The sequence below is a fragment of the Glutamicibacter halophytocola genome (assembly GCF_001302565.1).
Taxonomy (GTDB): Bacteria; Actinomycetota; Actinomycetes; order Actinomycetales; family Micrococcaceae; genus Glutamicibacter; species Glutamicibacter halophytocola.
In genome coordinates this window covers 3,255,502-3,312,501 of the sequence record NZ_CP012750.1, presented here as the reverse complement: position 1 = coordinate 3,312,501, position 57,000 = coordinate 3,255,502, and the positions used below count along the sequence as shown (strand labels likewise).

Annotated in this window: 52 protein-coding genes (1 of these 52 only partly in view); 37 read left to right on the top strand and 15 right to left on the bottom strand. The window is 62.8% G+C overall.

All coding sequences use genetic code 11. The annotated features are described in order from the left end of the window. The first annotated feature begins 145 nt into the window (after nt 1–145). From glsA to AOZ07_RS15280, 7 genes are all read left to right on the top strand, one after another. Nucleotides 146–1,174 (top strand): glutaminase A, encoded by a 1,029-nt coding sequence (glsA, locus tag AOZ07_RS15310; protein WP_060702773.1) that lies wholly within the window; start codon nt 146–148, stop codon nt 1,172–1,174. 337 nt (nt 1,175–1,511) lie between these two features. Further along, complete coding sequence (locus AOZ07_RS15305) at nt 1,512–2,066, top strand: alternate-type signal peptide domain-containing protein (RefSeq protein ID WP_186467954.1); 555 nt, start codon at nt 1,512–1,514, stop codon at nt 2,064–2,066. A gap of 25 nt (nt 2,067–2,091) precedes the next feature. Further along, nucleotides 2,092–2,667 carry a hypothetical protein gene (locus AOZ07_RS15300; protein ID WP_146276537.1) on the top strand — a complete coding sequence of 192 codons (576 nt, stop codon included), beginning with the start codon at nt 2,092–2,094 and terminating at the stop codon, nt 2,665–2,667. After that, nucleotides 2,664–3,230, top strand: a complete 567-nt coding sequence (locus tag AOZ07_RS15295) for a signal peptidase I (protein WP_060702770.1) — start codon at nt 2,664–2,666, stop codon at nt 3,228–3,230. Before AOZ07_RS15300 ends, AOZ07_RS15295 begins: the two co-directional genes overlap by 4 nt. Further along, nucleotides 3,227–3,850, top strand: coding sequence for a hypothetical protein (locus AOZ07_RS15290; RefSeq protein WP_194943692.1), 624 nt, complete (start codon nt 3,227–3,229; stop codon nt 3,848–3,850). Before AOZ07_RS15295 ends, AOZ07_RS15290 begins: the two co-directional genes overlap by 4 nt. Further along, nucleotides 3,847–4,422: a hypothetical protein gene (locus tag AOZ07_RS15285; RefSeq protein ID WP_060702768.1), complete on the top strand. Its 576-nt coding sequence runs from the start codon at nt 3,847–3,849 to the stop codon at nt 4,420–4,422. Before AOZ07_RS15290 ends, AOZ07_RS15285 begins: the two co-directional genes overlap by 4 nt. A 1-nt stretch (nt 4,423) precedes the next feature. Further along, nucleotides 4,424–5,545, top strand: a complete 1,122-nt coding sequence (locus AOZ07_RS15280; protein ID WP_060702767.1) for a signal peptidase I — start codon at nt 4,424–4,426, stop codon at nt 5,543–5,545. Here AOZ07_RS15280 and AOZ07_RS15275 read toward each other — a convergent pair. Further along, nucleotides 5,542–6,165, bottom strand: a complete 624-nt coding sequence (locus AOZ07_RS15275; protein WP_060702766.1) for a TetR/AcrR family transcriptional regulator — start codon at nt 6,163–6,165, stop codon at nt 5,542–5,544. The genes AOZ07_RS15280 and AOZ07_RS15275 overlap by 4 nt on opposite strands. A 144-nt stretch (nt 6,166–6,309) precedes the next feature. Between AOZ07_RS15275 and AOZ07_RS15270 the strand changes: the two genes are divergently transcribed. Continuing rightward, nucleotides 6,310–7,290, top strand: coding sequence for a nitrilase-related carbon-nitrogen hydrolase (locus tag AOZ07_RS15270; RefSeq protein ID WP_060702765.1), 981 nt, complete (start codon nt 6,310–6,312; stop codon nt 7,288–7,290). Beyond that, nucleotides 7,283–8,305, top strand: coding sequence for an agmatine deiminase family protein (locus tag AOZ07_RS15265; RefSeq protein WP_236995203.1), 1,023 nt, complete (start codon nt 7,283–7,285; stop codon nt 8,303–8,305). The genes AOZ07_RS15270 and AOZ07_RS15265 overlap by 8 nt, the downstream gene beginning before the upstream one ends. Before the next feature lie 9 nt (nt 8,306–8,314). On the opposite strand, the gene AOZ07_RS15260 is transcribed toward AOZ07_RS15265, so the two are convergent. After that, nucleotides 8,315–9,487 (bottom strand): FAD-dependent oxidoreductase, encoded by a 1,173-nt coding sequence (locus AOZ07_RS15260; protein WP_060702764.1) that lies wholly within the window; start codon nt 9,485–9,487, stop codon nt 8,315–8,317. Nucleotides 9,488–9,588: 101 nt separating this feature from the next. Here AOZ07_RS15260 and AOZ07_RS15255 point away from each other — a divergent pair, with 101 nt between their 5' ends. The 6 genes from AOZ07_RS15255 (at nt 9,589) to AOZ07_RS15230 (ending at nt 15,514) form a co-directional block, all read left to right on the top strand. Then, complete coding sequence (locus AOZ07_RS15255; RefSeq protein WP_060702763.1) at nt 9,589–10,338, top strand: sulfite exporter TauE/SafE family protein; 750 nt, start codon at nt 9,589–9,591, stop codon at nt 10,336–10,338. A gap of 52 nt (nt 10,339–10,390) precedes the next feature. Further along, a complete protein-coding gene (locus AOZ07_RS15250) occupies nt 10,391–11,548 on the top strand; it encodes a hypothetical protein (RefSeq protein ID WP_060702762.1) in 1,158 nt (385 codons plus the stop codon). Between the two features lie 53 nt (nt 11,549–11,601). Beyond that, nucleotides 11,602–12,270 carry a GOLPH3/VPS74 family protein gene (locus AOZ07_RS15245; RefSeq protein ID WP_060702761.1) on the top strand — a complete coding sequence of 223 codons (669 nt, stop codon included), beginning with the start codon at nt 11,602–11,604 and terminating at the stop codon, nt 12,268–12,270. 671 nt (nt 12,271–12,941) lie between these two features. Further along, nucleotides 12,942–13,538 (top strand): hypothetical protein, encoded by a 597-nt coding sequence (locus AOZ07_RS15240; protein ID WP_194943691.1) that lies wholly within the window; start codon nt 12,942–12,944, stop codon nt 13,536–13,538. Between the two features lie 111 nt (nt 13,539–13,649). After that, nucleotides 13,650–14,948, top strand: a complete 1,299-nt coding sequence (gene rlmN / locus AOZ07_RS15235) for a dual-specificity RNA methyltransferase RlmN (RefSeq protein WP_236995202.1) — start codon at nt 13,650–13,652, stop codon at nt 14,946–14,948. Nucleotides 14,949–15,040: 92 nt separating this feature from the next. Further along, nucleotides 15,041–15,514 carry a carboxymuconolactone decarboxylase family protein gene (locus AOZ07_RS15230; RefSeq protein ID WP_060702759.1) on the top strand — a complete coding sequence of 158 codons (474 nt, stop codon included), beginning with the start codon at nt 15,041–15,043 and terminating at the stop codon, nt 15,512–15,514. A gap of 104 nt (nt 15,515–15,618) precedes the next feature. Here the strand turns inward: AOZ07_RS15230 and AOZ07_RS15225 are convergent, their stop codons facing one another. Next, nucleotides 15,619–15,876: a hypothetical protein gene (locus AOZ07_RS15225; RefSeq protein ID WP_060702758.1), complete on the bottom strand. Its 258-nt coding sequence runs from the start codon at nt 15,874–15,876 to the stop codon at nt 15,619–15,621. Between the two features lie 248 nt (nt 15,877–16,124). Between AOZ07_RS15225 and AOZ07_RS15220 the strand changes: the two genes are divergently transcribed. The 3 genes from AOZ07_RS15220 to AOZ07_RS15210 all read left to right on the top strand — a co-directional run bounded on the left by AOZ07_RS15220 (nt 16,125) and on the right by AOZ07_RS15210 (nt 19,041). Beyond that, a complete protein-coding gene (locus AOZ07_RS15220) occupies nt 16,125–17,249 on the top strand; it encodes a YkvI family membrane protein (RefSeq protein ID WP_060702757.1) in 1,125 nt (374 codons plus the stop codon). Between the two features lie 129 nt (nt 17,250–17,378). Next, nucleotides 17,379–18,575, top strand: a complete 1,197-nt coding sequence (locus tag AOZ07_RS15215) for a pyridoxal phosphate-dependent aminotransferase (RefSeq protein ID WP_060702756.1) — start codon at nt 17,379–17,381, stop codon at nt 18,573–18,575. 109 nt (nt 18,576–18,684) lie between these two features. Beyond that, on the top strand, nt 18,685–19,041 hold the full coding sequence (locus AOZ07_RS15210) for a DUF2695 domain-containing protein (RefSeq protein ID WP_084793294.1): 357 nt from the start codon (nt 18,685–18,687) through the stop codon (nt 19,039–19,041). Nucleotides 19,042–19,044: 3 nt separating this feature from the next. Here the strand turns inward: AOZ07_RS15210 and AOZ07_RS15205 are convergent, their stop codons facing one another. Beyond that, complete coding sequence (locus AOZ07_RS15205) at nt 19,045–19,746, bottom strand: DedA family protein (protein ID WP_060702754.1); 702 nt, start codon at nt 19,744–19,746, stop codon at nt 19,045–19,047. Between the two features lie 316 nt (nt 19,747–20,062). Here AOZ07_RS15205 and AOZ07_RS15200 point away from each other — a divergent pair, with 316 nt between their 5' ends. The 4 genes from AOZ07_RS15200 to AOZ07_RS15185 are packed head-to-tail and all read left to right on the top strand — an operon-like array spanning nt 20,063 to nt 23,485. Next, nucleotides 20,063–20,980: an ABC transporter ATP-binding protein gene (locus tag AOZ07_RS15200; protein ID WP_060702753.1), complete on the top strand. Its 918-nt coding sequence runs from the start codon at nt 20,063–20,065 to the stop codon at nt 20,978–20,980. Continuing rightward, nucleotides 20,977–21,732 carry an ABC transporter permease gene (locus AOZ07_RS15195; RefSeq protein ID WP_060702752.1) on the top strand — a complete coding sequence of 252 codons (756 nt, stop codon included), beginning with the start codon at nt 20,977–20,979 and terminating at the stop codon, nt 21,730–21,732. The genes AOZ07_RS15200 and AOZ07_RS15195 overlap by 4 nt, the downstream gene beginning before the upstream one ends. Continuing rightward, nucleotides 21,729–22,883 (top strand): sensor histidine kinase, encoded by a 1,155-nt coding sequence (locus AOZ07_RS15190; protein WP_060702751.1) that lies wholly within the window; start codon nt 21,729–21,731, stop codon nt 22,881–22,883. Before AOZ07_RS15195 ends, AOZ07_RS15190 begins: the two co-directional genes overlap by 4 nt. After that, nucleotides 22,880–23,485, top strand: a complete 606-nt coding sequence (locus AOZ07_RS15185) for a response regulator transcription factor (protein WP_060702750.1) — start codon at nt 22,880–22,882, stop codon at nt 23,483–23,485. The genes AOZ07_RS15190 and AOZ07_RS15185 overlap by 4 nt, the downstream gene beginning before the upstream one ends. Here AOZ07_RS15185 and AOZ07_RS15180 read toward each other — a convergent pair. Next, nucleotides 23,482–23,982: a DUF456 domain-containing protein gene (locus AOZ07_RS15180; RefSeq protein ID WP_098945519.1), complete on the bottom strand. Its 501-nt coding sequence runs from the start codon at nt 23,980–23,982 to the stop codon at nt 23,482–23,484. The genes AOZ07_RS15185 and AOZ07_RS15180 overlap by 4 nt on opposite strands. Nucleotides 23,983–24,563: 581 nt before the next feature. On the opposite strand from AOZ07_RS15180, the gene AOZ07_RS15175 reads away from it, so the two are divergent. The 6 genes from AOZ07_RS15175 (at nt 24,564) to AOZ07_RS15150 (ending at nt 34,928) form a co-directional block, all read left to right on the top strand. Next, nucleotides 24,564–25,556 carry an ABC transporter substrate-binding protein gene (locus tag AOZ07_RS15175; protein WP_060702748.1) on the top strand — a complete coding sequence of 331 codons (993 nt, stop codon included), beginning with the start codon at nt 24,564–24,566 and terminating at the stop codon, nt 25,554–25,556. A gap of 89 nt (nt 25,557–25,645) precedes the next feature. Then, complete coding sequence (locus AOZ07_RS15170; protein WP_060702747.1) at nt 25,646–27,226, top strand: sugar ABC transporter ATP-binding protein; 1,581 nt, start codon at nt 25,646–25,648, stop codon at nt 27,224–27,226. After that, complete coding sequence (locus AOZ07_RS15165; RefSeq protein ID WP_060702746.1) at nt 27,223–28,245, top strand: ABC transporter permease; 1,023 nt, start codon at nt 27,223–27,225, stop codon at nt 28,243–28,245. The genes AOZ07_RS15170 and AOZ07_RS15165 overlap by 4 nt, the downstream gene beginning before the upstream one ends. Next, nucleotides 28,242–29,237, top strand: a complete 996-nt coding sequence (yjfF, locus tag AOZ07_RS15160; protein WP_060702745.1) for a galactofuranose ABC transporter, permease protein YjfF — start codon at nt 28,242–28,244, stop codon at nt 29,235–29,237. Before AOZ07_RS15165 ends, yjfF begins: the two co-directional genes overlap by 4 nt. 172 nt (nt 29,238–29,409) lie before the next feature. Beyond that, the gene (locus AOZ07_RS18475; RefSeq protein WP_084793292.1) at nt 29,410–34,023 is read left to right on the top strand and encodes an alpha-L-arabinofuranosidase C-terminal domain-containing protein; all 4,614 of its coding nucleotides are present in this window, start codon (nt 29,410–29,412) and stop codon (nt 34,021–34,023) included. 113 nt (nt 34,024–34,136) lie between these two features. Beyond that, nucleotides 34,137–34,928 carry an enoyl-CoA hydratase/isomerase family protein gene (locus tag AOZ07_RS15150; protein ID WP_060702743.1) on the top strand — a complete coding sequence of 264 codons (792 nt, stop codon included), beginning with the start codon at nt 34,137–34,139 and terminating at the stop codon, nt 34,926–34,928. Here the strand turns inward: AOZ07_RS15150 and AOZ07_RS15145 are convergent. Next, entirely contained in the window at nt 34,915–36,462 is a 1,548-nt protein-coding gene (locus tag AOZ07_RS15145; protein ID WP_060702742.1) for a long-chain-fatty-acid--CoA ligase, read from the bottom strand. The two genes, AOZ07_RS15150 and AOZ07_RS15145, sit on opposite strands and share 14 nt — an antisense overlap. 191 nt (nt 36,463–36,653) lie before the next feature. On the opposite strand from AOZ07_RS15145, the gene AOZ07_RS15140 reads away from it, so the two are divergent. Both AOZ07_RS15140 and AOZ07_RS15135 read left to right on the top strand, forming a co-directional pair. Then, a complete protein-coding gene (locus AOZ07_RS15140; protein WP_060702741.1) occupies nt 36,654–37,433 on the top strand; it encodes a VOC family protein in 780 nt (259 codons plus the stop codon). Nucleotides 37,434–37,588: 155 nt separating this feature from the next. After that, the gene (locus tag AOZ07_RS15135) at nt 37,589–39,022 is read left to right on the top strand and encodes a pectate lyase family protein (RefSeq protein WP_236995201.1); all 1,434 of its coding nucleotides are present in this window, start codon (nt 37,589–37,591) and stop codon (nt 39,020–39,022) included. Nucleotides 39,023–39,075: 53 nt separating this feature from the next. Here AOZ07_RS15135 and AOZ07_RS15130 read toward each other — a convergent pair whose 3' ends face one another. Genes AOZ07_RS15130 through AOZ07_RS15100 form a run of 7 tightly spaced genes read right to left on the bottom strand, consistent with a single transcriptional unit; the run spans nt 39,076 to nt 44,565 of the window. Beyond that, nucleotides 39,076–40,125, bottom strand: coding sequence for an LLM class flavin-dependent oxidoreductase (locus tag AOZ07_RS15130; RefSeq protein ID WP_060702739.1), 1,050 nt, complete (start codon nt 40,123–40,125; stop codon nt 39,076–39,078). 33 nt (nt 40,126–40,158) lie between these two features. After that, nucleotides 40,159–40,347, bottom strand: a complete 189-nt coding sequence (locus AOZ07_RS15125; protein ID WP_060702738.1) for a tautomerase family protein — start codon at nt 40,345–40,347, stop codon at nt 40,159–40,161. Nucleotides 40,348–40,357: 10 nt separating this feature from the next. Further along, the gene (locus AOZ07_RS15120; protein WP_060702737.1) at nt 40,358–41,842 is read right to left on the bottom strand and encodes an aldehyde dehydrogenase; all 1,485 of its coding nucleotides are present in this window, start codon (nt 41,840–41,842) and stop codon (nt 40,358–40,360) included. Then, nucleotides 41,839–42,591 (bottom strand): alpha/beta fold hydrolase, encoded by a 753-nt coding sequence (locus tag AOZ07_RS15115; RefSeq protein WP_060702736.1) that lies wholly within the window; start codon nt 42,589–42,591, stop codon nt 41,839–41,841. Before AOZ07_RS15115 ends, AOZ07_RS15120 begins: the two co-directional genes overlap by 4 nt. A gap of 34 nt (nt 42,592–42,625) precedes the next feature. Beyond that, nucleotides 42,626–43,177, bottom strand: a complete 552-nt coding sequence (locus tag AOZ07_RS15110; protein ID WP_060702735.1) for an amino acid synthesis family protein — start codon at nt 43,175–43,177, stop codon at nt 42,626–42,628. Next, on the bottom strand, nt 43,174–43,833 hold the full coding sequence (locus tag AOZ07_RS15105; RefSeq protein ID WP_084793291.1) for an amino acid synthesis family protein: 660 nt from the start codon (nt 43,831–43,833) through the stop codon (nt 43,174–43,176). The genes AOZ07_RS15110 and AOZ07_RS15105 overlap by 4 nt, the downstream gene beginning before the upstream one ends. 36 nt (nt 43,834–43,869) lie before the next feature. Next, complete coding sequence (locus AOZ07_RS15100; protein WP_060702734.1) at nt 43,870–44,565, bottom strand: GntR family transcriptional regulator; 696 nt, start codon at nt 44,563–44,565, stop codon at nt 43,870–43,872. A 116-nt stretch (nt 44,566–44,681) separates the two neighbouring features. Here AOZ07_RS15100 and AOZ07_RS15095 point away from each other — a divergent pair, with 116 nt between their 5' ends. The 6 genes from AOZ07_RS15095 to AOZ07_RS15070 all read left to right on the top strand — a co-directional run bounded on the left by AOZ07_RS15095 (nt 44,682) and on the right by AOZ07_RS15070 (nt 53,870). Next, nucleotides 44,682–45,656, top strand: a complete 975-nt coding sequence (locus AOZ07_RS15095) for a flavin reductase (RefSeq protein WP_060702733.1) — start codon at nt 44,682–44,684, stop codon at nt 45,654–45,656. A gap of 44 nt (nt 45,657–45,700) precedes the next feature. Then, entirely contained in the window at nt 45,701–47,350 is a 1,650-nt protein-coding gene (locus tag AOZ07_RS15090) for a BCCT family transporter (RefSeq protein ID WP_060702732.1), read from the top strand. 110 nt (nt 47,351–47,460) lie between these two features. Beyond that, a complete protein-coding gene (gene fdhD / locus AOZ07_RS15085) occupies nt 47,461–48,291 on the top strand; it encodes a formate dehydrogenase accessory sulfurtransferase FdhD (protein ID WP_060702731.1) in 831 nt (276 codons plus the stop codon). A 57-nt stretch (nt 48,292–48,348) separates the two neighbouring features. Next, nucleotides 48,349–50,670: an FdhF/YdeP family oxidoreductase gene (locus tag AOZ07_RS15080; protein WP_060702730.1), complete on the top strand. Its 2,322-nt coding sequence runs from the start codon at nt 48,349–48,351 to the stop codon at nt 50,668–50,670. A 92-nt stretch (nt 50,671–50,762) separates the two neighbouring features. After that, complete coding sequence (locus AOZ07_RS15075) at nt 50,763–52,217, top strand: nucleobase:cation symporter-2 family protein (protein ID WP_060702729.1); 1,455 nt, start codon at nt 50,763–50,765, stop codon at nt 52,215–52,217. Between the two features lie 177 nt (nt 52,218–52,394). After that, on the top strand, nt 52,395–53,870 hold the full coding sequence (locus AOZ07_RS15070; protein WP_060702728.1) for a DUF222 domain-containing protein: 1,476 nt from the start codon (nt 52,395–52,397) through the stop codon (nt 53,868–53,870). Nucleotides 53,871–53,968: 98 nt separating this feature from the next. Here AOZ07_RS15070 and AOZ07_RS15065 read toward each other — a convergent pair whose 3' ends face one another. Continuing rightward, entirely contained in the window at nt 53,969–54,850 is an 882-nt protein-coding gene (locus AOZ07_RS15065) for an SPFH domain-containing protein (RefSeq protein WP_060702727.1), read from the bottom strand. 133 nt (nt 54,851–54,983) lie between these two features. On the opposite strand from AOZ07_RS15065, the gene AOZ07_RS15060 reads away from it, so the two are divergent. After that, a complete protein-coding gene (locus tag AOZ07_RS15060) occupies nt 54,984–55,973 on the top strand; it encodes an aldo/keto reductase (RefSeq protein ID WP_060702726.1) in 990 nt (329 codons plus the stop codon). Nucleotides 55,974–55,995: 22 nt separating this feature from the next. Here AOZ07_RS15060 and nirB read toward each other — a convergent pair whose 3' ends face one another. Beyond that, nucleotides 55,996–57,000: the end of a nitrite reductase large subunit NirB gene (nirB, locus tag AOZ07_RS15055; protein WP_060702725.1), read on the bottom strand. Its footprint extends 1,599 nt past the window's final position; 1,005 of the gene's 2,604 nt are visible here — the last part of the coding sequence; its start codon lies beyond the right edge, outside the window; it ends in the stop codon at nt 55,996–55,998.

Here is a 57,000-nt window from a genome sequence, read left to right as displayed (position 1 = left end):
TTTACTTCAGTCCCCGGGGCATGGAAGGCAGGATCCGCACCTGGTGTTCTCGCTGCGTGGCTCGCGGGTGCCAACCGCGTGCGCTGTTGATAAGGTCAAGTCACAGAGCGCGAATCAACAAGGCCATTAAGAAAGGCAGGTGAAAATGACCTACCCCTCGGAAGGGAATAATGAAACTATTCCTACCGACTTCGATGACGTGGTTCAGCAGGTTTCCACCGGCGAGCTGGAGCATGACCGCATCGATGCCCTGCTGAAGGAAGCGCATGAGCGCTACGCGGACGCAGATGACGGACTCTTGGCCCATTACATCCCCGTGCTTGGCCAAGCGGACCCCGGGCTATTTGGCATTGCCATGTCCCACGTGGGCGGTTCGGTGCATGCCGTGGGCGATTGCTCCCACCCGTTCTCGATCCAATCCATCTCCAAGATGTTCGTCTACGCACTGGTGGTCCAGGAGCATGGCCGCGAGCTGGTGCGCGAGCGCATCGGCGTGAACAACACCGGCATGTCCTTCAATTCGGTGATGGCCGTGGAGCTGAACAATGGACTGCCGATGAATCCCATGGTTAATGCCGGTGCCATTGCCACGACGTCGATGATGCCAGGGCGGACTGCCGCCAAGAAGTGGGAAAACGTTCGCGAGGGGCTCTCGGCCTTTGCCGGCCGCCCGTTGAGCCTGGATGACGAGGTCTATCATTCCGAGTCGCTGGCCAATGAGCGCAATAGGGCCTTGGGGCACCTGCTCAAGAGCTACGGACGGCTGGAGAATGATCCGTCCGAGGCTGTTGATGTCTACACCAAGCAGTGCTCGCTGAACATCACCGCCCACGATCTGGCGGTCATGGGCGCCACCCTTGCCGATGGAGGAGTCAACCCGGTCACCGGACAGCGCGTAGTCGACGCGGACGTTTGCCGCGACACCTTGGCCACGGTGGCCTCGAATGGCCTGTATGAACGCTCCGGGGAATGGCTCTTCGAGATTGGCATTCCGGCGAAATCGGGGGTCTCGGGTGGCATCGTCGCGGTGGCCCCGGGCAAGGGCGCCATTGGCGCGTTTTCGCCACCGCTGGACATGGCCGGGAACTCGGTGCGGGCGCAGCTTGCCATCGGAGCGCTTTCGCGCGCCATGGGGCTGAACCTTTTTGCCTCGGCTCCGGACCGGCGAGGCTAATTCAGCCGATGGTCGAACTCCTTCGCGATGCGGGAAGTTCTGCCAACTAGCTAGACTTATCTGGACAGATGTATGGCAAATTCAACCACTTGTCGAACATCGCCCAACTGTGATGCCCAGTATTGCCATGGCGACTTAAAACGCCTAGTCAACTGGGCATCTTTGGCGAATGGCAACTTCCGTGCCATTGGTGTCAGGCGGCCGAATGGGCGGTCCTGCCGTATTGCGTTCCGCCAGCGAAGGACATGGGTAATTAAGGGGTTGAAAAATTTACTAAATAGGCTTTACTTGAAGTATGTGCCATCGGCGGCACGTGGACTTTGAGGAAGCGTATTTCATGAAGAAAGTAACCAAGGCAACCATCGCGGCTGTGGCCGCTGGCGCGCTGCTTCTCGGCGGAGCCGGCACGGTAGCGCGCTGGCAGGCACAGCAGACCATCGATGCGGGCACCGTCGAAACGGGCCACCTGAATTTGACCACCGGGGGAGCCGGCGTCTGGCAAGATATCAGCAACCCAGAGGCGCCGGAGCCTTTCGACCCGGCAACCCAGCAACTGGTTCCAGGCGATGTGGTTTCATTCAGCCAGACGGCCACCATCGATGCCGAAGGCAAGAACATCGCCGGTTCGCTGAGCGTTGACCAGCTGGACACCGCCCTAGGCGCGCTGGAAGGGTATGTGACGGTCGCCCTGCAGGTTGATGCTTCGGCTCCGGGGATCACCGAGGAAACCGACGGAACACTGACCTTTGCCGAACCGGGAACGTACTCGGTGCCATTCCTGATCACCGTTACCTTCGCCGAAGGGACCGTCGGAGACACCCCGCCTTCGACCTATGACCAGGTTCTCGACCTTGAAGCGCTGACCCTGACCTTGGACCAGGTTCGCGCCTAGCCATGGCGTGTGGATCGGCCGGTGCATGCCCAAACCCTTGAAGTTTGCCATATGCGCGGCTGTGCTTTTGCTGCTGGGAGTCAGCGCGCAGGGCACAGCCGCCAATTGGCGTGCCGAAAGCACCGTGGATCCGCCGGCGTTGACCAGCGGATCGCTGGCCTTGCTGGCCGGTGGCGAAGCAAAGTACCAGTTCCTGGAGTTGGCAGGCAGCGAGCTGATCCCCGGATCGTTCACCCAGGCGCCGCTGCAGATCAGCAACGCGGGCACGGTTGACCTGTCGTACCAGCTCAATGGGGCGGTTAATTCGGCTGCCTCGCCAAGCAGCGCCGACCAGGCGCTGGCTGGCGCTTTGCGGCTGAGCGTCTATGCCGGCATGGACCCGGCGGCCTGCGAAGCGGACCAGCCATTGGCCGGCGAGGCACTGTATGCGGGGCCCTTGGGCTCTGCGGCAAGTTTTGCAAGCGCCAGGGTGCTGGGTGCCGAGCCGGTGCCAGAGAGCGAGAGCTTGTGCGTGCGTGTTTCGGTTCCTTCCGGGGCGGCGCAATCGGCCGCTGGCGGCAGGGTGGAACTGGCCTTGAAGTTTGCAGGCCAGCAACGATGACCGCTGGACACGTGGTGCGCCGCAGGGATCTGCGAGAACGAACGGGAATCTTGTGGTGGGCCGGGCAGGTGTTCTCCTGGCTGCTGCTGTTCATCGTGCTGGCCCTGATCGCCGTGATGATCGTGGTCCCGAAATTGGGCGGGGCGAAGGCGTATACCGTGCTGACCGGATCGATGAGGCCGCAGTTTCCACCCGGAACCCTGGTGGTGGTCAAGCCCATTGATCCCGAGCTGCTGCGCATCGGCGACGTGGCGACCTACCAATTGGTATCGGGGGAGCCCGAAGTCGTCACCCACCGGGTGGCCGGCATCGGAACCAGCCTTGCAGGCGACCAGCGCTTTGTCTTCCGCGGGGATGCCAATAATGTCGATGACCAGCCGGTGCGGCCCGAGCAGATCCGGGGCAAGCTCTGGTATTCGCTGCCAATGCTCGGTTTCGTCAACAGCGCCCTGACCGGGCAGCAGCGGACCTGGCTGACGTGGGCTGTCGCGGGCGGGCTGATGGTGTATTCAGTGGTGATGTTCGCGAGTGCTTGGCGCGAGCGGCAAAGGAAGGGACAGTGATGGATAGGGACCGGCTCAAAATCGCCGTGGGCGCCATTGCCGCTCTTCCCTGCCTTGTCTTTGGCCTGGCCGTGCCGGCGGCGGCTGGTACCGAAGCAGATCGCGGGCTGAGCTACAGCCTGGATGGGCGCAGCTACGCCCAGAACCCTCCGCCGATCTTTGCCGGGGGCCACGAGCTGGTGCCCGGCGATGAAGTCGCCAAATCCCTGTGGATCAGAAATGATCGGGACAGGGACGTAGAAGTCAGCGTCCACGCCCTCGCGCCAGCTGAGCCAACCGGGATCTATTTCGCAACTACTGGAGCTTCGGCATTCAAGCTGGAACCCGAGGGAACACGGGAAGTCGAATTGAGGGTCGGACTGCCGTGGTCGGCATCCAATGGCTCCAAGGACCAGCTGGTGCCGGAATTGCAGGTGCGCGTGGATGCCGTGGAATCGGCCCGGGAGGACGGAGGCCCGGATTCTTCGGGCCCGGAGCAGGAAATTGATCTACCGGAGACCGGATTCAGCGGTGCCGTGCTGTGGGCGGCGGCCGGCATGCTGGCGCTCGGGGGCGCGGTGCTGGCTGCATCCCGGGGTGCAAATCGACGGGAACAGGAAAGGGACGGGGCACAACGATGAGCGAACGTTCACTGCGCATCAAGGCGGTATTGTCCTTGGGCATCCTCGTGGGATTTGGCGCTGTCTCGACCCTGGCTTCATGGACCGGGGAAGCGACCGCCACCTCGAGCATCAGCACGGCAACCGTGTCACTGGGGGTTGGAGCCACCGCGGGCACCGCCACCTCGGCCAGCTACCAGATGCCCATCACCGGCAACAGCCTCTTCCCGGGGTCCAGTTCGGCCTCGGTGGTGACCGTCAAGAACACCGGCTCCATCTCCGCGCCCTATGTCTTCCAGGGAAAAATCACTGAATCGGGATCAGGAACCTTGGGCGCGGGACTGGCTATCGTGGTGAAAACCGGTGCCACTATCAGCGGAAGCGGCTCCAGCGTCACCTGCTCGGGCGGGACCACGCTGATGACGAAGGCTGCCGGCTCCCAGTTCGGCAGTGCCTCGGATTCAAGGACCTTGGCTTCTGGCGGCAGCGAAACGCTGTGCGTGCAATACTCGTTGCCGGTGAATGCGGCGAATGCCCTGCAGGCAGCGTCCACGACGGTGGCCCTGGCCTTCACCTCGACCGTGGGGTCCTGAGATGCCGGCGAATCGAACCCGATCTGAACGGGCGTCCTCGCTGACGCCCTTCCAGAAGATCCTGCTGAACACCTGCGCTGTCCTGGGCACGCTGTGCCTGGCCATGGCGGTGCTGGCCTTGGTGTTTGGAATCAAGCCGCTGGTTTTCGCCTCGGGCTCCATGTCTCCGGGCATTCCCACCGGATCCCTGGGCCTGGCCGTTCCTGCAAGTGTTCAATCGGTCGTCGTGGGCGACGTGGTATCGGTGGTCAACAGCGGGAACCAGCGCATTACCCATCGCGTGGTTGAGAAGGTTCCCGGCGGATTGGTGCTCAAGGGGGATGCCAACCCCGTGCCCGATGTGCAGGCGTACCAGGTGGACCAGGTGGATCGGTTGCTGGTGAGCGTTCCCGGGCTGGGCTACGCCGTTTCCTGGCTCAGCCAGCCCTGGGCCTACGCCCTCGGAGGCCTGTTGTGCGCTTATTTGCTCTTCATCGCCTTCCGCGGCATAGACAGTGCCAAGGACGGTGCCGGCGGAACGGGAGCGCCGCCGATGCGGCGAGCAAAGATGCAGCAGGATGAAGGAGAACGGCCCCGGCCTGAGCCGGGAACTGGCCGATGGCCCCGGTTAGCTGCAGGGCTGGCCGTGGTGGCCTTGCTCGCCGCTTTTGCGGTGCACGGCCCCAAGGCCGAGCTGACCCAGGCCGCCTTCACCGGAACCGCTAATGCGTCATCGGCCCTCACTGCGGGCACGGTGGCACCGGCCACCGGGCCGCTGGCCTGCACCGAATCCGGTGTTTTGCTGACCACGGCCAATATCTCCTGGCCCGCGCAGCAGATTCCTCCCGGAGCCAGGCTGGTGCTGAGGCTGCACACGGGTCCTTCGACCTATGCCTATACGAATCTGGCGGCCGGTGCGACAACAGCGGCCTATGGACCAGGGCTGAATCTGCTGGGGCTGGTCACCTCGGGCGGGTCCCGGTCCATGGAACTGAAACTGCTGGTCGTCTACACCACCGATGGCAATGCGGTGAGTGAAAACGGCAGCAATATCGGGTGGGTTTCACCGGTGGGGACAGCACCCACGAGAAACATCGTCTACCACCCGGGGCTGCTGCTCGCCCGGTACTTTACCTGTTCCTAGGCTCCGTCGCTGTCGGCTGTGGCCTGGCGTCCCAAGGCGCCAAGAAGCATATCCAGCCCGAGCTCAAAGGTGGCTTTCGGGCGGTTGCTATCCGCTAAGCCGGCGTCCAGCGCCTCTTTGAAATAGCTTGATGACTCGGCACTCGCTTCCCACACGATTTTCGGTGCGGCCGCATCCAGGGCGGAACCCAGGACGAAGGAGTCGATGATGGTGATGGCCTGCAGGCGCCGCCCAGGCTCGATTCCGGCCAGCGCCAATGCTTCGGCCAGCGCATCGTAGACGCGCAGCGTGGTGCTGTCCCGGACCGTATGGCTGGTCAGCAGCGGGATCAGGCGTGGGTGCTTGGAATAGGAAGCCCAGTATTCCATCGCGATAGCCCTCACGGCTTCTTGCCAGCTGACCTGGCCCAAGTCCGGCAGCTCGATTTCCGCCATGGCCCGCCCGCGCATCAGCTCGATGATTTCTCCCTTTCCCTGGACGTGGTTGTAGAGGGAGGAGGCGGAAACCGAGAGTTCCTTGGCCAGCTGCGGAAGGGTGAATTCGCCGCGGGCATCGACGAGCCCGAGCGCGGCGTCGGCAATGGCGTTGGTGCTGAGCTTGGGTGTGGAAGGCCTTGCCATGTGTTCTCCGGTCGCGTCGAATGTTCTTGACTTGAGCATACACAAAATAAACGAAAGTCATTCGTTAAAACTCTTGATTTGGCTGCCGCGAAGCATCTATTCTAAAAAACGAATCACATTCGTTTAATACCGTGAAGGTGAACCATGCAAGAAATCCTGTCCCTGAATCCGCCAGTCTCCCCGGCACGCGTCGACGATGCCCAGCGCGGCATGCTGAGGGTGGCGCTGGTCCAGCACCGCTGGCATGAAAACCCCGCCGACACCGAAGCCGAGCTGGAAGAAGGCATCAAGTCCGCGGCCAAGCACGGCGCAAAAATCGTCTTCCTGCCCGAACTGACGCTGAGCAAGTACCCAGCCTTCGAAGTCCCCGAGGCCGGGGCGGCCGATGCCACCGCCGAGGATCTGATGACCGGCAGGACCTTCGGCTTCGCCAAGAAGATGGCCGCCGCCTACCAGATCCACGTGCACATTTCCTTGTTCCGCACTGCACCTGGAAGCGATGGGCTGGGCCTGAACACCGCCATCATCGTTTCTCCTGCGGGGGAGCTGGCTGCCGCCACCAACAAGCTGCACATTCCGCGCACCGCCGGCTACTACGAGGACAAGTACTTCCGCGAAGGACCCAACGAGGATCCCTACCCGGTGCACCGCGTGCCCGAGCTGGGCGATCTGGCCATGGGCCTGCCCACCTGCTGGGACGAGTGGTTCAGCGAACCGCCGCGCATCTACTCGCTGGCCGGAGCCGACCTGCTGGCCTACCCCACCGCCATCGGCTCCGAGCCTGACCATCCGGACTTCGATACCGAGCCGCTGTGGCGCCAGACCATCATCGGCAACGGCATCGCCAACGGCCTGTTCATGGTGGTGCCCAACCGCTGGGGCAATGAGGGCGCCTTGGAATTCTACGGCTCCTCCTTCATCTCCGATCCCTACGGGCGCATCCTGGCCCGCGCCCCGCGCGATGAATCCGCGGTGCTGGTGGCGGCCTTGGACCTGGACGCCCGCCGCGACTGGCTCACGCTCTTCCCGTTCCTGCGAACCCGCCGCCCCGAGACCTACGGCGCGATGACCCGGCAGCGCAACGACTCGGCCCTGGGCGAGCAGGAGGAAGGCGCACATGCCTAAGCTCTTCATGCCTGCTGAAACCGAGGCGCATCAGCGCATCTACATGGCCTTTCCCTCCAGCGGCTACACCCTGGGGGACACCGAAGAAGAGGCCGAGGCGGCCCGCACCACTTGGGCCAACGTGGCCCGCGCGGTGGCGGCCTTCACCCCGGTGACCATGGTGGTCGACCCGTCGGCCGAGGTGGACGCCCGCCGCCACCTGGGCGACACCGTCGACTACGCGATCCATGAGCTCGACGACGCCTGGATGCGCGATATCGGCCCGACGTTCGTGCGCGACGAGGAAGGCACGTTGTCGGCCATCGACTGGAACTTCAACGGCTGGGGCGCCCAGTCCTGGGCCGCCTGGGGCAAGGACTCGAAGATCGCCGCCGCGGTGGCTGGCCTTGAGGGCATCACCCGCGTGCAGGCATCGATCACCAACGAGGGCGGCGGCATCCACGTGGACGGCGAGGGCACTATGCTCGCCACCCGCAGCGTGCAACTGGATCCGGGGCGCAACCCGAACGCCACCGAGGCTGGCATCGAGGCGGAATTCGCCCGGCAGCTCGGGGTCTCCAAGGTCATCTGGCTGGACCGCGGGCTGACCCGGGACAACGAGGAGTTCGGCACCCGCGGGCACGTGGACATTGTGGCCTGCTTCGCCGCCCCCGGCGTGGTGCTCTATCACGACCAGCAAAACCCGCAGCACCCGGACTACCTGATCTCCCAAGAGGTCCGCCAGCGCCTGGCGGAATCCACCGACGCGCAGGGCCGCCAGCTCGAGCTCATCGCCGTGCCTGCCCCGAGCGTGCTGCGCGATGACGAGGGCTGGGTGGATTACTCGTACATCAACCACCTGGTCACCAATGGCGGGGTGATCGCCTGCGCCTTTGACGATCCGAACGACCAGCAGGCCGCGCGGATCCTGGCCGAGGCCTACCCGGGGCGCCAAGTGCTCAGCGTGGATGCGCGCGAGCTGTTCGCCCGGGGCGGCGGCATCCACTGCATCACCCAGCAGCTGCCGCGCGACTAGGCCGCCGGGCTAGGCCAGGCCCAGCGTGCGCCGGCGTTCCAGGAACAATGGCGCACGCGCGGGCCCGGAGGCCGCAAATAATGCCTCGGCGCCCCGGGTTCCCAGGGCCAGATCGGCAAGGTATTCGCCAATGGCCGGAACGAATTTGAAGCCGTGGCCGCTGAACCCCGCGCCGATGGTGATGGGGCCGAGCTTGTCCAGGATGAAGTGCTCGTCTTCGGTATTGGCGTAGGTGCAGGAAACCGGCTCGAAGTCGTCCGGGTCCACGCCCGGCAGCCACTTCTCGGCATAGCGCTGCAGGGCGCGGGTCTGCTCCGCGAGCACCTGGTGCGGGCGGTGCTCGGGATCCACCACGCGCCCCGAACCGTGCCAGCCGGCCTTGATGCCCTGCCCGGGGGTATGCATGCCGTAGACCGGGCCGAACACCGGGGACCCGATATCCCTGCTGCCATCGAGGATGTGGTTGAAGCCCGGGAAATTGCCCGGCTCCCCGCGCAGCGCAAAGTGCACCGGATGCTCTTCGGTGACGTGGATCGCCGGAAGCGAACCGGTGCCCAGCAGCTGCTGGGTCCAGGCCCCGGCGGTGAGAACCACTTGGCGGGCGTGCAGGGTCTCTTCGCCCGCGGCGCTGGAGACCTGCACCGCCGCCTGCCCCTCGTCGAGGACCTCGATGCCGGTGACCCGGTGCGAATGCCTGATGTCCGCGCCGGCCTGGGCCGCCAATTCCTGCAAGGCGACCAGCGTTGCATCGGCGTTGATCTGCCCGCCGGAGGGGATGTGCAGGACCTCGGTTTCAAATTTCAGCCCGCCAAAGCGCGCCTCGGCCTCGTCGATGCCCAGCAGTTCGCTGGCAAATCCGGCTCCAGCCAGAACTTCGTGCATCTGGCGCTGTTCGGCCACGATGCCGTGGTTCACCAGCCCGGTGCGGTGCAGCAGCCGGGTGCCGGCCTGCGCGGAGATCTCATCCCACAGGGTGTTCGACCGCTGCAGCAGGCGCAGGTACTCAGGCCGACCGTAGGCGGGATTGAAATTCCGGGTGGTTCCATGCGAAGCGCCGTTCAGGTGCCCGGGCTCAAAGCGCTCCAGCAGCAGCACCTCGTGCCCGCGTTGCGCCAGGGACAGGGCGGTCGCGCTGCCCATCGCTCCGCCGCCAATGATCAGGAATTCTACGTCGTTGCTCACTTTTCCAGCCTAGATCCTTGGCCAGGCCGCCGTCAGGTCAACGGACGCATTGCGCGTGCACTAACGTAATAGTTGGGGAACAACAAGGATGTGGAGGCGGCGTGGAGCAGAGCGTGCAACTGGCGGCAGTGATCTCGCTGGCGGCAGCGGTATTCGTCGGAGCTTCCACCCAGCGCATCTCCGGGATGGGCTTCGCGCTGGTGGCCTCGCCCTTTCTGGTCATCGTGCTCGGTCCGCACGCGGGAATTACGCTGGTCAACCTGCTGGGCGCCTGCAGCAGCCTGCTGATTTTCCTCCAGGTCTTCCGCCAGGTGGAGTACAAGAAAGTGGCGCTGCTCCTGGTTCCGGCGATGCTCATGACCATTCCCGGCGCGTGGGTCGCCGCCCGCGTGGACGGCCCGTGGCTGTCCATCGGCATCGCGGTCATGGTGATCCTCGCGCTGGTCTCCAGCTTCCTGATCCGCAACCTTCCGGCAGCCCAGGGCAAACCCATGGCCATTGGGGCCGGCGCCATTTCCGGTTTCATGTCGGTGACCGCAGGGGTCTCCGGCCCGGCCATCGCCGGATACGCCGTGGCCAGCCGGTGGCCGCAGGCGAAGTTCGCGATCTCCGTTCAGCTGTATTTCCTGGTGCTCTCCAGCACCTCCCTGCTGGCCAAGGGCGGGTTGCCGCACCTTCATTGGACCCAGTGGGTGGCCTGTTTCGGCGCCATGCTCGTAGGAATCCTGCTGGGGAACTATCTGGCACCAAAAATCCCGGCCAAATACAGCCGGGCCTTCGTGGTGCTGATCGCCTTTGGCGGAGCCATCAGCCTGATGGCCGAAGGCATCATCGCGCTCTTAGGCCACTGAACCCGGGCGCAAGCCGATACAGCTTTGCTACAGCTAGTGGGAGAATGGGTGCGTGCCATACCAGTATCCCGATGCCACCGCCCGCCGCCGAATCACCGAACTCGACATTGAGCGCCGCGCGCTCTGGGCGGGGCTGATCTGCTCCATTTTCGGGCTTGCCGCCGGACTCATCTTTTTCGCCGGCGAACGCCCCGCGCTCTTCGGGCGCTGGTCGGTGGGGCTGGTTTCCGCGATCTGCGGGGCGACCGCGGCGGCATCCAGCAGCGCCTATGCATTCCGCTTCATCCTCAGGCACCGCGAACCCTGGCTGCGCCGCATCCCGGCATGGCGCCAGCTGATCACTGCCATAGGCCTGATCCTGGTGCATGCAGCCAGCTCGGTGATGATCATCCTGGTGCTCTTCCACCTCTTCCAGCAAGCCTTCCTCGGCCTGCGCCTTGATGTCCTGGCTGGCGGATTGGCGGTCAGCGCGGTGACGGGCCTGACCGCCTATTTGTGCTTGGTTGCCACCGCGCGCACCAGCGCGGAAACCTTGTCGGTGGTGCTGGGGATCTTCATGGCGGCAGGGGTGCTGATCAGCATGCTGCTGGCCGAAGACCAGGGCTGGTGGCGCAGCATGTTTTCGTTCCTGGGCACCGCGCAAGCTGGCCACGGATCATTTTGGACCTTCAACCTGACGCTGATTATTTCCGGGCTGGTGCTGGCGGCCTTCACCGAGTTCCTCACCCGCGATCTGGTGCTGCTCTCCCGGACCTACCGTTGCCGGCCCGCGTTGCGCAGATACCGGTTGGCCAGAAGGCTTCGGCCGCGCCCGAGGATTGTGCGCTGGTGCCTGGTGGTGGTGGCCACCGCAATTGTCGGCATCGGGATGGTGCCGGTGAATGTATCGACGCAGGTGCATTCTGGCTTTGTCCAAATGGCCTCGGTGGCCATGATCATCCTTCTGGCGGGCACCGCAGTATTGCTTCCGGGGTACCCTGCCGTCTTCCACATGATGTCCATTGCCGCGGTGGCAGCCGTGTGGGCGGCCTTCATCCTGTGGCACGACTGGTCCTACTACAACCTGACCGGTTTCGAGCTGTCTGTCGTGGCCATCATGTTCTCGTGGATTTCGGTATTCATCCGAACCACTGCCGCCATGACGCGCGATGGCGAAGAACGGAATCAGGCACGGCTCGCCGAAGAATCCCAGCTGCCGGCCAAATCCTAATATCCGTCAAAAGACTGAGGACGCGACCGGGGTGGAATCGGTAGCCTGTAGGCATGTTGATCTCAGAAAAGCTCTACTTGCTGATGGCCGACAACCGCCACAAGCCAGAAGCAGTCATGTCAGCTGCGGGATACGGGATGAACGCCGCGGTGCTCTCGGACCTGATGATTGCCGGCCGGATCGCTTTCAGCAAGGACCCCGATTCCCGGATCCAGTTCATCGGAGCCGGTCCCTGCCCTGATCCGGTATTGGCCGCTCCGCTGGAAAAGCTGGAGAAAAAGGCAGTCACCACTCTTGGCGAAGCAGTGAAAATCCCTTCGCTGTGTAATGTCCGGCGGGTGACTGATTCTTTGGCCAGGCAAGGCATCGTCGAATACGGCGCGCGGAGCATGCTCGGGTTGGGCAAGGAGCGCGTTCATGTGCTCAATGACCAAATCGAGCGCCAGATCCGCAACGACCTTGCCGCCGAAATCCACGGGGAGAAGACGGCTGGCGTCAGCGACTCTGCGGTGTTGTGCATTCTGCAAGCCACGGGCAAAACACGCCAGGTCCTGGCCGAAGAGCTATCCTCCATGAGCGAACCCCAGGCGCGAGAACGCATTGCCGAGATCGCCCAGGACACCCCGGCGGCTGATTCTGTGCAGCGGGCCGTCGCAACGATGAACGTCATTATCACCAGTGAACGCGTAATTCCGACAGCCTCAAAATCCAGCTACTTCTAGCTGATCAAGCTCAGGAGCCGGTCGATCCGCCATTCATGGCTGCCTGTCCTGTGGCGCGGTAGTGAGTGCAGGGCAGGCCACCGAGTTGCTGGACAAGGAAGGCCGGGGACAAAGAGTCCGCGACCCGAACAGATGGCTATGAGGTCTTCGCCAGCCGCCGGGGCAGAACTGGCCGTCACGGATGATCCGACGGATCCCCTCCGGCAGGTGCAGTGATGCCTTGGACCCGGTCGCCTCTTCGTGTTTTCCGGTGATCTGGATCGATCGCACGAATCATCATTTTCAGCGCGCTCTGCTGGTCGCGGCGCGGGGTCGAAGGGCGCGTGCGGGTATTGCGAGGAGATAACAAGCTGGATTCTTTTCGGATGCCTAGCGGTGTTTGGCCATCGCGAATGGCGTGCCCTTCGCGCCGCAGGGCTTTTGCGCTGGCCAGCGGTGGTTCCAGGTTGCCTCACTGCGTCGAGCGGAGTGCAGAGCGCCAAGTAAATATTGATGACCTGTCTGGGTGACTTCCCCTGATCCAGAAGAGTGGAAATCGGGCCCATTATCAGTCGCTGGTATCAGAACCGTAACTGTTATATCCATCTATTGCATTAATGGCTTGCTGGGAACAAACTGGCTGAGCCTACATTCGCATGCAACGGCGCACGCGAAGCGAGAAGGGAATCAGCATGTCAATGAAATTTCGCGGAATTCTGTCCGCCACCGGTGCCGCAGCGCTGGCAGTGACCGCATTCGCACCAGCCACTGCCGCACCGCCCGAAAAGAGCACTGCCACCTGGGTCACAGCCGAGATTGCCCAGGTGGGAGAATTGGAGGGGTTTGCTGGAACCTCGCACCTGATCGGCTTTTCGGGGAACACGAACGGCTTCAGCGACGTCGCGGTGGTGAGCTTCAACTGCCCTGAGGGACAACTGCCGTCATGGGATCCTGATAGCGGGTGTGAAGAAGTGGGGATCGTCGGCATGTATGCCTACGATGCGGAAGTGAGCGTCGATAAGAAACTCTCGCAGGCCACGATTGATGCCACAGTTCGCGTCTATGAAGGAGAATCAGAGACAGGCGAGCCGATCTGGGGGCAAGCGCGAGAGCTGAATGTCACCATGGATGCCACCGGCGACGTGGTGACTACCAAGGATCGGCAAGAAGAGTGTGTTCGCACTGATAAGGAACGTCCTGCCGTGGTCACCAGTGGCCAAGTGGGCGAACTGGACCTGGCCGGCGGTGTGGGAAAGATTGACCAGGTGAAACAATTCTGCAAGTTCTAGCAGCTCGAATCCTGTGGTGCTGCACTGGCGCTAAGCTGGCGGTGCAGCACCATTATCGCGTGCCCAAACTCACCGCCAATACTGCCCGGATACGTGAAACAATAGGTAGTAATGACTTCCAGCGACTCCACCACACTGACCGCCGTTGAGCGCAAGGCACTGCGTACCGAGCAGGCCGCTGCTCAGCGTGCCCAGCAGCTGCGCATTTCCAAATCCCGCGCCAATGCCGAAGGCCGTTCGCAGGTGATTCCCACCGCAGAAGGCTGGAAGCAGGAGATGGGCGCCGATGGCCGCCCGGAACTGCAGTTCTCGACCAAGCGCCGGGTCTCCCAGCCGCCCACGCACCTCGCCGACCTCACCCTGGCCGAGCGCCAGGCTGAGCTGAAGGCCTTGGGCTTGCCGGCATTCCGCGCCAAGCAGCTTTCGGTGCACTACTTCCAGCACTACACCACCGACCCCGAGAAGATGAGCGACCTTCCCAAGGATCGCCGCGAGGAACTGGTCCAGGCCATGTTCCCGAAGCTGCTCACCGAGGTCAAGCGCCTGGAGACCGATGATGGCAAGACCATCAAGTTCCTCTGGCGCCTCTTCGACGGCTCGCTGGTCGAATCCGTGCTGATGCGCTACCCGAACCGCATCACCCTGTGCATCTCCTCGCAGTGCGGCTGCGGCATGAACTGCCCATTCTGCGCCACCGGCCAGGCCGGGCTGACCCGCAACATGTCCACCGCGGAAATCCTGGACCAGATCGTCCAGGCCAACCGCGTGATCGCCGAAGGCGGACTGGGCGGCAAGAAGCACCCGGACGAGCGCGTTGGCAACATCGTGTTCATGGGCATGGGCGAGCCGCTGGCCAACTACAAGCGCGTCATGAACGCCGTGCACCGCATGGTCGCCGAAGCTCCCGAAGGCCTGGGCATGAGCGCCCGCGGCATCACCGTGTCCACCGTGGGGCTGGTTCCGGCCATCCGCAAGCTTGCTGATGAGAACGTCCCGGTGACCTTCGCGTTGTCCCTGCACGCGCCGGATGACGAGTTGCGCGATGAGCTGATCCCGGTCAACTCCCGCTGGAAGGTCGATGAGGCGCTGGATGCCGCGTTCGACTACTATGTGAAGACCGGTCGCCGCGTTTCCATCGAGTACGCGCTGATCAAGGACATGAACGATCACGAATGGCGCGCAGAAATGCTGGCCAAGAAGCTCAATGCCCGCGGCCGCGGCTGGGTGCATGTGAACCCGATTCCGCTGAACCCGGTTCCGGGTTCCATCTGGACCCGAAGCGAACCGGATATCACCTCCAAGTTCGTTCGCCGCCTCGACGAGCTGGGCGTGCCGACCACCTTGCGTGATACCCGCGGCAAGGAAATCGACGGCGCTTGCGGCCAGCTGGCCGCCGACGGCGACAAATAGCATTATTCGCGGAGACCAGTTTTCTGGTCTCCGCGGTGCTTTAACCGGGTAGCTCGAATCGCGAGATGGGCTGCGCGGGGTAAGGTTCAATCATGGCCGTTTCAGACCCGTTATTTCTTGATAAGACCAACCCAGAGCTGTGGAACTCGATTGGAAAGTTCTCCAACGAAGTGGCCAAGTCCTACCGCGCCGCAGGTGTCAGCGACCGCATCGCAGAGCTGGTGAACCTGCGTGTTTCACAGATCAATGGCTGCGCCTATTGCCTGGACCTGCATGCCCGCAAGGCGTTGGCTGCTGGCGAGAGCCTGCAGCGCATCAACCTCTTGCGCACCTGGGATGAATGCGGCGGCTTGTTCAGCGAAGAGGAATGCGCGGCGCTGGCCATTGCCGAGGCCGCCACGGATCTGCCAAAGCCCGAAGAGCGCATTGCCGCAGTGGCTTCTGCCCGCCTGGTCCTGACCGATGAGCAGGTTTCGGCGATCCAGTGGATCGCTGTTGCCATGAACGCCTTCAACAGGATTTCAATTCTCTCGCGCCACCCGGTGAAGGAACGCGAGCTGTCCTGATACCCGGGCAGCACAAGGCGTTCAGGACAACGCAGCTTCGAGCTGCTGGCCACCAGCGATTGTCGTGTACTGCGGGTTCCGCTGCTGCTCGCTTTTCGCGAGGACTACAGTTTTTCCTGCGCATCGGTGCTCCGAACTGCCGCGGTATAGCGGCGCTCGAATTCGGCCGCGCTCACCAATTCGCGTTCCACGCGGAAGGAAGACTCCGGGATGCCGAGGATCGCCGCGATGAGCGTGCGGGTGTAGCCGGCGATCTTGCGGGACTTCCGGGTGCAGGTGACCTGGTCCAATTCAGGAACCCAGATGTTCCACCAGCCGCCCTCTTTGCCAACGACGGCATGGAATACTTTTTGCTCGTTCAATGCTTCTCCTGCTTTCAGCCGATCGCTGCCCGGGCAGCATGGAATCTCTTGTTACAGTCTCCCCGGTCGCCTAGCGATCAACAAGCATGGCGCGGCGGAACATGTTCCGGAGTTCTCAGGCGTGTTACAAGTGCAAGAACTCCACGGCGACTTTCCAGAAATCCCTTGACGCGACTGCTTCCCCCGCATACCTTTGATGTCATATTGATATATCACTTCATCGCTTTGCGCCATCACGGGGGAATTGAATGCCCAGCACTTCATCAACGCAGGTTCCAGAAGCAACATCCAAAAAGGGAAGGCTGGTGCGCGTAGCAACCTACGCCGGGGCGATTATCGCCTTTCTCATCGGCTCCGGATTCGCCACGGGACAGGAGATTCTGCAGTACTTCACCTCCTACGGCTATGCCGGAATTTTCGGTACCGGCCTGCTGGTCTTGCTGCTCATGAGCTACGTCGCCGTTGAATTCTTCATAGTCGGCCAGGCAAAGAAGTTCGAGAAGCCGTCAAGGATCTTCCACTACTACTGCGGCAAATACCTGGGCACCTTCTTCGACTATTTCTCCGTCCTCTTTGTTTTCCTCAGCTTCACCGTGATGGTCGCCGGCGCTGGAGCCGTTTTCGAGGAACACTATGGAATGTCCAAATACTTTGGCGGCGTCGGCCTGGCCATCGTGGTGGGATTGAGCGTCTGGTTCGGCTTGAAGAACCTGGTGGATGTCATTGGCAAGATCGGTCCGTTGATCGTCGTTGTTGCCGTCGGGCTCGGGCTGATCGGCATCTTGCGCAATCCGAGCGGAATTGCCGAAGGGCAGGCGCTGCTGCCAACCCTGGATCTGACCCAGGCATCAACTAACTGGTTCATGTCGGGGCTGTCCTACGTTGGCTTCTGCATGCTGTGGCTGGCCGCATTCCTGACCGCCCTGGGCAAGACCGCGCGCAATCGCAAGGAAGCCACCGCCGGGGCGCTGACCGGAGCCACGGTCTTCTCGCTGGCGTGCGTCATTGTCGGTTTGGGCCTTCTGGCCAACATCACCCGAGTGGGCGGCACAGAAATTCCGATGCTGGTGCTGGCCGCCGACATCAATCCGATCCTGGCCGCTGGTATTTCGGTGATGATTCTCGCCGGCATCTACACCACCGCCGTGCCGCTGCTGTGGACGGTCTCCTCGCGGTTTTACGCCGACCGGACCCAGGGCTTCAAATACCTCACCGTCATCCTGGCCGTCGCCGGAACCGTCATCGGCCTCCTGCTCCCGTTCTCGCAGATGGTCAACCTGGTCTACGTGGTCAATGGCTATGTCGGCATCCTGCTATTGGTCTTGATGCTGGCCAAGACCGTCCTGCGCGCGGTGCGCCGGCAGCCGTTGTAACCGCGAGCCGGCCGCTGGGAGGACCGGGGTAGCATGGGATGCTGGGACTTGGGTGGGGCGCGAATCAGTCGAATCGCGCCTCACCCGGCCGTGCGGGCCCACCGCACCAGTAACCAGTGAGGACAAAGAGTGCAGGTATCCCAGCGCGCCAAGGTTGCACCATTTGAAGTGATGCAGATCGTTGAACAGGTCACGAAGATGCGCCAGGCCGGCTACGACGTGATCTCGCTGTGCGTTGGCGAACCGGGCGGCGGGGCGCCTGCCGCCGTCAATGCGCTGGCAGCACAGCTGCACGGCGAGCATGCAGACTTCGGCTACACCTCAACGGCCGGCCTGAGCGAAACCCGCCAGGCCCTTGCCGATCATTACCGTGACAGCTATGCGGTGCAGATTCCCGCGAAGAACTTCGTCATGACCACCGGATCCTCCGGCGCTTTCCAGCTTTCTTTCCTCGCCGCCTTCGACGCCGGCGATGTGGTGGCCTTGGCCCGCCCCGGCTATCCGGCCTATGCCAATATCCTTGGCGCCTTGGGCCTGACGGTGGTGGACTTGCCGACCACCGCCGAACAACGCTTCCAGCCCACCATCAAGAATCTGGAACAAGCCAAGAAGGAGCATGGCCGTCTCGACGGGCTGGTGGTGGCCTCGCCGAACAATCCCACCGGCACGATGTTCAGCGCCGAGGAGCTGCGGGAGCTGGCCTTGTGGTGCGAGGCCAATGGGGTCCGGCTGATCAGCGACGAGATCTATCACGGCATCGAGTTCGACCCGCAGCGCAAGGGCCACACCTCATGGGAGTATTCGCGGACTTCCATCGTGGTTTCTTCCTTCTCCAAGTACTGGGGCATGACCGGATGGCGTCTTGGCTGGATGATCGTTCCCGACGACTTGCTGCCAGCGGTGGATGCACTCGCGTCGAACCTTGCCCTGTGCGCCCCGGCTCCTGCCCAGCGCGCCGCGGTGGCCGCCTTTACCCCGCAGAGCCTGGAAGAAGCGAACGCGCGCGTTGGCGAATTCGCCCGCACCCGGGAACTGGTGCTCGGCAGCCTGGAGAAGCTGGGCATCGAGCAGGCCGCACCTGCGGACGGCGCGTTCTACCTTTATGGCCGGTTGGCCCCTGGAATGCTGGATCATTTTGGGTCGGCCAGCGGCTTCTGCCAGGAGGTTTTGAAGAATGCGCATGTGGCGCTGACACCAGGCGGGGACTTTGACCCCTTCGAAGGCGACCTGTTCATCCGGCTGTCTTTTGCCGCCGGATACGAGCGCGTGGCCGAAGCCCTGGAGCGGGTGGACGCATTCCTGCGCCGGAGCGTGGCCCTGGGCTAGATGTCCACAGTTCGCTTCCCAAAGTGCTGCGGAAAGCGCTCGGCGTTGAATAGTAGTGGCGAGGACGGCGGAATAACCGGCCTCGCCACTACTGCGTTAGGGAGTTCTGATGTCCGAGTTGCCCAGGCCTGTGATTCATGAATGCCTGCCCTGCTACTTGTATCGGGTGGCCTCTGAGGCCGCCTGCGATGGAAGCTTGCGGATGCTCAGTTTTTATCGCGATGAATGCGCTCCGCGAGCCAGCGCGCTGGAGAAGAAAATGCGGGTGCTCGGCGGATATTGCGATTGCGAAGTCCTGCTGAACGTGGTGCGCCCGGCGACCACCGAAGCGATGCGGCTGATCGATGCGGGCGAGGACTTGGTCTGCAAAGGGGTACGCCGCGGCACTATTCAACCTTGCGAAAATTGGTTGATGCGCCACGGCGTACAGTGGGGTGGCGGCCGATTTGGCCGCCGAAGTGCTTAGAAACTAGTCTTCGATTTTCTTGTGTGGCTTGCGGGCCTTGAGCAATTCAACGCCGATAGGGATCACTGAGAGCAGAACGATCAGAATGAAGATGATGTCGATGTTCTCTTCGATCCAGGTGAACTGTCCCAGCCAATAGCCCAGCAACGTGACGCCGATGCCCCAGAGGGCGGCGCCAACCAGGTTGAAGGTGACGAAGGTCTTGTGGTCCATTTTTGCCACGCCGGCAATGACCGGGACAAAAGTGCGGACGACGGGAACAAAACGTGCCAGAATTACTGCGCGGCCACCGTACTTCTCGAAGAATTCGTGGGCGCGTTCGACATTCTTTTGCGAGAAGAAGCGCGAATCCGGCCTCTTGAAGATGGCCGGGCCGGACTTCCTGCCGATGATGTAGCCGGTTTGGTCGCCTGCAAAAGCGAAGATGAAGATTGCCAGGGCAAAGAGCCACAATGGCACGTGGATGGTGCCGGTGGCGATGAGCATGCCGACGGTGAAGAGCATCGAGTCGCCAGGCAGGAAGAAACCCACGAGCAAGCCGGTCTCGGCGAAGACGATGGCGCAGACCAGCAGGACAACCCACGGACCGAGTTCCGGGTTATTCAGGAAGACCGCCGGGTTCAGCCAGTCTGGCAGGAAGGCCGCTCCCACGGTCGGCGACGCATAGTCCGTCACGAAGGAAAGAAAAGAAGATTGATCTAGCACAGGAAAAATCCTACGGGATGTCACTGTGAGTTTCCCATAGGGGTATCCCGAAGCTCCGCTGCTGGATTGCCCGGCCACAAGGGAGAAAATCTCCAATGTGTTCGTTGACCCGGATGGATCATGGTTTTCCGCCCGATTGGCGACAGCGGCCATCGGGCATCTCGTGGCGGCGAGTTGCCAAGGTCACAGTCGGTCCAGAAGCAATCAACTGCATGGTTGAATCTGGGCAACTATTTTCCGCCCATGACAACGGTCATGGGCAACACATGACAATCTGCTCTTCTGCCCACCTGGCAAACGGGGAAGACTATGAAACATGGAAACGCTAATTAAAGCCGATGCGGTTTCTCTCCGAGGTCTGAAGAAGACTTTCTCGACGCCGCGCAACAAGGTAGAAGCCGTCAAGGGCATCGACCTGAAGATCCAGGCCGGGCAGATCGTGGCCTTTCTGGGACCCAATGGAGCCGGCAAGACAACTACCGTGGACATGATCCTGGGGCTGACCCAGCCCACCGGGGGATCGGTGGAAATCCTCGGCCTGGATCCGCGCCAGGCGATCACCGCTGGCCGGGTCTCGGCCGTTTTGCAGACCGGTGGGCTCCTGCGCGACATGACCGTCAAGGAGACGGTGTCCGTCATCGCCCACATGCATGAAAAGGCCGATCGCATTGGCCCGGTCATGGAACGCACAGGCCTGGACAAGATCGCCAAGCGGCGCGTGGGCAAATGCTCCGGAGGCGAGCAGCAGCGCATCAAATTCGCCCTGGCCCTGCTGCCCGACCCGGATGTGCTGATCCTCGATGAGCCAACGGCCGGCATGGACGTGATGGCACGCAGGGACTTCTGGGCCACGATGCGCGCCGAAGCCACCGATGGACGCACCATCATTTTCGCCACGCACTATCTGGAAGAAGCCCAGAACTTCGCCGAACGCACCATATTGATGAGCCAAGGGCGGATTGTCGCCGACGGGGCGACCGAAGAGCTGCGCAAACTCATCTCCGGCCGCACAGTCAGCGCTTCCTTCCCCTCGCCACAACACGCCGACCGGGCCGCGGCTTTTGGCGACTCGGTGCAGGTGGCCGAGCGCAACGGATTGCGCCTGTCCTTCCACAGCGCAGATTCTGACCGCTTCGCAGCCGCCCTGCTTTCCGAATACCAGGGCTACGACCTGGAAATTTCCTCACCGAGCCTGGAAGACGCCTTCATCCAGCTGACCAAGGACGCATCATGATGAGCACCTATATCCGCGTGGAATTCGCGCGGCACTTCCGCGACGGGTACAACCTGATCTTCGCCCTGCTGCTGCCCGCGGCAATGTACATCCTGTTCGGAAACATCCCCAGCTACACCGAATCCGCTCTGGGCGCTGGAAACGTGAAGTTCTATCTGATGATTTCCATGGCTGCCTACGGAGCGGCGGTCAGCACGGTAGCCATCGCCGGCACCGTGGCCACCGAAACCATGCAGGGGTGGGGCCGGCAAATCGCCTTGACCAGAATGCCTCCGGCCATGTTCGTTGGAAGCAAGATGATCGTTGCCGCGACGGTCGCTGGCGCTTCGGCGGCATTGGTCTTCGCCTTGGGAGCGGCCACCGGGGCCGAAGTCCAAGAAGGCTGGATCTGGGGCGCGAGCTACCTGATCATCCTGCTAGGCGCCTTGGTCTTCGCCTGCTATGGCATTGGGGTGGGCATGATGTTCAAATCCGAATCAGCCCTGGGGCTGGCCTCGGGGCTGATGGTGTTCTTCGCCTTCTTCGGCAACGTCTTCATGCCCCTGGAAGGAGGCATGCTCGACGCGGCACGCTTCACCCCGATGTACGGCTACGTCGCACTGGCCCGCTACCCATTGCTCAAGGACATGCCTGCCGGAGTGGACATGGCACCGGATGCCCTGTGGATCCCAACCGCTAACCTAGTGGCATGGGCACTCATCTTCGTTCTCTTCGCGGTTCTGGCCACCAGGAAGGCCAAGGCTCGCCAGTGAGCCAGAGCCAGCCCGGCGCCGGCGCAGCGGCCGACCTGCCCTGCGGCTTCGACGATGACCAGAAATTCTGGGATCGCCGAGGCTGGCTGATTGCCGGGGTCTGGGTGATTTTCCTGGTCTTCCCGGTTCTGGACCTGGTTCTGGATGATTATGCGCTGCCCACCCGGATCATCGGCCTGGCGCTGATCGCCCTGTTCGCCGCCGTGTACCTGAGGTCCTATGCGCAGTTCTCGTGGACGATCGGGCAGGGCGGGACCAGCGCCCGCCGGGCGCAGGCGAGCTTCCTGGTCCTCTGCGCGATTACCGCCGTGGGCATCCCGGCCGTCGGGCTGACCACCATGGGGCTCTTCCCCTTCATTACCTCTTTCGCGATCTTCTTGCTGGGCCGGTCCTGGGCCGTCGCCACCTATGCGGCGGTGCTGGTGCTCAGCTTCGCGCTGCCGATCATCTTCGGGCAGTTCATGGATGCGATCTTCCTGATTGGCCTGAACCTCGTGCTGATGGTGGTGTATGCCATCACTGTGGCCGCCATCCGGCGCTCGACCGCTGCGGAAAAGATTCGCAGCGACTACCTGCTGGTGGCCGAACAGGAACGGGTGGCCAGGGATGTGCATGATGGCATCGGGCATTCGCTGACCGCATTGAACTTGAAGGCGCAGCTCGCCCTGCGCCTGATGGACCAGGAGGAATACGCCCAGGCCCGCAGGGAACTGGAACAGCTCAGTGCCTTGGCCGTGGACGCGCTGGATTCGGTGCGCACCACGGTGCAGGGGCTCAGCCGCCAGGATCTGGCGGTCGAATTGGCCGAGCTGCAGCAGGCCTGCAGCGATAACAACCTGGAATTCAGCGTGGCAGGCACCGCCGAGCAGGTGCCGATGCAACTGCGTTCGCACGTGGCATGGATCCTGCGCGAAGCGGTCACCAACGTGCTGCGCCACGCCCACGCCAGCAGCATCGTGCTGCATCTGGAACCGGGAAAAGTCAGCGTTGATGACGACGGCGACGGCCTGCAGGCCAGCACTCCTGGCCATGGCATCCGGGGAATGCAAGAACGCGCCAGGCAGTTCGGCGCCAGCTGCACCGTAGGGGCGTCACGACTGGGCGGAACCAGCGTGCAGGTAGCCTTCGACACGAAAGGGAGCAAAGCGTGATCCGGGTACTTATCGCCGATGACCAGCACCTGGTCCGCGGTGCGCTGGCCGCCCTGCTGAACCTCGAAGAAGATATCCAGGTTGTCGCGCAATGCGCCGACGGGGACGAAGTTGCCGCGGCCCTTGATGAGCGCCCGGCGGATATCGCCTTGCTGGATGTGCAGATGCCGCGGCAAGATGGGCTGCGCACCGCGGCGGAACTCAGGGCCAGCCACCCGGGGGTGAAGGTGCTGATCCTGACCACTTTCGACCGTCCCGGCTACTTCCGCCAGGCCTTCGAGGCCGGCGCCCATGGCTTTCTGGTCAAGGACTCGCCGCCGGCGGAGCTGGTTGCCGCCATCCGCAGGGTTTCTTGCGGGGACAAGGTCGTGGATCCGCAGCGAGCCATGCTCAGCGTGGAGGCGAGCAGCAACCCGCTGACCGGGCGCGAACGCGAGATCCTGTCGCTGGCCGCCTCGGGCTCGCCGGTCTCGCAGATTGCTTCCGCGGTGCACCTGTCGGTGGGAACCGTGCGCAACCATCTGTCCAACGCGATCGGCAAAACCAGCACCGCCAACCGCATCGAGGCGGCGCGCTACGCCCGTGAGATGGGCTGGATCTAGCGAGTCGCGAAGTGCGCAATCAGGCCGATCACCCAGATGGAAGAGGCCAGCAGCACGCAGCCGAATTCCACCACGATGCCCAGGCCCATGGCCTTCAATGCAGCCCAGGAAGAGCTGAAAGCACCGGAGATCTCGCGGCGCCGCACGCTTTCCCCGGCAAAGAGCCCCACGGCAAAACCGATAAACAGACCCAGCACCGGAATGATGAATGCCCCGGCGATGGCCCCGATCGCGGCAAAGAGGATCGACCCCTTGGGAACCTGGTGCTCCTTGAGCTTCCTGCCGGTCAGTATGGCCGAGGCGGACCATCCCAGCACCGCGATTCCCATGCCCAGGCCGGCGGCCCACCAGGAGGCGCTGGAGCCGAGCAGCCATCCCCAGGCCAGCAGGGTGCCGATGGTCAGCAGCGAACCGGGCAGCACCGGGAAGATCGTTCCCAGGGCCGAAACCACGAGCAAGATTCCAGCAAGAATGGTGTAAATAATCTGTGTATCCACCCACCTAGTGTGGCACGGGCACGACCGCATGGTCTTCAGCGCACGCCTTCTGCACCCCGCGTCGGCGAGCAGGCCCTGGCAGCTACGCAGCTGCAGCCTGGAATGACGAGGGGCGTACTGCGAAGACCAAGCTGATCAAGCTCCAAGCCCATCTCGATGCTGCCCAAGGACGGTGACAGCATCGAGCATGGTCCCATGGCCGGAAGGGCCAATCGAACGTGCGAAGCTGATGCCCGGCGCCACCCTCGTGCAGTGGCGCCCTGGCAGGCTGCGTTGGCGTGCTGCCAGGAGAGGATCCCTTGTTCTCCGGGGCAGGCATGCCGAGCGCAAAACCTTTCCCACGTGCAAATCGACCGAATAGTCCCATTGGGTTTTTAACTTTTTCTCTAGAACTCCTAGTCGCCGGACTGAAATTTCAGGGTTCGAATGTTTGTGGCAATTCTGTAATAAAAAAAGAAAATTTACCCAGACTCTTCCAAGGCTAAATTGTTAGCGCTAACATTGTGAGCACCGACACAGGCATCCCGCATTCGGAATCAATCACTCGACAGTCGGCGGGGACCCACGAGAAGGACATCTCAATGAAGCGAAAGACCTTTTTACGCGCAGGAATTGCTGCGCTCTCTGTTGCAGCCATGGCGGCTTTGAGCGCCTGCTCAGGCTCGGACTCTGGCGGATCTGCGGCATCCGGCGGCGGCTCGGAAACCATCTCCATCGGATTTTCGCAAGTTGGCGCCGAATCGGGATGGCGCGCGGCGAACACCAAGGACATCCAGGACACCCTCACCGAAGCCAATGGCTTCAAGCTCAGCTTCTCCGATGCACAGCAGAAGCAGGAAAACCAGATCCAGGCGCTCCGCTCGTACATTGCCCAGGGCGTAGATGTGCTGGCTTTCTCGCCCGTAGTGGAGACCGGATGGGACGCAGTGCTTCAGGAAGCCAAAAACGCCAACATTCCGGTAGTGCTCACCGACCGCGCGGTCGACACCGCAGATGACTCGCTCTATGCCTCATTCATCGGTTCTGACTTTGTTGAAGAAGGCAAGCGCGCTGGGGACTGGGTGGCAGAGAACTTCAAGGATGAAGAGCTGAAGGTGGTGGAACTGCAGGGGACCACCGGTTCCGCTCCTGCCATTGACCGCAAGGAAGGCTTCGAAAAAGCGATCGCTGGCACTGACATCAAGATCATGGATTCCCAGACCGGCGATTTCACCCGCGCCGGCGGCAAGCAGGTCATGGAGGGGTTCTTGAACTCGCATGACGACATCGACCTGGTCTTCGCGCACAACGACGATATGGGACTGGGCGCCATCGAGGCCATCGAGGCAGCAGGCAAGAAGCCGGGCAAGGACATCAAGATCGTCACCATTGACGCGGTGAAGGATGGAATGCAGGCCCTGGCAGACGGCAAGATCAACTACATCGTTGAATGCAATCCGCTGCTCGGGCAAGACCTTTCCGAGATCGCCAAAAAGGTCGTCGCTGGCGAAGCGGTGGAGAAGCGCATCGTGGTTGAGGATGCAGCTTTCACCCAGGACGAAGCAGCCAAGGCCTTGCCAGAGCGCAAGTACTAAGCGCCAAGGGCACCATGATCCGGCGCACGGGGTTACTGTGCGCCGGATCATCAACTAGCAACAGATTACGGACCCATAGAGGCAAGTTAATGATTGCATCAGAACCTCAACAGCGGCCAAACGCAGCCGATATCCCCGAGTACCCACCAACTTCACCGGTAGTCCAGATGACCGGAATCACCGTGGAATTCCCCGGCGTCAAAGCACTGGACAGCGTTGATTTCAGGCTTTTTCCTGGCGAAGTCCACGCCCTGATGGGAGAGAACGGCGCGGGAAAATCCACGCTGATCAAGGCGCTGACCGGAGTCAACCAGATTGCTGCTGGCACCGTCATGGTCAGCGGAGCCCCAGCCCGTTTCAGCGGTCCTGCCGACGCGCGGGAACATGGGATCTCCACGGTTTACCAAGAAGTCAACCTGTGCACTAACCTGACAGTCGCTGAAAACATCATGCTTGGCAGCGAACCACGTCGTTTTGGCGGTCTGGACTGGCACAGCATGCGCCGCCAAGCCAAAGTGTTCCTCACGCGAATGGGGCTGGGCATCGACCCTGCCAGCTCCTTGGGATCCCATTCCCTGGCGGTCCAGCAGCTCGTGGCGATTAGCCGCGCCATGGTAGTCAACGCCAAGGTCCTGATCCTTGATGAGCCCACCTCATCGTTGGATACCGATGAAGTGGAACAGCTATTCGCCGTCATGCGCCAGCTGCGCCAAGATGGCGTGGCAATCCTGTTCGTCTCGCACTTCCTGGACCAGATCTACGCCATTTCGGACCGCATCACGGTTTTGCGCAACGGCGCATTGGTCCAAGAACGGCTCACCGGCGAGCTGCCGCAACGGGAGCTGGTCTCGCTGATGATCGCCGGCACCCCGGATGCGCAGGTCGGCCAAGCCAACGAGCGCAGCTCCAGCGGTTCGCGTGCCGAAAATGCCAAGCCCTTGCTGCAGGCCGTAGGCCTGGGCCGCAAGGGTGCAGTGCAACCGTTCGACCTGGAACTTTATCCTGGCGAAGTCATCGGAATGGCAGGGCTGCTGGGTTCTGGGCGAACTGAACTGGCTCGACTGCTCTATGGCGCAGATAAGGCCGACGAGGGGTCGATCAATCTGCAGGGGGCACCAGCAAAATTGCGTACCCCTCGCCAAGCGCTTGGTCACAAGATCGCCTACACTTCCGAGGACCGCAAGGGCGAAGGCGTGGTCGGCGACCTGACCGTGGCCGAGAACATCATCCTGGGACTGCAAGCCGCTCGTGGCTGGACCCGCCCGATGCCAGCGGCCAAGGCATCACAGGTCGTTGAGGCCTATATCAAGGCGCTTGGAATACGACCGGCCAACCCCCAAGCGCTGCTTAAGAACCTATCGGGTGGAAACCAGCAAAAAGTCCTGCTGGCCCGATGGCTGGCCACTGCTCCGAAACTGCTGATTTTGGATGAACCCACGCGAGGCATAGATATCGGCGCGAAAACCGAGATCATGAACCTTGTTTCAGAACTGGCCGAGCAAGGCATGGCGGTGGTCTTCATTTCCGCTGAGCTGGAAGAGGTGCTGCGCCTCTCGGATCGCATTGTCGTCATGCGCGATCATGCGAAGGTTGCCGAAATACCCAGCACCCCAGACGTGGACGTGCCACGACTCATTGAAATCATCGCTTCCGGGGAAGAAGACAAATGATCCGCATATTCAAACACCGGCTGTTCTGGCCGCTGGCCGCGCTGGCGGCACTATTGCTGGCTTGCAGCATCAGGCGCCCTGGCATTCTGGGCATCACCGTCCTGGATGGGCATTTGTTCGGCGCCCCGATCGACATCCTGCGCAATAGCGCGCCGCTGCTGCTGGTGGCCTTGGGCATGACGCTGGTCATCGCAACCCGAGGCATCGACCTGTCAGTCGGGGCCACCGTTGCCATTGCCGGGGCCGTGGCCCTGACATTCATCGCCAGTTCCGAGCATCCCGGATCGCTGGGAACAGCGCTGGGCGCCATCGTGGTGGCCCTGGGATTATGCTTCGTGCTGGGATGCTTCAACGGCATGCTGGTGGCAAATTTCGGCATCCAGCCCATCATAGCCACGCTGATCCTGATGACTGCTGGCCGCGGCATCGCCATGCTGATCACCAATGGCCAGATCACTACGGTAGCCAGCGCGCCTTTTGGCGCTTTGGCGTCCGGATTCCTGCTGGGGCTTCCGGTGGCCGCCATCATCTCCTATGGGGTCTATATCGTGGTAGCGCTCCTGGTGCGCCGCACCGCCCTGGGCATGCTGCTGGAATCCGTGGGCATCAACCCTGAAGCCAGCCGCCTTGCCGGGGTTAAATCCAAAACACTCGTATTCACCGTCTATGTCCTGTGCGCAATGCTCTCCGGCTTGGCCGGGCTGATCTTCGCTGCGAACACCATGGCCGCCGATGCAAACAACGCTGGCCTGTTCATCGAACTCGATGCGATTCTGGCTGTCGTGATTGGCGGCACGTCATTGGCCGGAGGCAAGTTCAATCTTTCGGGCACATTGATTGGCGTGCTCATCATTACCACCCTGAGCCTGACGGTGACGGTGCTGGGGGTATCGCCGCTGGTGACCTCGCTCTTCAAGGCCATTGTCGTCATCGCGGTAACACTGATGATGTCCACGCGGTTGCGCGCCATGCTGGCCGGACTGCGTGAGCGCCGCCGTTTCCAGGAGGTCAACGCATGAGCACCGCAACTGCCAGCACCACGCCCCGCCCTTCGCTGCGTCTCTCGCTAGACCGGCGCTATCTCCCGGTGCTGGGCACCGTCATTGTTTTCCTCTTGATGCTGCTGGTTGGCGGCCTGCGCTACGAGAATTTCCTCTCGCCGGCGGTGATTTCCAACCTCTTCATCAATAATGCGCACCTCATTGTGCTTGCCACGGGCATGACCTTCGTGATCCTCACCGGAGGCATCGACCTCTCGGTCGGCGCGGTCCTGGCCTTGTCCTCGGTGATCACCGCAACCCTGCTGCAGGCCGGAGTCCCTTTGGCCCTGGTGTTGCCGACAGCCTTGCTGGCTGGCTCGCTCATTGGCCTGGGCATGGGAGTGATGATCCAGTACTTCGACGTGCAACCGTTCGTGGCCACCCTGGCTGGGATGTTCCTGGCCCGCGGCCTGTGCTTCATCTTCGCGCCAGAATCGGTGCCTATCCGGCACGAGGGCTTTACCGCCTTGACCAACTGGAGCCTGGCGGCCGGACGATGGCGGTTGACCGCGGCCGTGCTCATCGCGCTGCTCGTCGTTGCCGGGGCCTGGTGGACGCTGCACCGCACGCGCTTTGGCCGCACCGTGTATGCGGTCGGCGGTGGCGAGCATTCTGCCACCCTGATGGGGCTGCGAGTAGCCCGCACCAAGGTGATGGTTTACGTCATCTCCGGTACTTGCGCCTCGCTGGCAGGCATCCTGTTCGCGATGTTTTCCCGCTCAGGATATGCGCTCACCGGCGTGGGCATGGAACTTGACGCGATTGCGGCAGTGGTCATCGGCGGCACGCTGCTCGTCGGCGGGATGGGTTTTGTCGCCGGCTCAGTCGTAGGCGTCATGGTGCTTGGGCTGATCCAAACGATCATCACGTTCGAAGGAACGCTCAGTTCCTGGTGGACCAAGATCGTTATCGGTGTCTTGCTGCTGATCTTCGTGATCCTGCAGCGAATACTTTCCCTGCGGAGGACCTAGTGCCGTAGCGAAAAAGTCCAGGGTTCGGCACGACCGTGCCGAACCCTGGACCATATCCAGCCGCCGATCGGCGGCGAATATCCCTTCGCGAGAACGGTGTCTTTTGCCGGAACCCGTCCTCGTCATCACGACGTTAGCACGTCGAACTACCTCATGGAGGTTCAAGTAAGTGATGCATCCTCGTAAACGATGGGCCGTGCCACTGGCGCTGCTCGTTTCACTATCAATCCCCGCCTCGGCTCTAGCCGCGGTTCCACAACTGGCTAGGCCGAGCTTGCCTTTTGCCACCTCAGATGCAGATGAATCAGCTGCTGACTACGAGGCCTACGTCTTCCCGTATTTCACTGGTGAAAGCACCGACGACGGAGAGAAAATCCACCTGGCTGTCTCGCAGGGCAATGATCCCAACAGCTGGTACACCCTCAATGACGGCGAACCCGTCTTGGAATCGACACTGGGAACCAAGGGCCTGCGCGACCCCTTCCTGATCCGTTCCCAGGACGGATCCAAGTACTATCTGCTGGCCACGGACTTGAAGATGTACGGCGGCGGCAGCTTCGGCGACGCGCAGGAAACCGGAAGCCATTCGCTGATGATCTGGGAGTCCTCGGATCTGATCAACTGGTCGGAGCAGCGAGAAGTGGAGCTGGCTCCGGAAAACTCCGGCAATTTGTGGGCTCCAGAGGCGCATTGGGACGAGGCTACCGGCCAGTACATCGTCTACTGGGCCTCGGCGCTCTATCCCGATGATGTTCCCGCTGACCAGCGCGATATCACGGATTCCTATCAGCGCATGATGTACTCGACCACGACCGATTTCGTCGACTTCTCCGAACCCAAGGTGTGGATCGACGAACGCCAAGGCCCGGGACTCGGGATGATCGACTCCACCGTCGCCGAGGTGGGCGATACCTACTACCGCCTGACCAAAGACGAGGGCGACATGAGCGTGCGCATGGAATCCTCCCCGGAGCTGCTGCGCACCCAGGGGGTGAGCGAAGGCGATGGATGGGAGATGATTGCGGAGCAAATCGGTGTCGGCCAGCCGAACCCGTGGGGCGGAACATTCACCTCGGGCGAGGGGCCGACCATGTTCCCCTCGCTGACCGATGACAGCTGGTACCTGATGATCGATCAGCCCTCCTATCACGGTGGCAACGGCTACATGGTATTTGAAACCGAGGATCTGGCCGGAGGGGACTGGACCAGTGTTCCCGACGCGAAATTGCCCACCAGCCCGCGCCACGGAACGGTCCTGCCAATCACCGCCGAGGAGCAGCAGGCACTGATCGCCGCCTACCCGCCCGGCGAGGAGCCCGAACCGCCAGGACCCGTCGTCCCGGGCCCTGACCCGCAGCTTCCGGAAGGCACTTTCCGCGAGGAATTCGACGGGGCCGAGCTCGATGACAGGTTCTCCATCATCAACGAGCAAGCAGGCGCATGGCAGCTGAAGGACTCCGCGCTGACCCTGACCTCCCAGCGAGGGGACACCTGGCAGGACTCGAACGACGCCAAGAACCTGTTCATGGTCGATGTCCCCGCGGGCGACTTCTCGGTGGCAACCCACCTCACCGCTCCGGTATCCAAGGACTTCCAAGGCGCGGGGCTCCTGGCTTGGAAAGACTTCGACAACTACGTGCGTGCAGGCCTGGCGCATGTCTCCAGCGCTCCGGGCGGTCCGGTCGTAATTGAAAGCGCCGCCGAATCGGCGGGAAGCTATGCTTCGCAGTTCACCGCGCGTCCCGGATCAACCACCGAGTGGCTGCGCCTGGACCGCAAGGGCAAGGAAATCACCGTTTCCTACGGCGATGCAGAAGGCAATTGGGCGAAAGCCGCAAGCTTCAGCGTGGATTGGAATGCCACAAAAGTCGGCCTGTATGCGCTCGCCGCCCAAGACGGCACCGGCCATTCGGCCACCTTCGACAGCTTCTGGCTCAACGAAGCAGGTCCAGCGGATCTGGTCCCGGAAGGCCCGTTCACCTTGGAGCCCGCCAAGGAGGTGGGTTTTCTGGCGGCCGATAAGAAGCAACGGCTGGAGCTGAGCACGACCAGGCCCAGCACGGCACTGCGATTCACTGCTGCCGAGGCTGCAGATCCCGGCCCCGATGGCCAGCATCCACTGGTCTTGTCGGCCCAGGCCGGCAACGTGGACGTGAAAAAGGGAAAACTGCAACTGACCAAGGATGCTGGCACTGCATGGCGGCTGGTTGATGCAGGTGGCGGAAAAAGCCTCCTGCGCCTGGCAGGGGCGTCCGATGACGCCGCAGCGTGGGTGGTGCGCCATAAGAATGGTTCTCTGCGCTTGGGGTCAAAAGCCGATGCCGTGAGCTTTGCCCTCGGCTCTGGCGAGCTGGGGCAGCAGAAACTGTCCATCGATGGCGACGCCACCGCGCATGAGATCAGCGACACGATGTACGGCGCCTTCTACGAAGATATCAATTACGCTGCTGACGGCGGGCTCTACGCAGAAATGGTGCGCAACCGCTCCTTCGAGTTCAGCGCCGCCGACAACAAGGACTTCACTGCGTTGACCGGATGGGAAACGGTAGGCAATGCCGGCATCCACGTTCGTTCCGAGCGCGATCAGTGGCTCAACGACTCCAATCGCGCCTATCTTGAGCTGGAGGCCCAAGCACCGGGCGATGGAATACGAAATCTCTCCTACAACGAGGGCCTTGCCCTGGACAAGGGAGCAAAGTACGACTTCAGCGTCTTCGCGCGCTCGCCAGAAGCCAAGGAAATCGATGTCAAGCTCACAGATGCCACTGGTTCGAAGGTTTATGGCGTCGCCACCATCGCTGTGGACGGCAGCGACCAATGGAAGAAGTACACCGCCACGATCAAGGCCAAGGACACTGTAGCTGCTGGCCGGCTGGCACTGTCGGCTGCTGCGGCTGGATCGGTGAAGCTGGATATGATTTCGCTGTTCCCGCAGGAGACCTGGGTGGGCCCGGTGAATGGAAAATCCGTGCTGCGCCAGGATCTGGCAGAAAAAGTGGCCGACTTGAATCCAAGCTTCCTGCGTTTCCCGGGAGGCTGCGTGACCAACGTCGGAACCTTCGACACGTACTTGGAATCAGATGGCCAGGACCGCCAGCGAACATTCCAATGGAAGGAAACCATTGGCGCAGTGGAAGAACGCCCGACCAACTGGAACTTCTGGGGCTACAACCAGTCCTATGGCATTGGCTACCTGGAATATCTGAAATGGGCCGAGGACCTGGGGGCCACCCCGCTGCCGGTAGTCTCCGTCGGAGCCAACGGTTGCGGTTCTAAAATTCCCGAAATGACTGATCAGGAGCGCATCGACCGCTGGGTGCAGGACACCTTGGACCTGATCGAATTCGCCAACGGAGGCACCGACACCACATGGGGAGCCAAGCGCGCGGAACTGGGCCATAGCGAGCCATTCAACTTGGAATACATCGGTTTGGGCAACGAGGAGGTCACCAAGACCTTTGAAGCGAATTTCCCGAAATTCCGCGACGCCATTGCCGCTGAATATCCCGGCATCACGATCATTTCCAATAGCGGGCCGGATGACACCGGAACCCGATTTGACGAACTGTGGAAGTTCAACAAGGACCAAGGCGTGGATATGGTCGATGAGCACTATTACAACGACCCGTCGTGGTTCCTGGGCAACGACGAGCGCTACGACTCCTACGACCGCAGTGGCCCGGAAGTGTTCCTTGGCGAGTATGCCTCGCGAGGCAACACCTTCGCCAACGCCCTCTCGGAAGCTGCCTACATGACCGGCCTTGAACGCAACTCGGACGTGGTCAAGCTTGCCTCCTACGCACCGATGTTCGCCAACGAGGACTATGTGCAATGGGCCCCGGACATGATGTGGTTCGACAACGACCAGTCGTGGGGCTCAGCGAACTACTACAACCAGAAGCTGTGGATGAACAACGTGGGCGATCAGGTGGTGCCTTCCGAACTCAGCGGCAACAATTCCACCGCAGCTGATCTGGCGGGAGGCGTTTTCCTGAGCAGCTGGCAGACGAAAACCGCATACGACAATGTGAAAGTCACCGATAACAGCTCCGGCCAGGAGCTGTTCAGCGACGACTTCTCCGACGATTCCAACTGGGAGGCCCAACGAGGCAACTGGGAGATCCAGGACGGCCGCTATGTGCAGTCGGATACCGGGATCGAAGACGCCCGTACCCTGGTCAGTGGAGCCTATGACAAGGACTGGAAGAACTACACGGTTGAACTGACCGCCCGCAAGGACGCTGGCAAGGAAGGCTTCCTGATCGGCTTTGCCGCCGGGGCGGCGGACAAGTTCTACTGGTGGAACCTCGGAGGCTGGGGCAACACCCGATCGGTGCTTGAACGGGCCGATTCGGCACGCCAAGGCGAGGTGGCGGCAGGTCCCAATCTCAGTTTGGAAACCGGCAAGGACTACCAGGTGAAGATCGTGGTCGATGGGAATACCATCAAGCTCTATCTGGATGGCGAGTTCCAATTCCAGTACACCGAGCCTGCCGCCAAGCCGCTCTACCAGGTGGTGACGCGGGACAGCGCCACCGGCGAGCTGATCGTCAAGCTGGTGAACCCGACCGCCATGGCATCGCAGACGAAGATCTCGGTGGATGGCGTCAAGATCGGTTCCACGGCCAGGGCCACTGAACTGGTAGCTGCCCCTGAAGCGCAGAACACCAAGGAGGATCCGACCAATGTGGTGCCCAGAAAGTTCAAAGTCAAGGCCGGCAGCACGGGCCTTGACTACGAGGTTCCGGCCCACTCGGTCACTTTCCTGAGGCTGGAGGTGAAGTAACAGTCCAGCAAAGTCCGTGCACCTGCCCCGTACCAGCGATAGATTGCTGGTACGGGGCAGGTGCCTTTTCACCCTGTGCCGATCAAACTGCAGTTCTGGGCAGGGAGGCAATTATGGCTCGCGAAGCGAAAGTCCTGGTGGGCATCGAGGATTCAACCGCCACCGTCCTGCTGGATAATCCCGGACAATATAACGCGCTGACCAAGGACATGTGCCTGCAGCTGGTCGGGGCCTTCGCCACCCTGGCGGCCGATCCCGCGGTGCGCGCCATCGTCTTGCGCGGAGCGGATTCCAGCTTCTGCTCGGGCATCGCCATCGACCAGATGGACCGGGTGCTCTTCGACTGCGACGAACAGGGGGCGCTGATCAACCACTTCGATCTGGTGGACCGCAGCATCCTGGCCTGCGGCAAAACCACCATCGCGGTGGTGGAGGGCAATTGCTATGGCGGAGGGTGGCAACTGGCCTCGGCCTGCGACATCCAGCTGGCCAGCGACCAGGTGCGCCTGGCGATCACCCCGGCCAAGATCGGGCTGCTCTTCCCGCGCCCTGGCATTGAGCGGCTGGTGCGCACAGTGGGGGAGCACCGCGCCAAATACCTGCTGTTTTCCGGTGCCCGGCTGCCGTCCGATCAGATCGGCAGCTGGAACCTGTTCACCCGCATGGTGCCGCAGGCCGAACTCGAAACCCAGCTGGCGCAGCTGCTGGCCCAGCTGCACGCCAACTCGCCCTACTCGATCGAGCGCACCAAGGAAGCCATCGCGCTGGCGGCCGCTGGCGAGGGAAGCGATAGCTGGTGGGACTCCGTGTGGGAGGAGAATGCGCAGAACCAGGACCTGGCCGAGGGGCGCGCGGCCTTTGCCGCGCACCGCGCCCCCGACTTCCGGCCGGCTACCCGTTCTTGAACTGCGCGATCAGTTCGCGCTTGAGGATCTTGCCCGACGGCCCGAGCGGGAACTGGTCGACGATCTGGATATGCCGCGGGTACTTGTAGGCGGCCATCTGCTCCTGGGCCCATGCGCCCAGCTGCTCGGGACTCAGCGAGGAACCGGCCTTGAGCGTCACCGAGGCGACAATCTCCTGCCCGTGCTTCTCATGCGGCACCCCGTAGACCGCCGCATTGGAAACCTCCGGGTGGCTGGTGAGCACCTCTTCGATTTCGCGCGGGTACACGTTATAGCCATTGCGCAGGATCATGTCCTTGGTGCGATCAAGGATGCGCAGGTAGTCATCCTCGTCCTTGGTGCCCAGATCCCCGGTGCGGAACCAGCCATCCACCACGGCCTGCGCCGTGGCATCGGGGCGGTTGAGGTAGCCGGAGAAGAGGTTGTGCCCGCGCACCACCAATTCGCCCAGTTCCCCGCGCGGCAGCAGGCGGATTTCATCGGGATAGGCCGGATCGGCGACCTCCACGTCCACGCCCCACACCGGGGTGCCGACGGTGCCCGGGCGGGGTTCGCGCCCCACATGGTTGAAGCAGGCCACCGGCGAGGTTTCCGTCAGCCCGTAGCCCTCGTAGATCCGCGAGCCGAAGCGCTGCTCGAAGGCGTCGAGCACCGATAGCGGCAGCGAGGCGCCGCCGGAGATCGCATAGCGCAGCTTCTCCGGCTTGCCTTCGCGTTGGACACCGGCCTCCAGCAGCGCCACGTACATGGTCGGGACCCCGAAGAACACGTCGATGTCCGCATCCAGCACCAGGTCCAAGGCCGCTTCTGCGGTGAACTTGGGCAGCAGCATCACCTCGGCGCCAATGCGCAGGCCGGTGTTCAGCACGCAGGTCTGGCCGAAGGTGTGGAACAGCGGCAGCCCGCCAAAGAGCTTGTCGCCCTGGCGGATGTCCATGGTGTTCAGCAGCGTGGAGTGGGTTTGCTCGATCAGCGCCAGGTGCGTTCCCAGGGCGCCCTTGGGCTTGCCGGTGGTGCCCGAGGTATAGAGGATCGTGGCAATGTCCTCGGCTCGGCGCGGCAGGTAGGTGGTGATCGGGGTGGCTTGGGCGGCAAAGTCCTCGAGCCGGTTGCCGGCGCTGGCATCCGGGTCCATGACGGTCAGCAGCCGGACCCCGGAGTGCTGCGCGCCCTTGGCGCCTTCGCCCAGCAGCCCGGCGGCGCAGACCAGCAGCTTCGCTGCCGCGTCTTCGAGCACATAGGAGATTTCGCGGGCCTTGAGCAGCGCGTGGATCGGCACCACGGTGGCGCCCAGGGACAGGATGGCGTAGTAGGTCCGGGCGAAATCGGTGACGTTCGGGATGAGCACCGCGACCCGGTCGCCCTCGGATATGCCCTGCTCTTCCAGCGCCCCGGCGTAGGCCCTGGCCTGATCCCAGAGGTCGCGGTAGGTGGTGCTCTGCCCATTCATGGTGATGGCGTTCAAGCCGGGATATCGAGTGGCGCCCTCGGCGAGGATTGCCGCCACCGAGAGGGTGAGATTGGAAGTGCTCATTGACGTCTCCTCGACACCATAGGGATAGGAGTGTGCCCTGCATCACAAACAAGCGTAATGGAACCGCGATTCAAATCAAGATATCCGGTTTCGTAATAATCCCTATTTGTGCCCGGAATCCGTTGCTGATCTGCGGGGAACCGGAATAGACTCAGCCCATCGAGCTGGATTGAGCGCGGAATGGGGTAGCGATGCCGGGAGCCAGGGAACCGCGGGCCGAACCTTGCTGGGCGGATTTGCTCACCAGCGATCTGGGCAGTGCCGTCGAATTCTATTCACGCCTCTTCGGCTGGCGCTTTGACGATGGCCCTGAGGCCCGCGCTGAAGGCTACCTGCCGGCCTACCTCGATGACCAGCTGGTTTCCGGGCTGGTGCACAACGACCGGGACTCGGGTGCGCCCGATGTTTGGACTACCTATCTGAATGTGGCCGACGTCCACGCTGCCGCCTTCGCTGCGCGGCTGCATGGCGGCAAGATCCACCTCAAGCCGGTGGAGATCCCCGAGCAGGGGACGCTGGCGATGATCAGCGACCCCGAGGGTATTGGCGTTGGCCTGTTCCAGGCTTTTGACGCCGGCGACCTGCACTCCGCGAGGCGCCACGGCACCCGCATCTGGAGCGAGCTGCACACCAAGCATTTCGACGCGGTGGCGCGCTTCTATCGCGAGGCCCTGGGCTGGGAGCTGAGCACGGTTTCCGATTCACCCGAGTTCCGCTATTGCACCTTGGGGCAGGGCTCGGAGGCGCTGGCCGGAATCTATGACATTGCGGGCCAGGGCCCGGAAGCGCACGCCGGATGGCGGACCTATTTTGCGGTCGACGACGCGGATGCAAGCGTTGCGCTCGCCGAGTTGCTGGGAGGCGCGGTCATCCGGGAGCCGCAGGATTCCTTCTTCGGGCGCATGGCCGTGCTGCATGATGCCACCGGCGCCGAGTTCTCGATCATCCAGCCGACGCGGCACCGGGCCTGAGCGCCCCGCAGTCGCGGGCTTCTGCCGCGTTCGCCATATATGAAACCGTTTGCAAATACAAGTGTTGAACTGCGCTGGGGGGCTGCACCATAATTGGCTCGGAAAGCGATTTCCAATGGCGGGCATCGCTCTGATCTGACATGAAAGGGATCATCGTGTCATCAATTTCAAGGAAGCTCTCGGTACTCTCGGGCACGGTCGCCGCGCTGGCCCTGGCGGCAACGGGCGCGCAGGGCGCCGTCGCGCAGCCTGCGGAGCAAGCGGAAGCTAACGTTTTCATGACCACGGACCAAGCCCCAGGCTGGGCCTCGCAGAACGGCGGCACCAACGGCGGCGCCGGAGCCGATGCGCAGTCCACCTACACCGTGGCCAACCGCCAGGAGCTGATGGCGGCCCTGGAGAACCACGGGGAGCGCGACAAGCCGAAGATCATCTACGTTTCCGGGACCATCCAGGGCAACCAGGCCGCCGACGGCACCTTGCTCGGGGAGCAGGACTACGCGCCGGGCTACGACGTGGCCAAGTACCTGAGCTGCTTCGGCGAGGACGGGACCTGGAGCGACCAGAGCCACGAGTACTGCGGCCAGCAGCGCCGCGCCAGGGTCACCGGCAGCAATGCGCTCAAGCGCCAGTCGGAGATCTCCATTCCGAGCAACACGACCCTGGTGGGCCTGGGCGAGGATGCCGGCTTTGTCCAGTCCAACATCATGCTGCACCTGGCCCACAACGTCGTGCTGCGCAACCTGTCGCTGGAAGCCCCGGTCGACTACTTCTCCTCCTGGGATCCATGGGACGGCGAGGACGGCGCCTGGAACGCCCGCTTCGATGCGATCTCCTCGGTCACCTCCACCAATATCTGGGTGGACCACGTGACCCTGGGCGATGGCAGGTACCTTGACCGCGACGCTCCCACCGGCCCCAACGGCGCCCCGATGAACCGCCACGACGGCCTGTTCGACATGAAGGACGGCACCGACTTCGTCACGCTGAGCAACTCCCACCTGCTCAACCACGACAAGACCATGCTGATCGGCTCCGGGGATGACAACGCGGACACCGACGCCGGCCGGCTGCGGGTGAGCATCATCGGCAACTACTTCGAAGGCATCCAGGAACGCGCCCCGCGCGTGCGCTACGGCCAGGTGCATGTGGCCAACAACTACTTCCAGGGCCGGGTGAACGACCCGGACTCCCCGGTCACCAGCACCGCGGCCGGCGGCTACCACTACTTCCTGGGCCTGGGCTACCAGTCGCAGGTCTTCTCCGAGCGCAACGCCTTCGACTACACCGGCCCGGGGGCCGACGCCTCGGTAGCGGTCTACGTCTGGAACGCCAACAACTTCCACGACGAGGGATCCTGGTTCAACCAGCAGCCGGCCGACCTGGATGCGATCGCCGCCGGGCAGTACGAGCAGCGCGCAGCCCAGGCCAGCGGCGACCCGCTGCCTGACTGGGCGACAAAGGGCTTCAGCAACCAGCTTGACTGGACCCCGCCCTACGGCTTCACCGCGATGGATACCGCCAGCGGCGTGAAGCACCATGCCAAGACCGCCACCGGTGCCGGGGTGCTGGAGGTCGCCGCGCCATAGCCGGCGCAGCAAAAAGGGGCCCGCTTTAGCGCGGGCCCCCTTTGCTGTGCGGGTTAGTTCTTGGCGAAGTTCGGGACAACCTCGTCGATGAACAGCTGCAGCGAGCGCTTCTTCTCCTCGTGGCTCATGGAGTTGTCGTTCCAGAAGCTGTACTCGGTGACACCCAGGCCGGCGTAGTGGTGCAGGCGCTCAATGATCTCGGCCGGGGTGCCGATCATCGCGGTCTGGTGCAGCGATTCCGCGGCGAATTCCGGCCGGCCCTCGAACTTCTGTTCCGGGCTTGGCTCGAAGAAGCCGTCCACGGCCGGCGCCTTGTTGCCGAAGACCGCGTCGAAGGTGCGGTAGAACTTGGAGATGGCTTCGGCGGCCGGGCGCCAGGCCTCGGGCTGATCGGCACTGTGCACGTAGGTGTGGCGCAGCACCATGATGTCCGGGCGGTCGGTGCGTTCTGGATGGTTGGCGATGGCGGTCTCGTACTTGCGCATCAGGTCCTCGACCTCCTCATCGCCCTTCATCAGCGGGGTGACCATGACATGGCAGCCGTTGGCGACCGCGTAGTCGTGGGATTCCGGGCTGCGCGCGGCCACCCAGACCGGAAGCTTCTTCTGCACCGGCTTGGGCACGGAGGTGGAGGTCGGGAACTTCCAGACCTCGCCGTCGTGCGCGTAATCGCCTTCCCACAGCTTTTGCATGGCCGGGATCAGCTCCTGCATGGCCTTGCCGCCGTCGGTGGCCGGCATGCCGCCGGCCACGCGGTCGAATTCGAACTGGTAGGCGCCGCGGGCCACGCCCACCTCGGCGCGGCCGCCGGAAATCACATCCAGCAGGGCCAGCTCGCCGGCCGCGCGGATCGGGTTCCAGAACGGGGCGATGATGGTGCCCGAGCCCAGCCGAATGGTGGAAGTCTTGGCCGCCAGATAGGCCAGCTGCGCGATCGGGCTCGGCGAGGCGGTGTATTCCATGCTGTGGTGCTCGCCGATCCAGACGGTGCTGAAGCCGCCGGCTTCAGCCATCTGGGCCAGTTCGACCAGGTTCTGGAAATGCTCCTCGTGGCTCAGCGAATTATCGTAGCGTTCCATGTGGAGGAAGAGGGAAAAGCGCATGTCATGCTTCCTTCGTGGGTTAGGCGTTGCGGTTTAGCGGCGTTCGGCGATGGTCTGGTTGCCGCGGGACCAGTGCTCGTGCTCGACTTCGCGCACGATCACGGTGATGTTCTCGTCGGCGGCGTCGACGGTGTCCACCGCGGCCTGGTGCACCGCGGCGATGAAGCTGCGCAGCTGCTGTTCGCTGCGGCCCTTGGCGATGGAAATATCGATCAGTGGCATGGGTGGCTCCTTAGGCGCGCATGACGAAGGGGTCGGCGACCGGGGATTCGTCGGTGTTGATCCAGACCGACTTCAGCCGGGTGTACTCGTTCATCGATTCCAGGCCGTGCTCGATGCCCACCCCGGAGCTCTTGAAGCCCTGGCGCGGGGACATCGGGGACATCGCCCGGTAGGTGTTCACCCAGATGGTGCCCGCCTCCAGCCGGCGGGCCATGCGGTGGGCGCGGGCCAGGTTCTGGGTCCAGACGCCGGCGGCCAGCCCGTACTCGGTGTCGTTGGCCGCGGCCAGCAGCTCGTCTTCATGCTCGAAGGGCATGATCGCGGCCACCGGGCCGAAGATCTCCTCGCGCACCACGCGCATGTCGTTGGTGACGTCGGTGAGCACGGTGGGGGAGAAGAAGTAGCCGGGCAGTTCCAAGCCGCCGGGCCGCGAGCCGCCAGCCAGCACGGTGGCGCCTTCCCCGGCGCCGATCTGGACATAGGAGGAGACCTTGGCCAGCTGATCGGCGAAGGCCAGCGGGCCCAGCTCGGTGGCCTCGGCCAGCGGGTCGCCGATGATGATGGACTTGGCGCGGTTGACGACCTTTTCCAGCAGTTCGTCGTAGACCGACTTGTGGGCGAAGACGCGGGAGCCGGCGATGCAGGTCTGGCCCGCGGCGGCATAGATTCCGGCCACCACGCCCATGGCGGCGTTGTCCACGTTGGCGTCGTCGAACACGATGTTCGGCGACTTCCCGCCCAGCTCCAGGGTGCAGCCGATGAAGCGGCTGGCGGCCTGCGCGGCGATGGAGGAGCCGGTGGCGGTGGACCCGGTGAAGGAGATCTTGGCCAGCAGCGGGTGGGCGACCAGCGCGGCGCCGGCCTCGGCGCCGAAGCCGGTGACCACGTTGATGACCCCGGCCGGGAAGCCTGCCTGGTCGGCCAGTTCGGCCAGCAGCAGCACGGTGCGCGAGGTGTACTCGCTGGGCTTGATGACCACGGTGTTGCCGGCGGCCAGGGCCGGGGCGATCTTGGAGATGGTCAGGGTCAGCGGCGAGTTCCACGGGGTGATGGCCCCGACCACGCCCAGTGCTTCGCGCTGGGTGTAGTTCAAGATGGCCGGGTTCATGCTCGGGATCTGCGAGCCCTGCACCTTGTCGGCCAGGCCGGCATAGTAGTAGAGGTATTCGGGCAGGGTGGCCAGCTGGCCGCGCATCTCGCGCAGCAGCTTGCCGTTGTCCAGCGACTCGAAGCGGGCCAGCTGCTCGGCATTCTGCCCGACCAGATCGCCCAGCCGTCGCAGCAGGTGGCCGCGTGCGGTCGCGCTCAGCGAGCTCCAGGCGCGGGAGGTGAAGGCGCGGTGCGCGGCCTTGACGGCCCGATCCACGTCTTCGGCCGTGCCGCGGGCGGCCTCGTAGAGTTCTTCAAGGGTGGCCGGATTGGTGCTGGTGAAGAAACGATCTTCGCTGGGAGCAACGTGCTCGCCGTTGATGAAATGCAGGTAGCGCTCGCTCATGCCTGATTCCCTTCATTGTCGCTGAAAAATTTGTTCAATTCGCCGGCCAGTGCCATCGGATTCTCCACCGGGAGCATGTGCCTGGCCCCGGGGATGATGCGCAGCCGGCAGTCGGGGATGGACTCGGCGAGCCGGCGGGACATCTGCGGGGTGGATCCGGGATCCAGTTCCCCGGTGATGGCCAGGGCCGGCTGGATAATGCCGGACAACTCGCCTGCGATCTCGCGGTCGCCGCGGGCGAAGACCGCATAGGCATGCACATAGGATTCGACGTCATTGCCGGCCAGGGTCTGCCGCGTGGCCTCGATGATCCGCTGGTCCACCGCGGTTTCCCCTGCCGGGAACCAGCGCTGGATGGCGCGGTCGATGCCCTGGGCGAAGTCCGTGCCGGCGGTGGCCAGTCGCTGTTCCACGGCGGCAGCCTCGTCTGCGGTGCGCCGGCAGACCGAATTGACCGCGGTCAGGGTGCGCACCCGCTGCGGAGCGAAGCGTGCCAGATGCTGGGCGATCAGCGCGCCGAGCGAGAAGCCGACCAGGTGCACCGGGGCCCGGGTGTCCAGGCGCGCCAGCACATCGGCCGCCAGGCTCGCCAGGTCCTGCTCGGTGCGCAGGGGCGGCTGCCCGCCGTGCCCCGGAAGATCCAGGGCCACGGTCTCGTGCGACAGGTGCTCGCGCAGGGGCTGCCACATGGTGTGGTCCAAGCCCACTCCGTGCAGCAGGACTACCTGCGGGCGCTCGGTGCTTGTCATGGGTGCTTCGCTCCGTTTCGAATGCTGCTGGGGGCTACTGTTCGGTGGACAGCGGGGCCAGTCGTTGTTGCGGACGGCCACGGGTGGCGGCAGCCAGTGCGATCAGGATCTCGCCTGGATGCGGGGCATCGGAGACCTTCACTTCCACGCTCTGGTGGTGCGAGCGGATGGTCGCATCGGTGAAATGCTTGAGCGGGATGTCGAACTGCACCCCGGCTGGCCCGCGCTTCTCCACTGCCGGAAGCAGGGTGGTGGCGTTGGCCGCGTCGCGGAAGTGGTTGCCGAACTTCAGGGTGTGGATTAGCGCCGAACCGTGCTCGATTTCGCCCTCCAGGCCCACAATGGCGGCCTTGCCGTAGGCTTCGAGCGGTGCGCCCAGGGCTTCGATTACCCGTGGGGCCAGCAGCGCGCCGAGTTCTGAAGCGACCGCATCGATGCCTTCGTTCAGGTCCTCGACGAAGCCCTGTCCGGCCCAGGGGTTGTCGAACACGGCGGCGACAATGGCCACCTTGGCCACGGGATCAACCGGGCGTCCGCCTTCGGTGGCGATTTCCTCGACGATGGTCACTAGCTTGCGGTAGTTCATAGTTGGATTCCCTTCAGGATTTCGGAAGTTACCGGGCGATCGGTGGTTCGATCTCCGATGCGGGCATGGGGCCGCGGTCCGCTGGAGGCTGCGGCAATCACCGCGATTTCCCCGGCGTGCGGGGCATCGGGCAGGAACAGGTCCATGGTCTGGTAGTGGGTGCGGGTGGCCGCAGCGTTCTTGTGCCACATCGGCACGCGCAGTGTTTCCCCGGGGACGCCGCGTCCGTCGGCGAAGCAGATGATGGAGGTTCCGCCCAGGGCTTCGCGCAGCAGGTTGCCGAAGTAGGGGGTGTGGATCAGCGCTCCGGCATGCTCCAGTTCGCCGTCGCTGCCGACCAGGGCGGCCTTGCCAAAGGCCTCGACTTTCTCCACCCCGCCCAGGGCCTCCAGCAGGCGGTCGGAAATCAGCTTGGCCAGCAGCGGTGCAATGGCTTCGGTGCGCTCGGACAGATCATGATCCGGACCGGTGCCCAGCCATGGGTTCGCAATGACCGCCATGGCGGTGGCCCGGGTGATGGTCCCCAAATTTTCGTGCGGCACTTCTTCAACGGTGCTCGATAATTTGCGCAGTCCGGTCGCTGCGGCAATATCCGAGTAGCCAGCGAGTGTCGAACGGGTGCTCAGGTCGCTGGAAACGATCAAGGGAGGGTTCATCTGGATCTTCTTTCGTCTGGAGATCGGCGTCGGCCGCTAGCCCTTGGGGGCCTTGTCCTCTTTGAAGGCGGCGATGGTTGCTAATTGGCTTGAGGCGGCCACATGGCGGCGCATGACGAGTTCAGCGGCCAACGGGTCTTTTGAGCAGATGGCATCAATGATTGCCTGATGCTCGCTGGCAGAATTCTGCAGACGCCCCGGCTGGCTCAGGGTCTGCGAGACAATGCGCTGATAGGCCAGCTGATTCATCAGCAGGTCGTAGTGCTCGGAAAGCTTCCTGTTGTCGGCTCCAGCCACCAGGGTGCTGTGGAAATCGTGCACGAGGCGCGAGTACGCCTCGGTGTCTCCCCGCTTGACCGCGAGCTGGCTTTGCTCGACGTTGTCTTTGAGATGCTCGAGTTCAGGCACCGGGCCGCGCCGGGCCATCAGCCCGGCGGCGAGTCCTTCAAAAGACTCCTTCAAGGCAAACATTTCGTTGATTTCCCGTTGAGTGGGTTTTCTGACGAATGTTCCGACCCTGGAGCGCACTTCCACGAGTCCTTCGCGTTCCAGCTGTTTCAGGGCCTCGCGAATCGGAGTTCGACTGACCGAGAACTCCTGGGCCAGGGCCGTCTCTGCCAGCAGGTCGCCAGGCAATACTGCGCCGGTGACGATCATTTGGCGCAACCTGCTTAGCAGCGGCAGGTCAACTGCATTGTCTTGGCTGGTTTCAATCACTGAACTCTCTTGCATACAAGAACCATATCCACAGTTGATCATGTATGCAAGAGATTCCTGACAATTCACGAATTTTTAAAGATTTCTGGAAATCTGTTGACTATGTCACATGCTTTGCTAGCATTTCTTGCATGCAACAAACACAACTTTCACTCCAGCAAGTCAAGAATGCTCTCGTCGCCTCATGGGAAGCAGCATGGGACCACGGCAACGTGGATTCGCTCGATGAGATCCTCCACGCCGATTACCAGCGAGTCAGCAACAAATCCAAGAAAGTCTCGACTGCCCAGTCCCTGAAAGAAGACATTTTGGCAGTGCGCGAGGCATTCCCCGACCTGGTTACGACGATCGACCACTTGCTTGTCGACGACGCGGAACAGTCCATCGCCGTATTCTGGCGGACGAAAGGAACCTTCACCAGGGCCTTGCAGGGTGTGCCGGCCACCGGCCACAGCGTGGAAACGCGGGGTTCGAATCTCTTGAAATTCCAGGACGGGAAGGTCATCTCCGAGCAAGTCACGTGGGACCAGAGCGAATTGCTGGAAGACGTGGGAGTCCCATCGCTCAAATCGGCGTTTGAAACGCCGGACGACGGAATCGTCGTTGACGATCTGAGCGGGGTTCCGAACTTGGAGGAGCTCAAGGGGTTCAACCGGCAGTTCATCACCGGCGTCACCGTGGTGACCACAAAAGACGAAAACGGCGCACCGCGAGGGCTGGCCGCGAATTCCTACGTCTCGGTCTCCCTGGAGCCGCCACTGGTATTGGTATGCGTCCAGAAGACGACGAGCACCTACGCTTCGCTGTTCAAGTCAACGCACTTGGGTATCAACATCATGAGCAACGAACAGCGTGAAACCGTGGGCACCTTCGCCTCCAAGGCGGACGACAAATTCGCGAACCTGGCCTGGCACGAAGGACCGAACGGCACTCCGATGCTCGACGGTTCCGCTGCGTCGATCGAGGCCGAAATCAAGGAGCGCTTCCAGGCCAAGACCCACACCGTATTCATTGCGAAGGTCAAGCACTCGGAAGTCGCGGACATCGAACCGATGATCTACAAGGCCGGCCGATTCTTCGACGGCGCAGAATTGCAAGCACTCTAAGCCAGCCGCAAGCAGGTTCCACTATTGCTAAGGAATTCAAGGAAATGAATATCGACACGAACCGCAATCAGGGGCCGGTGGGCGGGCCAACCCTCACCGGTGGCGAATTGCACCATGCTTCGAGTTCGGCCGACTCCAAGAAGGTCTATCAGAAACTCCATGGCCCGGGCAGCGTATTGGCTATTTCGCTGCTGCTAGTTGTTGCGTTCGTGTTGTGGGCAGCGATTGCCCCGGAACAGCTCAACGGCCTGATGTCCGACGCTTCCTCGTGGTTTGCGCAATACATCGGCTGGAGCTACCTGGTGGTCACGCTCGGATGCATCTTCTTGATGCTGTTCCTGGGCTTCTCGCGCTACGGTGGAATCAGGCTGGGCAAAGACCATGATCGTCCCGAATTCTCCACCTGGGCGTGGATCGCCATGATCCTCGGAGCGGTCATGGGCATTGGATTGATCAGCTATGGCGCGGCAGAACCCATGAGCCACTTCATGGATCCGCCGCACAACCGGGCCGAGCCAGGGACCATGGATGCGGCGGTTCTTGCGTTGCAATTCTCCTACTTCGACTGGGGACCGAACGCGTGGGCGCTCTTCGGGGTCTTCGGCCTGGCCATTGCCTACTCGACCCACCGCCGCGGAAATTCGGGGCTGGTCTCGGTGATGCTGCGCCCGATCCTGGGCAAGTCAATGGATGGCGCGCTGGGCAAGACCATCGACGTTTTCACTGTTCTGGCAACGCTCTTTGGCACGACGACGTCCCTCGGGCTGGGTGCATCGCAAATCGCCGAGGGATTCAACCGGTTGTTCGGCATTCCCACGGACATCTTCGTCAAGATCGTCATCATCGCTGGCGTGACGATCATCTTCACCCTCTCCGCCCTGTCCGGGGTGGGCAAGGGCATCAAGTGGCTGAGCCAGGGCACCATGATTGGTGCCGCCCTGATCGGGATCTTCGTCTTCATCTCCGGTCCATCCGGATTCATCAGCAATATCTATTTCCGGTCCATGGGCCAGTTCCTGGCGGAATTCCCTGCGGTGGCGCTGCTGACGCCGTCAAACGCCGAGGACCTGCAGTGGATGCAGTGGTGGACCTACTTCATGATGGCCTGGTGGCTGAGCTGGGGAGCCTTCGTCGGCATTTTCCTGGCGCGTATTTCCAAGGGCCGCACCATCCGCGAGTTCGTGATTGCCGTGATGGGTGTTCCATCGCTGGTCTTCAGCATCTGGTTCAGCATCTTCGGCGGAACCTCGATGCACCAGGAAATGCACGGTTCCTCCGGCATTGGCCAGGCCACCCTCGCCGATACCAATAGCACCTTCTTCGCGATGCTGGCCGAGCTGCCCTTGCCGGCAGTGACCTCTGCATTCACGGTGATCCTCGTGGTGCTCTTCTTCATCACCGGTGCAGATTCCAATACCTACGTGCTGGGGACCTTGACATCAGGCGGAAATATGTACCCGAAGCGCCCGATCCTGACCATCTGGGGGCTGCTGACCGGAGTCTGCGCAATCGTGCTCCTCCTGGTCGGTGGCCTGGAAGCGCTGCAGCAAGCGGCCATCTTGTCGGCCGTTCCGTTTACGGTCATTGTGACGCTGCTGGGCATGTCGCTGGTCAAGGAGCTCAGGAACGACACCCGGCTGCCGCTGGCGGCCTACAAGGAAAAAACGGCAACGGGAGTTCGCAGCGGCCAGTGAACAGTTGCCGGGCTGATTTGCGGCCTCCAGGGACATCGGGCACTGCGTTTTCGCCTGTGGTGTGCGAGTATTGGCCAGAGCAACAAGAAGCACCGCAAGGAGCAGCCAAGATGGGCCGTAAGATCGTTCGCCGCCGGGTTATTCGCGCCACGCGAGAGGGCGGCTGGCGCCCGCGCGAGGAGAAACTGGCCGGCGAGGAACCGCTGGAAATCCGTTTCGGGCATACCTCGTACACCACCTCGATGCGCACCCCGGGCGACGATTTCGACATGGTCGCCGGGTTCCTTGTGGGCGAGGGCGTGATCCGGGCCTCCGAGCAGCTGCTTTCCCTGCGCTACTGCGCGGGCACCGATGAGGAAGGCAACCAGACCTTCAATGTCATCGAGGTGCAGCTGGGTCCCGGGGCCACGCCCCCGGATGCGGCGAAGGCGCGCAATGTGGTGACCAGTTCGGCCTGCGGGATCTGCGGCACCAACTCGATTGACGAGGTGCGCAAGAAGGCCGGGTTCGAGCTGGATGCCTCGGCCGGGTCGATCGAACTGGAGACCTTGCTGGATTTGCCCGACACCCTGCGCGAGTCGCAGAAGCTGTTCTCTTCCACCGGGGGAGTGCACGCGGCGGGGCTGTTTTCCACCGCCGGCGAATTGCTGATCCTGCGCGAGGACGTGGGGCGGCATAATGCGGTGGACAAGGTGATTGGGGCGGCGTTGCGCTCCGGAATGCTGCCGCTGAAGGATACGGTGCTGCAGGTTTCCGGACGCGCCTCCTTCGAACTGGTGCAGAAGGCGGCGATGGCCGGAATTCCGCTGCTCACCGCGGTCAGCGCGCCTTCCTCCCTGGCCGTGGATCTGGCGGATGAGACGGGCCTGACGCTGGCGGCTTTTTCGCGCAAGCACAGCGTGAACATTTATACACATGCGCATCGGATCAATAAGGCGTAGCCTTGTAATATGTGAGCTGGATATCAGTACCGGTCGCGCCACCACCAGGAGGGTTTCATGCATCGTTCGGCACCTAAAAAAGACATCAACGAGGATGATCTGAAAGTCAGCGAACCTGCCCATGCCGCCGCGGGCCTCAAAGCGGTCATGGTCTCCATGGAGCGCGGCTTCAGCCAGGCCGGAGCATCGCGCACCCTGCGCTCGATGCTGCGGGTGAACCAGCATGGCGGCTTCGACTGCCCGGGCTGCGCCTGGCCCGAATCCATCACCGAACGCCGCAAGCCGGCCGAATTCTGCGAAAACGGCGCCAAGGCCATCGCCGAAGAAGCCAGCGCCCGCACCGTCACCCCCGAATGGTTTGCCCAGCACTCCATCGAGGACCTGCGCGACAAGACCGAATACTGGCTGGGCTCCCAGGGCCGGATCACCACCCCGATGATCATCCACGAGGGCGAGAGCCACTACCAGCCGATCAGCTGGGCGCAGGCCTTTTCCACCATCGCGGAGCACGTGAACGCCACCACCTCCGATCGCTGCGTGTTCTACACCTCCGGGCGCACCGCCAACGAGACCGCGTTCATGTACCAGCTGCTCGCCCGTTCGCTGGGCACCAATAACCTTCCGGACTGCTCGAACATGTGCCACGAATCCTCGGGCACCGCACTGAATCCGACGATCGGCATCGGCAAGGGCACCGTCTCGCTGGAGGACTTCGAGCACACCGAGCTGATTTTTGTGGTTGGCCAGAACCCGGGCACCAACCACCCGCGCATGCTCTCCGCGCTGGCCGACGCGCGCAAGCGCGGGGCCCGCGTGGTCGCGATCAACCCGCTGCCCGAAGCCGGCTTCTTCGGCTTCAAGGATCCGCAGACCGTGGGCGGCATGCTGGGCAAGGCCGAGCCGGTGGCCAGCGACTTCCTGCAGATCAAGGTCGGCGGGGATCTGGCCCTGTTCCAGGCCTTCGGCCACCTGCTGCTCGAAGAGGAGAAGAAGAACCCGGGCAGCGTGGTGGACCACGAGTTCATCGCCCAGGTGACCGACGGATTCGACGCCTACCGCGCAGCGCGTGCCACCGTGGACTGGGAAGCCACCGAAGAGGCCACGGGCCTGAGTCGCGAGCAGATCACCGAGATCGCGCAGCTGCTGATCAAGTCCAAGGCCACCATCATCTGCTGGGCGCTGGGGTTGACCCAGCAGCCGCACTCGGTGCCGACGCTGAAGGAAATCATCAACCTGCTGCTGATGCAGGGCAACTTCGGCAAGCCCGGCGCCGGCGCCTGCCCGGTGCGCGGCCACTCCAACGTCCAGGGTGATCGCACCATGGGCATCTGGGAGAAGCCCACCGAGAAGCTGCTGGCCTCGATCGACGCCGAATTCGGCATCAGCTCCCCGCGCGCCCACGGCTACGACTCCACCGAAACCCTGCACGCCTTCGAAAAGGACGAGGTAGACGTGTTCGTCTCCATGGGCGGCAACTTCGCGCTGGCCAACTCGGACACCGAAGCGCTGGAAGCGGGCATGCAGCGGGCCAAGCTGACCGTGCACATCTCCACCAAGCCCAACCGCTCGCATGTGGTGCACGGCAAGACCTCGCTGATCCTGCCCACCCTGGGCCGCACCGACAAGGACGACAAGCACCCGGGCGGGGCGCAGTTCCTCTCGGTGGAGGACTCCATGTCGGTCATCAAGTCCACCCGCGGACGGCTCACCCCGGTCTCCGAGCACCTGCTGGCCGAACCGGTGATCGTCGCCCGCATGGCCCAGGCGATCCTGGGCGAGGACCACCCGGTCAACTGGCGCGCCATGGCCGAGGACTACGACGTGATCCGCGACCACATCGAGAAGGTGCTGCCCGGCTTCGAGAACTTCAACGCCCGGGTGCGCGAAAAGAACGGCTTCGTGCTGCCCAACCCGCCGCGCGACACCCGCTCCTTCGCCACCGACATCGGCAAGGGCCGGTTCACCGTCTCGGACTTCGAGGCGCTGAAAGCCCCCGAGGGACACCTGATCCTGCAGACCATGCGCAGCCACGACCAGTACAACACCACCTTCTACGGGCTCGATGACCGCTATCGCGGCATCAAGGACGGCCGCCGGGTCATCCTGGTCAACCCGGAAGACCTGGAGCAGACCGGGTTCAAGGACCGCGACCTGGTCGACGTGATCTCCACCTTCGCCGGCACCGAGCGCCGCGCCAACCGCTTCCGGCTGGTCTCCTACCCGACGGCCAAGGGCTGCGTGGCGGCCTACTACCCGGAGGCGAACGCGCTGGTGCACCGCGATCTGGTGGCCCGCGAATCGAACACCCCGGGCTTCAAGGCCATGATGGTGCGCTTCGTGGAGCACACCCAGCAGCCCGGGCGCACGCTGGATAGCTGATCTATCGGGCTCATGCGGGAGAATTGAGGGCGGGGCGCATCCCGGCAACGCGGGATGCGCCAATTTGCAGTCCACCGCAGAGGATTTTCCCCATGAGCACCAGACCCGAAGACGAACGCCTGAGCCCCGGCCGCACCGTGGCCTACGGCTTCCAGCACGTGCTGACCATGTACGGCGGAATCATCGCCCCGCCGCTGGTCATGGGCGGGGCGGCCGGCATGGACACCGCGCAGATGGGCGTGCTGGTGGCCTGCTGCCTGTTCATCGGCGGCCTGGCCACGATCCTGCAGACCCTGGGCATCCCGTTCTTCGGCGCCCAGCTGCCGCTGGTGCAGGGCACGTCCTTCTCCGGGGTGGCCACCATGATCGCCATCCTCAATGGCGGCGGGGGGATGCCCGCGGTTTTTGGCGCGGTGCTCGCCTCGGGCGCGATCGGCATCCTGATCGCCCCGTTCTTCGCCAAGCTGCTGCGCTTCTTCCCGCCGGTGGTCACCGGCGTGGTCATCACCATCATCGGCGTCTCGCTCTTCCCGGTCACCGCGGATTGGGCCATGGGCGGGTCGGCCGCCGGCGATAGCTACGGGTCGATGAAAAACATCGCCCTGGCCGCGATCACCCTGCTGATCCTGCTGGCCTTGTCCAAGTCCGGGGTGGCCGCCTTCTCGCGCCTCTCGATCCTGCTCTCCATCGCCCTGGGCACCCTGGTGGCCGTTCTCATGGGCATGGCCGACTTCTCGCAGGCGCTCGCCGGCGAGATCTTCGCGGTGCCGGCGCCCTTCGCCTTTGGCGCACCGGTCTTCGAAGTCAGCGCCATCATCTCGATGATGATCGTCATCCTGGTGACCTACACCGAGACCACCGCCGACATGCTCGCGGTCGCCGAAATCACCGGCTCCAAGGTGGATTCGCGCCGCATCGCCAACGGCCTGCGCGCCGACATGCTCTCCTCGGCGGTCGGCCCGATCTTCAATACCTTCACCCAGTCGGCCTTCGCGCAGAATGTCGGCCTGGTCGCGATCACCGGGGTGAAAAGCCGCTTTGTGGTCGCTGCCGGTGGCGGCATCCTCGTGGTCCTGGGCCTGCTGCCGGTGCTTGGCCGCGTCATCGCCTCGATCCCGCAGCCGGTGCTCGGCGGCGCCGGCGTGGTGCTCTTCGGCTCGGTCGCCGCTGCCGGCATCCGCACCCTGGCCAAGGCCAAGGAGGACAACATGAACATGCTGATCATCGCGACCTCGCTGGCCTTTGGCTGCATCCCGATGGTCAAGCCCGACTTCTATGCCGCCTTCCCCGCCTGGGTGGGCACGATTTTCCAATCGAGCATTTCCTCGGCGACGATCATGGCCGTGCTGCTGAACATCATCTTCAACGAGCTGAACTGGGGCAAGAAGGAAACCTCGCAGCGTTCCGTCTACAAGCACCAGCTTGAGGGGCTGGCCGACGGCGATCACCTCGTGGGCGGCAAGCTCTACGACCAGCAGGGACTGGAAGTGCAAATCATCGCCGAGCAGCCCGGCCAGGCCGGCGATCGGCCGATGCCCCAGGGCTAGATTCACGCTGGGCCCGTTCGAGCACCACGACCTCGTGCGCGCCCATTCCACCCCGGGCCTATCCGCCCTGAACCTGAAATACCATCGCTGACTGGTAACTTTACCGTGTTCTAAAAGTTATCCACCCGCAACCAAACAATCGAAGACATGTTCGATTAACCGGCGTAAAATAAGAACATGTCCGAAACCACGATCCCCCCAGCGCAAACCCCCAACCCCGAAAACCACGACGGATTCACCGCCGTGGTCAAAGGACTGGAAACGAGCCTGGCATACATCGAGGAACACGGAACCGCCGAGGAATGCCTCACCAGCATCGCCCGCCTGGAACGCGCCATCTCCTCCCTGCGCTACCACCAGGCAGCCCTCGCCCACCAAACCGAAATCAACGTCGTCCACCAGAACGCCACCCGCGGCAACCTCAAGCAGCTGAACCGCGGCACCGCCGCCACCATAGCCCTCGCCCGCAAAACAGACCCCCACGGCTACCGCGAATACCTCGAAAACTGCCGCATCCTCTTCAACAACACCCCGCACCTGGCCGCCGCCTACAGCCGCGGCGAATTCACCGAAGCCCAAATGCGCGCCATCCTCACCCCGCTGCGCATCCTCAAAGCCGAACGCCGCACCGAATTCGATCAGCTGTACGCCAAGAACCCCCGACTGTTCGCCAACCAGGGCACCAGGAAAATCAGCGACACCGTCAAGGACTTCACCTACGCCTACGCCTCGGACGACCAGTGCAAAGAACAAAAAAGCGCCGAAGAGCAACGCCGCATCAAATTCACCGCGCACCCGGACACCGGCATGATGAGCATCCACGCCGAACTGCCCATCATCGCCGGCCTGGCCCTGAAAAACGACATCAAGGCAAAATCCACAAGCCTCAAAGCCCACGGCGACCCGCGCACCCGCGCGCAAATCGAAGCCGACTACCTCTCCAGCTTCTGCACCAGCCCGGACGCAACAGTGCCCGTGAACATGAACGTCGCACTGGTCATGACCGACAAGACCCTCTTCCTCGGCGACCGGCAGCCAGCCTACCTCGACGGCTACGGAGTCATCGCCCCGCAATACGCGCGCGAACTGGTCGCCGGCAAGGAAATCCTGAACAACATGACCCTCGCGGAAATGGCCACCACCCGGCCCCCGGCCTTCATCGACACCCTGGAAGCGACCATCGAGCTGATCCGCCTCTATACCGCCCCCGGGGACCGGGAGCTGATCGCGATGGACTCCACCGCACGGATCTTCCCGGAGAAAATGAAGAAGTTCATCAGAACCCGCGACCGGCGCTGCCGCACCCCCTTCTGCGACGGGATGATCGAGGAAATCGACCACGTCACCCAGGCCTGCCTGGGCGGGCACACCTGCGTGGTCAACGCCGATGGAAGGTGCAAGTTCTGCAACCAGGCCAAGGAAACCCCCGGATGGCAGGAAATTGTCATCTCCCGGGGGCCGCACCGGATGAAGATCGCTACCGGAATGGGGCCGACGTATCATTCCACCGCGCCGCCGGCGACAGGTTTTGCGCATCAGCCCTACCCGCAGTGCATGAGCGAAGCTGACTGGGTGCGTTCCTTCGAGGACTGGCTGAACCGGCCGCCGGACACCGGGAGCAGTCCGCCGGATATCGAGGATATCCCTGCCTGATCGGGGCTACCTGCCCGCACGGGGAGTAGAACGTGAGCTGGAGACAGCAATCGCCCCAGTCCACATGAACTGGGGCGAGTTGTGCCTGGCGGTGAATGCTACTTGTTGTTCTTGTCGCCAGTCATGGTAATTGGCTGAACTCCAGAATTCGGGAAACATCCAATCGGGCTCTGGTTTGATTCCGCCACAATGTCCAAGCACTTGGATGTCAACGTTTCCGGGGTCAGGGAACGTTCCAGGATCTTGTTGGCTTCTGCTTCTGCGGTGCTGGTCTGCTTGCGCTGTTCAGCCACGCGCGTCTTGGCCGCTTCGGCTTGAAGCTCATTGATGCGGTTCTGCGTCGGCTCATCAAAGTTGATGATTGGCAGCGTGACAGAACGGATTTCGATCTGGGTCTTCACCTTGCCCTGCATCTTTTCCTGCACTGCCTTGGCCAGCCCCTCAAGATCCTGGCCGCCCTTCGACGGCTCGGTGTAGGCCAAAGGGTCATAGGTAGCCATGACTTCATTCAACGTGGCTCGGAAATTTCGATCCACCAGGTTCGACTGGATGCCCTCAAAGGTTCGGTAGTCCAGGAACACGTCCATGGCATCGTCGGTCTTCAGCTGCCACTGGATCGAAGCATCAACATTGGCACGGCCGTTGTTTCCCAGGCGAACGGGAATGCCGCTGTCGCCGGAATAGACGTCGTTCTGCACGGAGCCATCCAGCTTCTCGACCTTTTCCCACGGCCACTTCAGGTGGAAGCCGTTGCTCACCACGGATGTAGGCTTTCCCAGCGCGACCTTCACGCCAACGGTGCGAGGCTGGACGATGGTGGTGGACATGATGCCAAGAACGACCAGCGAGACGGCAAAAACGCCAATGCCGGTGGCACGCGTTGCGGAACGGTTCTTGTTCTCAGGTTTCATCGTTTTGCCGGCCAGCATGACGACCAGGCCGATGAGCGCGCAGAACAGCGCAAAAATGGTGGGAAACATGATCTCCTCGATGTTGTGATGACAGTGAATATTCTATCGAATGGATCATAAAGAATTTGGTTGAAACGCCGATTGGGCAGCAACGCCTCGTCTTCCATGCGTGAAATGGAGGTGACGCACTACACTCGAAACCATGCAACAACGAGAACTTGGACGTACGCAACGCAATGTTTCTGTCATCGGCTTGGGAACCTGGCAACTTGGCGCCGACTGGGGGTCGGTAGAAGAGTCCGATGCCTTGGCCGTGCTCGATGCAGCCTATGAATCGGGCGTGAACTTCTTCGATACCGCCGACGTGTATGGAGATGGCCGCAGCGAACAACTGATCGGCACATGGCTGAAGAATAATCCCGATGCCGACATCACCGTAGCCACCAAAATGGGGCGCCGCGTCGACCAGCTGCCGGAAAACTACAATCTCGACGCATTCCGCGCATGGAATGACCGGTCGCGCGCCAATCTCGGGGTGGATACGCTGGACCTGGTTCAGCTGCATTGCCCGCCAACCCCGGTGTACACCACCGAGGCCACCTACGATGCGCTGGATGCCATGGTGGATGAAGGACGCATGGCAAATTACGGCGTCTCGGTGGAAACCGCAGAGGAAGCCTTGGCCGCCATTGCCCGGCCAAATATTGCCACCGTGCAGATCATCATCAATGCCTTCCGGCACAAGCCGCTGGAACTCGTTCTTCCGGCAGCGCGCAAGGCGGGCGTCGGAATCATCGCGCGCGTCCCGCTGGCCAGCGGCCTGCTGGCCAACCGCTACACCCTGCAAACCGAGTTCGCGAAGGACGATCACCGCAATTACAACCGCGACGGCTCAGCGTTCGACGTGGGGGAGACCTTCTCCGGAGTCGACTACGCAACCGGAGTCCAAGCCGCCGGGCAGTTTGCGCAGTTGGCCTCCGCAGAAGCTCCCGGGGCCACCAGCGCGCAGGTAGCGCTGGCTTGGCTGGCTGCGCAAGAGGGAATCAGCACCATCATTCCCGGCGCGCGCAACCCGGAACAGGCGCGAGCCAACGCGGCGGCCGGGTCGCTGGAGATCAGCGAGGGCTTCAAGAAGTCAGTACGCGATCTCTACGATTCCTCGCTGCGCGCACAAATCCACCCGCGCTGGTAGCAGCGCGGGTGGATCAGGCCGATTAGTGCTGCGGCGCTCCGACCGGGATGCTGGCACCTAGTGCCACCGGCTCGGCGGGGCGCCGCTGGCCGCGTTCGGACACGTACTCCAGGGCAGTATCCGGTTCGGCAGTGTTCACGAAGGAGCGGAAGCGCTTGAGCTTGACCGGGTCGGCCAAGGTGGCAGCCCATTCGTCCTCGTAGTTGGCCACGTGGGATTCCATGGCTGCTTCCAGCGCTTCGGCCAGGCCCAGCGAATCCTCCACGACCACCTGCTTGGCATGATCCAGGCCGCCCTCCAGATCCTGCAGCCAGTGCGCGGTGCGCTGCAGCTTGTCCGCGGTGCGGATGTAGTACATCAGGTAGCGGTCGATGTACTTGAACAGCGTCTCATCATCCAGTCCGCCAGCCAGCAGCTGGGCATGGGCCGGGTTGGCGCCGCCGTTGCCGCCGACATAGAGGTTCCAGCCTTCGGAGGTGGCGATCACGCCAATGTCCTTGGCGCGGGCCTCGGCGCATTCGCGGGCACACCCCGAAACGCCCATCTTCAGCTTGTGCGGTGCACGCAGGCCGCGGTAGCGCAGCTCCATCTCGATGCCCAGGGCGGTGGAATCGAGCATGCCGTAACGGCACCACGAGGAACCGACGCAGGTTTTCACATTGCGCAGCGACTTGCCGTAGGCCTGGCCCGATTCGAAGCCGGCGTCCACCAGTTCACGCCAGATATCCGGCAGCTGCTCCAGCCGCGCGCCGAACATGTCGATGCGCAGGCCACCGGTGAGCTTGGTGTACAGGCCGTACTTCTGGGCGACGGTGGCGATCACGCCGAGCTTCTCCGGGGTGATTTCACCACCTGGAATACGCGGAACCACCGAGTAGGTGCCGTCCTTCTGCATATTGGCCAGCACGCGGTCGTTGGTGTCCTGGGCTCCGGCCAAACCGGCATCCATCGGGTGGACCGCGGTCTGCGAGGAGAGGATGTTGGCGATCACCGGCTTGCAGATATCGCAGCCCGATCCGGTGCCAAA

Coding starts and splice junctions, on each gene's coding strand:
- AOZ07_RS15170 (WP_060702747.1), top strand. CDS start 25,646: ATGATTGCATCAGAACCTCAACAGCGGCCAAACGCAGCCGATATCCCC.
- AOZ07_RS15270 (WP_060702765.1), top strand. CDS start 6,310: ATGCAAGAAATCCTGTCCCTGAATCCGCCAGTCTCCCCGGCACGCGTC.
- AOZ07_RS15195 (WP_060702752.1), top strand. CDS start 20,977: ATGATGAGCACCTATATCCGCGTGGAATTCGCGCGGCACTTCCGCGAC.
- AOZ07_RS15305 (WP_186467954.1), top strand. CDS start 1,512: ATGAAGAAAGTAACCAAGGCAACCATCGCGGCTGTGGCCGCTGGCGCG.
- AOZ07_RS15265 (WP_236995203.1), top strand. CDS start 7,283: ATGCCTAAGCTCTTCATGCCTGCTGAAACCGAGGCGCATCAGCGCATC.
- AOZ07_RS15245 (WP_060702761.1), top strand. CDS start 11,602: ATGTTGATCTCAGAAAAGCTCTACTTGCTGATGGCCGACAACCGCCAC.
- AOZ07_RS15110 (WP_060702735.1), bottom strand. CDS start 43,177: ATGAACTACCGCAAGCTAGTGACCATCGTCGAGGAAATCGCCACCGAA.
- AOZ07_RS15240 (WP_194943691.1), top strand. CDS start 12,942: ATGTCAATGAAATTTCGCGGAATTCTGTCCGCCACCGGTGCCGCAGCG.
- AOZ07_RS15060 (WP_060702726.1), top strand. CDS start 54,984: ATGCAACAACGAGAACTTGGACGTACGCAACGCAATGTTTCTGTCATC.
- AOZ07_RS15295 (WP_060702770.1), top strand. CDS start 2,664: ATGACCGCTGGACACGTGGTGCGCCGCAGGGATCTGCGAGAACGAACG.
- fdhD (WP_060702731.1), top strand. CDS start 47,461: ATGGGCCGTAAGATCGTTCGCCGCCGGGTTATTCGCGCCACGCGAGAG.
- AOZ07_RS15200 (WP_060702753.1), top strand. CDS start 20,063: ATGGAAACGCTAATTAAAGCCGATGCGGTTTCTCTCCGAGGTCTGAAG.
- yjfF (WP_060702745.1), top strand. CDS start 28,242: ATGAGCACCGCAACTGCCAGCACCACGCCCCGCCCTTCGCTGCGTCTC.
- AOZ07_RS15175 (WP_060702748.1), top strand. CDS start 24,564: ATGAAGCGAAAGACCTTTTTACGCGCAGGAATTGCTGCGCTCTCTGTT.
- rlmN (WP_236995202.1), top strand. CDS start 13,650: ATGACTTCCAGCGACTCCACCACACTGACCGCCGTTGAGCGCAAGGCA.
- AOZ07_RS15070 (WP_060702728.1), top strand. CDS start 52,395: ATGTCCGAAACCACGATCCCCCCAGCGCAAACCCCCAACCCCGAAAAC.
- AOZ07_RS15095 (WP_060702733.1), top strand. CDS start 44,682: ATGCAACAAACACAACTTTCACTCCAGCAAGTCAAGAATGCTCTCGTC.
- AOZ07_RS15150 (WP_060702743.1), top strand. CDS start 34,137: ATGGCTCGCGAAGCGAAAGTCCTGGTGGGCATCGAGGATTCAACCGCC.
- AOZ07_RS15140 (WP_060702741.1), top strand. CDS start 36,654: ATGCCGGGAGCCAGGGAACCGCGGGCCGAACCTTGCTGGGCGGATTTG.
- AOZ07_RS15220 (WP_060702757.1), top strand. CDS start 16,125: ATGCCCAGCACTTCATCAACGCAGGTTCCAGAAGCAACATCCAAAAAG.
- AOZ07_RS15105 (WP_084793291.1), bottom strand. CDS start 43,833: ATGAACCCTCCCTTGATCGTTTCCAGCGACCTGAGCACCCGTTCGACA.
- AOZ07_RS15080 (WP_060702730.1), top strand. CDS start 48,349: ATGCATCGTTCGGCACCTAAAAAAGACATCAACGAGGATGATCTGAAA.
- AOZ07_RS15145 (WP_060702742.1), bottom strand. CDS start 36,462: ATGAGCACTTCCAATCTCACCCTCTCGGTGGCGGCAATCCTCGCCGAG.
- glsA (WP_060702773.1), top strand. CDS start 146: ATGACCTACCCCTCGGAAGGGAATAATGAAACTATTCCTACCGACTTC.
- AOZ07_RS15115 (WP_060702736.1), bottom strand. CDS start 42,591: ATGACAAGCACCGAGCGCCCGCAGGTAGTCCTGCTGCACGGAGTGGGC.
- AOZ07_RS15280 (WP_060702767.1), top strand. CDS start 4,424: ATGCCGGCGAATCGAACCCGATCTGAACGGGCGTCCTCGCTGACGCCC.
- AOZ07_RS15120 (WP_060702737.1), bottom strand. CDS start 41,842: ATGAGCGAGCGCTACCTGCATTTCATCAACGGCGAGCACGTTGCTCCC.
- AOZ07_RS15100 (WP_060702734.1), bottom strand. CDS start 44,565: ATGCAAGAGAGTTCAGTGATTGAAACCAGCCAAGACAATGCAGTTGAC.
- AOZ07_RS15065 (WP_060702727.1), bottom strand. CDS start 54,850: ATGTTTCCCACCATTTTTGCGCTGTTCTGCGCGCTCATCGGCCTGGTC.
- AOZ07_RS15125 (WP_060702738.1), bottom strand. CDS start 40,347: ATGCCACTGATCGATATTTCCATCGCCAAGGGCCGCAGCGAACAGCAG.
- AOZ07_RS15130 (WP_060702739.1), bottom strand. CDS start 40,125: ATGCGCTTTTCCCTCTTCCTCCACATGGAACGCTACGATAATTCGCTG.
- AOZ07_RS15230 (WP_060702759.1), top strand. CDS start 15,041: ATGGCCGTTTCAGACCCGTTATTTCTTGATAAGACCAACCCAGAGCTG.
- AOZ07_RS15285 (WP_060702768.1), top strand. CDS start 3,847: ATGAGCGAACGTTCACTGCGCATCAAGGCGGTATTGTCCTTGGGCATC.
- AOZ07_RS15165 (WP_060702746.1), top strand. CDS start 27,223: ATGATCCGCATATTCAAACACCGGCTGTTCTGGCCGCTGGCCGCGCTG.
- AOZ07_RS15275 (WP_060702766.1), bottom strand. CDS start 6,165: ATGGCAAGGCCTTCCACACCCAAGCTCAGCACCAACGCCATTGCCGAC.
- AOZ07_RS15075 (WP_060702729.1), top strand. CDS start 50,763: ATGAGCACCAGACCCGAAGACGAACGCCTGAGCCCCGGCCGCACCGTG.
- AOZ07_RS15090 (WP_060702732.1), top strand. CDS start 45,701: ATGAATATCGACACGAACCGCAATCAGGGGCCGGTGGGCGGGCCAACC.
- AOZ07_RS18475 (WP_084793292.1), top strand. CDS start 29,410: ATGCATCCTCGTAAACGATGGGCCGTGCCACTGGCGCTGCTCGTTTCA.
- AOZ07_RS15210 (WP_084793294.1), top strand. CDS start 18,685: ATGTCCGAGTTGCCCAGGCCTGTGATTCATGAATGCCTGCCCTGCTAC.
- AOZ07_RS15300 (WP_146276537.1), top strand. CDS start 2,092: ATGCCCAAACCCTTGAAGTTTGCCATATGCGCGGCTGTGCTTTTGCTG.